General features: G+C 54.2%; 55 protein-coding genes (1 of these 55 running past the window's edge). 46 read left to right on the top strand and 9 right to left on the bottom strand.

The window, feature by feature from the left end:
- Nucleotides 1-50, bottom strand: partial view of a septum site-determining protein MinD gene (gene minD, locus JKP81_RS04105; protein ID WP_200550679.1) — the start only. 763 nt of this gene lie to the left of the window's left edge; 50 of the gene's 813 nt are visible here — the first part of the coding sequence; the start codon lies at nucleotides 48-50; the stop codon falls past the left edge of the window.
- A gap of 22 nt (nucleotides 51-72) precedes the next feature.
- On the bottom strand, nucleotides 73-765 hold the full coding sequence (gene minC, locus JKP81_RS04110; protein WP_017456992.1) for a septum site-determining protein MinC: 693 nt from the start codon (nucleotides 763-765) through the stop codon (nucleotides 73-75).
- Nucleotides 766-887: 122 nt separating this feature from the next.
- Between minC and JKP81_RS04115 the strand changes: the two genes are divergently transcribed.
- From JKP81_RS04115 to JKP81_RS04125, 3 genes are all read left to right on the top strand, one after another.
- Nucleotides 888-1,163: a YcgL domain-containing protein gene (locus JKP81_RS04115; protein ID WP_200550680.1), complete on the top strand. Its 276-nt coding sequence runs from the start codon at nucleotides 888-890 to the stop codon at nucleotides 1,161-1,163.
- A 146-nt stretch (nucleotides 1,164-1,309) separates the two neighbouring features.
- A complete protein-coding gene (locus JKP81_RS04120; protein WP_200550681.1) occupies nucleotides 1,310-1,969 on the top strand; it encodes a fumarylacetoacetate hydrolase family protein in 660 nt (219 codons plus the stop codon).
- 92 nt (nucleotides 1,970-2,061) lie between these two features.
- Complete coding sequence (locus JKP81_RS04125; RefSeq protein ID WP_017456995.1) at nucleotides 2,062-2,508, top strand: YcgN family cysteine cluster protein; 447 nt, start codon at nucleotides 2,062-2,064, stop codon at nucleotides 2,506-2,508.
- On the opposite strand, the gene JKP81_RS04130 is transcribed toward JKP81_RS04125, so the two are convergent.
- Nucleotides 2,483-2,782, bottom strand: coding sequence for a hypothetical protein (locus JKP81_RS04130; protein WP_200550682.1), 300 nt, complete (start codon nucleotides 2,780-2,782; stop codon nucleotides 2,483-2,485). The genes JKP81_RS04125 and JKP81_RS04130 overlap by 26 nt on opposite strands.
- A 92-nt stretch (nucleotides 2,783-2,874) precedes the next feature.
- The gene (gene dsbB / locus JKP81_RS04135; RefSeq protein ID WP_200550683.1) at nucleotides 2,875-3,405 is read right to left on the bottom strand and encodes a disulfide bond formation protein DsbB; all 531 of its coding nucleotides are present in this window, start codon (nucleotides 3,403-3,405) and stop codon (nucleotides 2,875-2,877) included.
- 332 nt (nucleotides 3,406-3,737) lie between these two features.
- Between dsbB and fadR the strand changes: the two genes are divergently transcribed.
- Nucleotides 3,738-4,457, top strand: a complete 720-nt coding sequence (gene fadR / locus JKP81_RS04140; protein ID WP_200550684.1) for a fatty acid metabolism transcriptional regulator FadR — start codon at nucleotides 3,738-3,740, stop codon at nucleotides 4,455-4,457.
- A 33-nt stretch (nucleotides 4,458-4,490) separates the two neighbouring features.
- Here the strand turns inward: fadR and JKP81_RS04145 are convergent, their stop codons facing one another.
- Entirely contained in the window at nucleotides 4,491-6,023 is a 1,533-nt protein-coding gene (locus JKP81_RS04145) for a SpoVR family protein (RefSeq protein WP_200550685.1), read from the bottom strand.
- 277 nt (nucleotides 6,024-6,300) lie between these two features.
- Between JKP81_RS04145 and JKP81_RS04150 the strand changes: the two genes are divergently transcribed.
- Together JKP81_RS04150 and dadX are read left to right on the top strand one after the other, a co-directional pair.
- Nucleotides 6,301-7,641, top strand: coding sequence for a D-amino acid dehydrogenase (locus JKP81_RS04150; protein WP_370568848.1), 1,341 nt, complete (start codon nucleotides 6,301-6,303; stop codon nucleotides 7,639-7,641).
- 18 nt (nucleotides 7,642-7,659) lie between these two features.
- On the top strand, nucleotides 7,660-8,730 hold the full coding sequence (gene dadX / locus JKP81_RS04155) for a catabolic alanine racemase DadX (protein ID WP_200550687.1): 1,071 nt from the start codon (nucleotides 7,660-7,662) through the stop codon (nucleotides 8,728-8,730).
- A gap of 15 nt (nucleotides 8,731-8,745) precedes the next feature.
- On the opposite strand, the gene JKP81_RS04160 is transcribed toward dadX, so the two are convergent.
- Complete coding sequence (locus JKP81_RS04160; RefSeq protein ID WP_200550688.1) at nucleotides 8,746-10,479, bottom strand: potassium/proton antiporter; 1,734 nt, start codon at nucleotides 10,477-10,479, stop codon at nucleotides 8,746-8,748.
- Between the two features lie 123 nt (nucleotides 10,480-10,602).
- A complete protein-coding gene (ldcA, locus tag JKP81_RS04165) occupies nucleotides 10,603-11,514 on the bottom strand; it encodes a muramoyltetrapeptide carboxypeptidase (protein ID WP_200550689.1) in 912 nt (303 codons plus the stop codon).
- A gap of 100 nt (nucleotides 11,515-11,614) precedes the next feature.
- Here ldcA and emtA point away from each other — a divergent pair, with 100 nt between their 5' ends.
- Nucleotides 11,615-12,226, top strand: coding sequence for a membrane-bound lytic murein transglycosylase EmtA (emtA, locus tag JKP81_RS04170; protein WP_017457005.1), 612 nt, complete (start codon nucleotides 11,615-11,617; stop codon nucleotides 12,224-12,226).
- Here emtA and JKP81_RS04175 read toward each other — a convergent pair whose 3' ends face one another.
- Nucleotides 12,227-12,958, bottom strand: coding sequence for a flagellar brake protein (locus JKP81_RS04175; protein WP_200550690.1), 732 nt, complete (start codon nucleotides 12,956-12,958; stop codon nucleotides 12,227-12,229).
- 210 nt (nucleotides 12,959-13,168) lie between these two features.
- On the opposite strand from JKP81_RS04175, the gene JKP81_RS04180 reads away from it, so the two are divergent.
- Nucleotides 13,169-13,423, top strand: a complete 255-nt coding sequence (locus JKP81_RS04180) for a GlsB/YeaQ/YmgE family stress response membrane protein (protein WP_017457007.1) — start codon at nucleotides 13,169-13,171, stop codon at nucleotides 13,421-13,423.
- 70 nt (nucleotides 13,424-13,493) lie between these two features.
- On the opposite strand, the gene JKP81_RS04185 is transcribed toward JKP81_RS04180, so the two are convergent.
- Nucleotides 13,494-15,215: an alpha,alpha-trehalase gene (locus tag JKP81_RS04185; protein ID WP_200550691.1), complete on the bottom strand. Its 1,722-nt coding sequence runs from the start codon at nucleotides 15,213-15,215 to the stop codon at nucleotides 13,494-13,496.
- A 985-nt stretch (nucleotides 15,216-16,200) separates the two neighbouring features.
- Here JKP81_RS04185 and JKP81_RS04190 point away from each other — a divergent pair.
- The 38 genes from JKP81_RS04190 (at nucleotide 16,201) to JKP81_RS04375 (ending at nucleotide 57,505) form a co-directional block, all read left to right on the top strand.
- The gene (locus JKP81_RS04190; RefSeq protein ID WP_017457009.1) at nucleotides 16,201-16,692 is read left to right on the top strand and encodes a hypothetical protein; all 492 of its coding nucleotides are present in this window, start codon (nucleotides 16,201-16,203) and stop codon (nucleotides 16,690-16,692) included.
- Between the two features lie 23 nt (nucleotides 16,693-16,715).
- Entirely contained in the window at nucleotides 16,716-17,222 is a 507-nt protein-coding gene (gene tssJ, locus JKP81_RS04195; RefSeq protein ID WP_016495647.1) for a type VI secretion system lipoprotein TssJ, read from the top strand.
- A 24-nt stretch (nucleotides 17,223-17,246) separates the two neighbouring features.
- Nucleotides 17,247-18,590: a type VI secretion system baseplate subunit TssK gene (gene tssK, locus JKP81_RS04200; protein ID WP_200550692.1), complete on the top strand. Its 1,344-nt coding sequence runs from the start codon at nucleotides 17,247-17,249 to the stop codon at nucleotides 18,588-18,590.
- Between the two features lie 17 nt (nucleotides 18,591-18,607).
- Entirely contained in the window at nucleotides 18,608-19,846 is a 1,239-nt protein-coding gene (locus tag JKP81_RS04205; protein ID WP_097405798.1) for a DotU family type VI secretion system protein, read from the top strand.
- A 3-nt stretch (nucleotides 19,847-19,849) separates the two neighbouring features.
- Nucleotides 19,850-23,458 (top strand): type VI secretion system membrane subunit TssM, encoded by a 3,609-nt coding sequence (tssM, locus tag JKP81_RS04210; RefSeq protein WP_200550693.1) that lies wholly within the window; start codon nucleotides 19,850-19,852, stop codon nucleotides 23,456-23,458.
- 18 nt (nucleotides 23,459-23,476) lie between these two features.
- Entirely contained in the window at nucleotides 23,477-24,187 is a 711-nt protein-coding gene (gene tagF, locus JKP81_RS04215) for a type VI secretion system-associated protein TagF (protein WP_017457013.1), read from the top strand.
- Between the two features lie 11 nt (nucleotides 24,188-24,198).
- Entirely contained in the window at nucleotides 24,199-25,212 is a 1,014-nt protein-coding gene (gene tssA, locus JKP81_RS04220) for a type VI secretion system protein TssA (protein ID WP_200550694.1), read from the top strand.
- A 74-nt stretch (nucleotides 25,213-25,286) separates the two neighbouring features.
- A complete protein-coding gene (tssB, locus tag JKP81_RS04225; RefSeq protein WP_016495653.1) occupies nucleotides 25,287-25,811 on the top strand; it encodes a type VI secretion system contractile sheath small subunit in 525 nt (174 codons plus the stop codon).
- A gap of 3 nt (nucleotides 25,812-25,814) precedes the next feature.
- Nucleotides 25,815-27,317: a type VI secretion system contractile sheath large subunit gene (tssC, locus tag JKP81_RS04230; protein WP_017457015.1), complete on the top strand. Its 1,503-nt coding sequence runs from the start codon at nucleotides 25,815-25,817 to the stop codon at nucleotides 27,315-27,317.
- A gap of 39 nt (nucleotides 27,318-27,356) precedes the next feature.
- Complete coding sequence (locus JKP81_RS04235; RefSeq protein ID WP_200550695.1) at nucleotides 27,357-27,794, top strand: Rap1a/Tai family immunity protein; 438 nt, start codon at nucleotides 27,357-27,359, stop codon at nucleotides 27,792-27,794.
- A 249-nt stretch (nucleotides 27,795-28,043) separates the two neighbouring features.
- Entirely contained in the window at nucleotides 28,044-28,526 is a 483-nt protein-coding gene (locus JKP81_RS04240) for a type VI secretion system tube protein Hcp (protein ID WP_017457017.1), read from the top strand.
- A gap of 203 nt (nucleotides 28,527-28,729) precedes the next feature.
- Complete coding sequence (locus tag JKP81_RS04245) at nucleotides 28,730-29,563, top strand: peptidoglycan-binding protein (RefSeq protein ID WP_200550696.1); 834 nt, start codon at nucleotides 28,730-28,732, stop codon at nucleotides 29,561-29,563.
- 3 nt (nucleotides 29,564-29,566) lie between these two features.
- Nucleotides 29,567-30,361, top strand: coding sequence for a lysozyme inhibitor LprI family protein (locus JKP81_RS04250; protein WP_200550697.1), 795 nt, complete (start codon nucleotides 29,567-29,569; stop codon nucleotides 30,359-30,361).
- 102 nt (nucleotides 30,362-30,463) lie between these two features.
- Nucleotides 30,464-31,300, top strand: a complete 837-nt coding sequence (locus JKP81_RS04255) for a lysozyme inhibitor LprI family protein (RefSeq protein WP_200550698.1) — start codon at nucleotides 30,464-30,466, stop codon at nucleotides 31,298-31,300.
- Nucleotides 31,301-31,429: 129 nt separating this feature from the next.
- Nucleotides 31,430-33,223 (top strand): type VI secretion system-associated FHA domain protein TagH, encoded by a 1,794-nt coding sequence (tagH, locus tag JKP81_RS04260; RefSeq protein ID WP_200550699.1) that lies wholly within the window; start codon nucleotides 31,430-31,432, stop codon nucleotides 33,221-33,223.
- Entirely contained in the window at nucleotides 33,220-34,014 is a 795-nt protein-coding gene (locus JKP81_RS04265; RefSeq protein ID WP_017457022.1) for a PP2C family serine/threonine-protein phosphatase, read from the top strand. Before tagH ends, JKP81_RS04265 begins: the two co-directional genes overlap by 4 nt.
- 20 nt (nucleotides 34,015-34,034) lie before the next feature.
- Nucleotides 34,035-35,024 carry a hypothetical protein gene (locus JKP81_RS04270; RefSeq protein WP_200550700.1) on the top strand — a complete coding sequence of 330 codons (990 nt, stop codon included), beginning with the start codon at nucleotides 34,035-34,037 and terminating at the stop codon, nucleotides 35,022-35,024.
- A 9-nt stretch (nucleotides 35,025-35,033) separates the two neighbouring features.
- Nucleotides 35,034-35,846: a type VI secretion system accessory protein TagJ gene (locus JKP81_RS04275; RefSeq protein WP_200550701.1), complete on the top strand. Its 813-nt coding sequence runs from the start codon at nucleotides 35,034-35,036 to the stop codon at nucleotides 35,844-35,846.
- Nucleotides 35,839-36,408 (top strand): type VI secretion system baseplate subunit TssE, encoded by a 570-nt coding sequence (tssE, locus tag JKP81_RS04280; RefSeq protein ID WP_200550702.1) that lies wholly within the window; start codon nucleotides 35,839-35,841, stop codon nucleotides 36,406-36,408. The genes JKP81_RS04275 and tssE overlap by 8 nt, the downstream gene beginning before the upstream one ends.
- 2 nt (nucleotides 36,409-36,410) lie before the next feature.
- Nucleotides 36,411-38,282 (top strand): type VI secretion system baseplate subunit TssF, encoded by a 1,872-nt coding sequence (gene tssF / locus JKP81_RS04285; protein WP_200550703.1) that lies wholly within the window; start codon nucleotides 36,411-36,413, stop codon nucleotides 38,280-38,282.
- Nucleotides 38,279-39,322, top strand: coding sequence for a type VI secretion system baseplate subunit TssG (tssG, locus tag JKP81_RS04290; RefSeq protein WP_200550704.1), 1,044 nt, complete (start codon nucleotides 38,279-38,281; stop codon nucleotides 39,320-39,322). Before tssF ends, tssG begins: the two co-directional genes overlap by 4 nt.
- A 113-nt stretch (nucleotides 39,323-39,435) precedes the next feature.
- Nucleotides 39,436-42,054 carry a type VI secretion system ATPase TssH gene (gene tssH, locus JKP81_RS04295; protein WP_200550705.1) on the top strand — a complete coding sequence of 873 codons (2,619 nt, stop codon included), beginning with the start codon at nucleotides 39,436-39,438 and terminating at the stop codon, nucleotides 42,052-42,054.
- A 26-nt stretch (nucleotides 42,055-42,080) separates the two neighbouring features.
- A complete protein-coding gene (locus JKP81_RS04300; RefSeq protein WP_200550706.1) occupies nucleotides 42,081-43,547 on the top strand; it encodes a serine/threonine-protein kinase in 1,467 nt (488 codons plus the stop codon).
- Nucleotides 43,548-43,689: 142 nt separating this feature from the next.
- Nucleotides 43,690-44,067 (top strand): DcrB-related protein, encoded by a 378-nt coding sequence (locus JKP81_RS04305; RefSeq protein ID WP_200550707.1) that lies wholly within the window; start codon nucleotides 43,690-43,692, stop codon nucleotides 44,065-44,067.
- A gap of 60 nt (nucleotides 44,068-44,127) precedes the next feature.
- Entirely contained in the window at nucleotides 44,128-46,320 is a 2,193-nt protein-coding gene (locus JKP81_RS04310) for a type VI secretion system Vgr family protein (protein ID WP_234455470.1), read from the top strand.
- A gap of 15 nt (nucleotides 46,321-46,335) precedes the next feature.
- Nucleotides 46,336-46,695, top strand: a complete 360-nt coding sequence (locus tag JKP81_RS04315) for a hypothetical protein (RefSeq protein WP_200550708.1) — start codon at nucleotides 46,336-46,338, stop codon at nucleotides 46,693-46,695.
- Nucleotides 46,696-46,919: 224 nt separating this feature from the next.
- Nucleotides 46,920-47,267: a DUF3592 domain-containing protein gene (locus JKP81_RS04320; RefSeq protein WP_200550709.1), complete on the top strand. Its 348-nt coding sequence runs from the start codon at nucleotides 46,920-46,922 to the stop codon at nucleotides 47,265-47,267.
- A gap of 157 nt (nucleotides 47,268-47,424) precedes the next feature.
- Nucleotides 47,425-47,784: a DUF3592 domain-containing protein gene (locus tag JKP81_RS04325; RefSeq protein ID WP_234455471.1), complete on the top strand. Its 360-nt coding sequence runs from the start codon at nucleotides 47,425-47,427 to the stop codon at nucleotides 47,782-47,784.
- 107 nt (nucleotides 47,785-47,891) lie between these two features.
- Entirely contained in the window at nucleotides 47,892-48,260 is a 369-nt protein-coding gene (locus tag JKP81_RS04330) for a DUF3592 domain-containing protein (RefSeq protein ID WP_200550710.1), read from the top strand.
- 169 nt (nucleotides 48,261-48,429) lie between these two features.
- The gene (locus JKP81_RS04335; protein ID WP_200550711.1) at nucleotides 48,430-48,747 is read left to right on the top strand and encodes a hypothetical protein; all 318 of its coding nucleotides are present in this window, start codon (nucleotides 48,430-48,432) and stop codon (nucleotides 48,745-48,747) included.
- A gap of 18 nt (nucleotides 48,748-48,765) precedes the next feature.
- Nucleotides 48,766-49,140, top strand: a complete 375-nt coding sequence (locus tag JKP81_RS04340) for a hypothetical protein (RefSeq protein ID WP_200550712.1) — start codon at nucleotides 48,766-48,768, stop codon at nucleotides 49,138-49,140.
- 21 nt (nucleotides 49,141-49,161) lie between these two features.
- The gene (locus JKP81_RS04345) at nucleotides 49,162-49,584 is read left to right on the top strand and encodes a hypothetical protein (RefSeq protein WP_200550713.1); all 423 of its coding nucleotides are present in this window, start codon (nucleotides 49,162-49,164) and stop codon (nucleotides 49,582-49,584) included.
- 106 nt (nucleotides 49,585-49,690) lie between these two features.
- Complete coding sequence (locus JKP81_RS04350) at nucleotides 49,691-52,231, top strand: DUF2169 domain-containing protein (protein WP_200550714.1); 2,541 nt, start codon at nucleotides 49,691-49,693, stop codon at nucleotides 52,229-52,231.
- Complete coding sequence (locus tag JKP81_RS04355) at nucleotides 52,228-53,313, top strand: pentapeptide repeat-containing protein (RefSeq protein ID WP_200550715.1); 1,086 nt, start codon at nucleotides 52,228-52,230, stop codon at nucleotides 53,311-53,313. Before JKP81_RS04350 ends, JKP81_RS04355 begins: the two co-directional genes overlap by 4 nt.
- On the top strand, nucleotides 53,310-53,915 hold the full coding sequence (locus tag JKP81_RS04360; RefSeq protein WP_200550716.1) for a DUF3540 domain-containing protein: 606 nt from the start codon (nucleotides 53,310-53,312) through the stop codon (nucleotides 53,913-53,915). Before JKP81_RS04355 ends, JKP81_RS04360 begins: the two co-directional genes overlap by 4 nt.
- Before the next feature lie 4 nt (nucleotides 53,916-53,919).
- A complete protein-coding gene (locus tag JKP81_RS04365; RefSeq protein WP_016495682.1) occupies nucleotides 53,920-54,312 on the top strand; it encodes a DUF4150 domain-containing protein in 393 nt (130 codons plus the stop codon).
- Between the two features lie 99 nt (nucleotides 54,313-54,411).
- A complete protein-coding gene (locus JKP81_RS04370) occupies nucleotides 54,412-56,994 on the top strand; it encodes a type VI secretion system Vgr family protein (RefSeq protein ID WP_200550717.1) in 2,583 nt (860 codons plus the stop codon).
- Nucleotides 56,984-57,505, top strand: coding sequence for a hypothetical protein (locus JKP81_RS04375; RefSeq protein ID WP_200550718.1), 522 nt, complete (start codon nucleotides 56,984-56,986; stop codon nucleotides 57,503-57,505). Before JKP81_RS04370 ends, JKP81_RS04375 begins: the two co-directional genes overlap by 11 nt.
- The last annotated feature ends 166 nt before the right edge of the window (nucleotides 57,506-57,671 follow it).

Here is a 57,671-nt window from a genome sequence, read left to right on the forward strand (position 1 = left end):
GTCTTGCCAACGCCCCCTTTACCCGAAGTAACAACAATAATGCGTGCCATAGGAGTTCCTTGTTAAAAGGGCTTAATTTAAGGGTTGAATTGTCAAAGCGTCGTTGGCCAACTGCAAACGCGCCGCTTTGCCATAAAATTCGGCCGGGATCTGATCGCTCAGCCAGTATTCCCCCGCAATGGAGACCAGCTCCGGCGTGAGATGAGAACAGAATATTTGGGCGTCTTTATCACCACTGGCACCGGCCAGCGCCCGACCGCGCATCATGCCATAGACATGAATGTTGCCATCGGCGATAAGCTCCGCGCCTGCGCTAACGTGGCTGGTGACAATCAAATCACAATTTGGCGCATAAATGCGCTGGCCGGAACGCACCGGCGCGTCAATTAAGCGTGTTTTTGTGACCGGCGCCGCAACCGGCGTCGGTTCAGGCGCGCGCTCTTTACGCGGTGCTTTCTCTTTTCCTTCCGTCAACAGCGGAAGACCCGCGCGTTCAACTTCAGCCTTCAGTTCTGGATCTTTGCAACCGCTGATGCCAACCACATGTAAATCCGTTGTGGTGATAGCCTGCAACAGCGCGGGCCAGTTAACAGCGCCTTCCAGCGCGGAAACGTTGACAACGATAGGAGCGTGCAGCAAAAAAGCGGGAGCCTGAGCGATTTTGTCTTCTAACGCCTGACGAATAACCTCGGGTTTTGCATCATGCAAATGAACCACTGATAAGGTAAAACTACTGCCTTTTAGCTCGATGGGCGTATTTGACATCCTGACCTTACTCATTTTGCTATTATCACCCGTATCTTGAGTGATATTCCGAAGACTATCAGGCATGTTATAGTCACTATTATTTTCAGGCAAGTAACCTCCCGATAATTCCGAGTAAAAGTATGTTTTGTGTGATCTACCGAAGTGCCCGACGCGATCAGACTTATCTGTACGTCGAAAAAAGAGACGATTTTTCCCGCGTGCCAGAAGCATTAATGCAAAGTTTCGGTCAGCCACAGCTGGCAATCATTTTGCCGCTTGATGGCCGTAAAAAATTAGTCGGTGCAGATTTAGAAAAAGTAAAAGAGGCCTTAATTTCGCAGGGCTATTATTTGCAACTTCCTCCGCCGCAAGAAAATTTATTGAAGCAACATCTCGCCAACCAGGGTAAAGAATAATCCTGTGGCAATAACGGCGGAACGCTCCGCCGTTTCATATTTATGGCTATTGTATCGCCGTAACATATTGGCATTTGACAAACCGCCGGGTGGCGCGGATAGTCATTTTTCGCTCATGTTCAATGTGTTACCGGAGGTCGTACACCATGTATCAACATCATAACTGGCAGGGCGCTTTGCTGGATTTCCCGGTGAGTAAAGTGGTTTGCGTTGGCAGCAACTATGCGAAACATATTAAAGAGATGGGGAGCGCTACCCCGGAAGAGCCGGTACTGTTTATCAAACCTGAAACTGCACTGTGTGATATTCGCCAGCCGCTGGCGCTGCCGCAGGATTTTGGTTCGGTTCACCACGAAGTTGAGCTTGCAGTGTTGATTGGCGCAACGCTGCGTCAGGCGACGGAAGAGCATGTCAAAAAAGCGATTGCCGGATATGGTGTCGCGCTCGATCTGACGCTGCGCGATCTGCAAGGCAAAATGAAAAAAGCCGGGCAGCCATGGGAAAAAGCGAAAGGGTTTGATAATTCCTGCCCGATCTCTGGGTTTATCCCGGCGGCGGAATTCCAGAGCGATCCGCAAAACACCACGCTTGGGCTGAAAATCAACGGCGAAGTGCGCCAGCAGGGCTCCACGGCGGATATGATCCATAAAATTATTCCGCTGATTGCTTATATGAGCCGCTTCTTCACCTTAAAAGCTGGCGATGTCATTCTGACCGGCACGCCAGAAGGGGTAGGGCCGTTGAACAGTGGCGATGAGCTGGAAGTCAGTTTTGACGGGCTTTCATTAACGACCCGCGTACTTTAAAGCAATTTGCCGCCTTTCCTGGCGGCAAAACTTGCATCCGCATGCCAGACTGGTTATAAGGTGCACCCTGGATTTCAACGGCGGATTTCATCATGAGCGACACCCCTTTCTGGCAAAGCAAAACCCTCGACCAAATGACGGACGCGGAGTGGGAGTCGCTGTGTGACGGCTGCGGACAGTGTTGCCTGCATAAGTTGATGGATGAAGACACTGATGAAATCTATTTCACCAACGTTGCCTGCCGTCAGTTAAACATTAAAACCTGCCAGTGCCGCAACTATGAACGTCGGTTCGAGTATGAGCCGGACTGCATCAAGCTGACCCGTGAAAATCTCCCCACGTTTGAATGGCTGCCGCCAAGCTGTGCTTATCGTCTGCTGGCGGAAGGAAAAGCGTTGCCGTTATGGCACCCGCTGCGCACAGGCTCAAAAGCCGCCATGCATGCGGAGCGTATTTCGGTGCGCCACATAGCGGTGAAAGAGTCAGAAGTTCGCGACTGGCAGGAGCATATCCTCAATAAGCCGGAATGGGCTGACTAACGAAAACGTCATAAATAACCGAGACAATCAGTAACCAGCAGGGCAGGGAAAAGTGAAGAACAGCTTTCTTGTCGCGGGGGCGCTTTAGGGTCAGCAAGATGACGAAAGTGCTGAGCAGACAGGCCAGCAACAGCCCGGTAAGAAGCGCACTTGCGGCAGCAGTATGCAGGGCCATGTAGAGAATAAAAGAAGAGACAATGGCGAACAGCCTAATCTTCCGCGTAAAAAAGACCGTCCCTGATGCGAAGTAAATAAGTGCAATAACGCCAGCCATCCGAATCGTCCTTTTCCCTGCCGGTATTCAACTTTACGAATGTTGCCTTTACCCGAATCAGCCAAAAAAAACGCTCCCGAAGGAGCGCTCTGTTAGCGACCAAACAGGTCGCGTTTTTTCGGTTTGAACGGCTGGGCAATCAGCACCAGCAGCGCAACAACCAGATAAGCGACAAAAATACCCAGTAACCACTGCGGCATTTCCAGCGTCAGGAATGACCACTGGCGCTCGGCACAGTCGCCGGACGCAACAAACACCTGCGGCAGCCACTTATCAAGCGGCAGCCAGCCCGGAAAACGAGCGGCAAAATCGCAGGTCATAAACGGCGAGGGATGTAACTGGATCATGGTGTGTTCCCAGGCCAACTGGATGCCGCGCCACGCGCTGTAGATCCAGATAGCCAGAGCGACATAACGTAACGGCGTTTTCGGCGCAATGGCCCCGACTATACCCGCGCCCATGACGCCAAAAAGCGCGCTGCGTTCATAAATGCACAGGACGCAAGGTTTAAGCAGCATGACATGCTGGAACCACAATGCGACCATTTCCAGCGCAAACGCTGTTAGCGCCATCATAATCCAGGCGCCGCGCCCATGTGAGCACCCGTTTAAATATCGCAACATAATCATTTCCCTGGGAGATGCGTAGACAAAGCAGTGTAAACGAAATCATTGCGCAGGCCACTAGCGGACAAAAAAATAATGCGTAATCGAATGTTTATCATGCGGAAAGTCAAACCCGGCAACAAAATGCTGCTATTTCCACAACAAAATATCCTGCGCGCTGCGGCGCAAAAATTTCAGATGAAAGCCTTGCTGCTTTTACGGATAAGCGTTGTTAAATCGCCAAAATGGATCCTCGATCCCCTTTTTTCTTCATGAGGTACGCTACCTGCACCGGGTGCGGTCTGGTATGATGAGTGTCCTTTGCTTAGCTGTGTAATGGAAATCTCTCTATGGTCATTAAGGCGCAGAGCCCGGCGGGTTTCGCGGAAGAGTACATCATTGAAAGTATCTGGAATAGTCGCTTCCCTCCGGGGTCGATTCTTCCGGCAGAACGCGAACTCTCTGAACTGATTGGCGTCACTCGTACCACATTGCGTGAAGTTTTACAGCGCCTCGCCCGTGATGGCTGGCTGACAATTCAGCACGGCAAACCAACAAAAGTGAACAACTTCTGGGAAACCTCCGGGCTGAATATTCTGGAAACGCTGGCGCGTCTGGATCACGAAAGTGTCCCGCAACTGATCGATAATCTGCTCTCAGTGCGTACCAACATTTCCACGATTTTTATCCGTACCGCGTTTCGTCAGCATCCGGAAGATGCGCTGCAAGTGCTGGCCAGCGCGCGTGAAGTTGAAGATCATGCCGATGCCTTTGCTGACCTGGATTACAACATTTTCCGCGGTCTGGCTTTTGCATCCGGTAACCCAATTTATGGTTTGATCCTTAACGGTATGAAAGGGTTATATACACGAATTGGTCGCCACTATTTCTCAAGCCCGGAAGCCCGCAGCCTGGCGCTTGGCTTCTACCACCAGCTGGCGCAGGTGTGTGAAGAGGCGCAGCATGACAAAGTCTACGAAGTCGTGCGCCGCTATGGTCATGATAGTGGTGAGATCTGGCATCGGATGCAGAAAACGATGCCGGGCGATTTAGCCTTACAAAGCCGATAAGCAAAGAAAACCCCTCAACAGAGGGGTTTTTCATTACAGACTGTTGGGGCGGGACGGACAGCGTTCCAGTAACTCCACACTGCCATCTTCGTTTTGCTGTTCCAGCAACACATCAAAACCCCACAAACGGTGCACATGTTTCAGCACTTCGCGGCGACCCTTATCGAGCGGTGCGCGGTTGTGCGGAATATAGCGCAGCGTCAGCGAACGGTCGCCGCGCAGATCGACATTCCACACCTGGATGTTGGGCTCAAGGTTGCTGAGATTGTATTGCGAGGAAAGTTTCGAGCGGATCTCCCGATAACCCTCTTCATTATGGATAGCGGCAATCTCAAGGTAATTGTTGCGGTCATCATCCAGCACGGTGAAGAAGCGGAAATCACGCATGATCTTCGGCGACATAAACTGGCTGATAAAGCTCTCATCTTTGAAATCGCGCATCGCGAAATGCAGCGTTTCCAGCCAGTCCGAACCGGCAATATCCGGGAACCAGTAACGGTCTTCATCCGTTGGCGACTGGCAAATACGCTTAATATCCTGGAACATCGCAAAGCCGAGTGCATACGGGTTAATGCCGCTGTACCAGGGGCTGTTATAAGGCGGCTGGAACACCACATTGGTATGGCTGTGCAAAAATTCCAGCATAAAGCGGTCGGTTACTTTGCCTTCGTCATACAGGTGGTTAAGGATGGTGTAGTGCCAGAATGTCGCCCAGCCTTCGTTCATCACCTGCGTCTGTTTTTGCGGGTAGAAATACTGGCTCACTTTACGCACAATGCGCAGGATCTCGCGTTGCCACGACTCCAGTAACGGCGCATTTTTTTCCATAAAGTAGAGCAAGTTTTCCTGCGGTTCCGCCGGATAGCGACGCGCCTGCGCGATGGTTATTTCTTCTTCGCGTTTTGGCAGCGTGCGCCACAGCATATTCACCTGGCTTTGCAGATACTCTTCACGACTTCTCTGCCGTGCTTTCTCCTCCTGCAACGAGATTTTCTGCGGGCGTTTATAACGATCCACGCCGTAGTTCATCAGCGCATGGCATGAGTCGAGTAACTTTTCCACTTCGTCCACACCGTAGCGCTCTTCACAATCGGTGATGTATTTACGCGCGAAAATAAGGTAGTCGACAATCGAGCTGGCATCGGTCCAGCTGCGGAATAAGTAATTGTTTTTAAAGAAAGAGTTATGACCGTAACAGGCGTGTGCCATCACCAGCGCCTGCATGGTAATGGTGTTCTCTTCCATCAGATAAGCGATGCAGGGATTAGAGTTGATGACTATCTCGTAGGCCAGCCCCTGTTGCCCATGCTTATAAAGCCGCTCGGTTTCGATAAATTTCTTCCCGAACGACCAGTGAGGGTAATTGATCGGCATACCGACGCTGGAGTAAGCGTCCATCATCTGTTCTGAAGTGATCACTTCGATTTGGTGCGGATAGGTATCCAGCCGATAAAGTTTCGCCACCCGGTCAATCTCCGCCAGGTAATCATCCAGCAGTTCGAAAGTCCAGTCGGGTCCATCGCTCAGACGAATAGAATCCTTATTCATTGAGTCAATCGTAGCCATTAGCGCGCCCTCGTTGTTAACGACACTCTCTGTATGGAGCGTCTCATTTCAAGCATAGAACACGCAATTAAATCTGTACTTGAGCCATAAATTTTTCTTCGCGATTTTTCATCATATCAACGGCGTAAATACCAGGTGTTTCGAAATATTATGCTGCGGCGAAAAGTCGCGCAGCACGAGATGCTAAATAACAGAAACCCTTGTCATACGGCGAAGCTGTGAGGTAGCTCACCATAAAAAAGCCATATGTTGAATAATATTTTCATCTGGGTTATCAATTTGTAATCAGATGATCGTGCTTTACTCACAGGAGAGGGATATGCGAGTTGTTGTATTAGGAAGTGGCGTGGTCGGTGTCACCAGCGCCTGGTACTTACGCCAGGCCGGACATGACGTCACGGTGATTGATCGCCAGTCGGGTCCCGCGCAGGAAACCAGCGCCGGTAACGCCGGGCAGATCTCACCAGGCTACGCCGCGCCCTGGGCGGCTCCTGGTGTGCCGTTAAAAGCCATTAAATGGATGTTCCAGCGCCACGCGCCGCTTGCAATCAGCCTCGACGGCACCTCATCGCAACTGAAATGGATGTGGCAGATGCTGCGCAACTGCGACACGCGCCACTATATGGAAAACAAAGGCCGCATGGTGCGCCTGGCAGAATACAGTCGTGATTGCCTGAAACTGTTGCGTGAAAACACGGGCATTCAGTATGAAGGGCGACAAGGCGGCACGTTGCAGCTTTTTCGCACCGCAGAGCAGTATGAAAACGCCACGCGCGATATTGCCGTGTTGCAGGATGCCGGCGTGCCTTATCAGCTCCTGGAGTCTGCGCGGCTGGCAGAAGTCGAACCCGCGCTGGCGGAAGTCGCACATAAACTGACCGGCGGCTTGCGTCTGCCAAATGATGAAACCGGCGATTGCCAGCTTTTCACCCAGCAACTGGCGCAAATGGCGGCACAGGCGGGCGTGGAGTTCCGTTTTAACACGCCGGTGGATCGCCTGCTGTACGAAGGTGAGAACATCTACGGTGTGAAGTGCGGAGAAGAAGTGGTCAAAGCCGACGCGTATGTGATGGCGTTTGGCTCCTGGTCTACCGGGTTACTGAAAAATATCGTCGATATCCCGGTGTATCCGCTGAAAGGTTATTCATTAACGATCCCGATTGCCGAAGAAGACGGCGCGCCGGTTTCGACGATCCTTGATGAAACCTACAAAATTGCCATTACCCGCTTTGATCAGCGTATTCGCGTTGGCGGAATGGCGGAAATCGTCGGCTTTAATACGGAACTGCTAAAACCACGCCGTGAAACGCTGGAGATGGTGGTGCGCGATCTTTTCCCGCGTGGCGGGTTTGTCGAGCAAGCGACCTTCTGGACCGGCTTACGCCCCATGACGCCAGACGGCACACCTGTTGTCGGGCGCACACCCTATAAAAACCTGTGGCTGAATACCGGGCACGGCACTCTGGGCTGGACGATGGCTTGCGGTTCCGGCCAGTTATTAAGCGATTTGATGTCCGGCAGCACCCCGGCGATTGCTGCTGATGATTTGAGCGTGGCGCGCTATATGCCTGGCTTTACCCCTGTGCGCGCGCAGCATTTACACGGTGCTCATAACTGATTCGAAGAAGGAATAGGAATGTCTCGTCCGGTTCTCGCCACGCTTGATTTAACGGCGCTGAGCAATAATTTACAGGTTGTGCGCCGCGCGGCACCTGCCGCAAAAGTCTGGTCAGTTGTGAAGGCGAACGCCTATGGTCACGGTCTGGATCGTATCTGGCGTGCGCTCAACAGTACGGATGGCTTCGCGATGCTCAATCTTGAAGAGGCCATTTTGCTTCGCGAACGCGGCTGGAAAGGGCCGATTCTGATGCTGGAAGGTTTTTTCCATGCCGATGAACTGCCGCTGTTTGACAAGTATCGCCTGACGACCAGCCTGCACAGCAACTGGCAGATCAAAGCCTTGCAGGATGCACGCCTGCAAGCGCCGCTCGATATTTATCTGAAGATCAACAGCGGCATGAACCGCCTCGGCTTTATGCCTGAACGTGTTCATACCGTGTACCAGCAACTCAATGCCTTAACCAACGTGGCGACCGTGACGCTGATGTCTCATTTTGCCGAAGCGGAGCGGGCAGACGGTATCACCGCGCCGCTGGCGCGCATTGAGCAGGCGGCGGAGGGGATTGACGCGCCGCGCTCGCTGGCCAATTCCGCCGCCACGTTATGGCACCCCGAAACGCATTTTGACTGGGTGCGCCCCGGTGTGGTGCTGTATGGCGCTTCGCCATCGGGCTCGTGGCAGGATGTCGCCAACAGCGGGATCCGCCCGGTAATGACGCTGAGCAGCGAAATTATTGCTGTGCAGACACTAAAAGCCGGAGAGACGGTGGGGTACGGTTGTCGTTACCGCGCGCAGGCCGAGCAGCGCATTGGTGTTGTCGCCTGCGGATATGCAGACGGCTACCCGCGCATCGCACCATCCGGCACGCCAGTGCTGGTGGATGGCATTCGTACCGGCATTGTTGGCGCAATCTCAATGGATATGCTGACGGTAGATTTAACCCCATGCCCGCAGGCCGGCATCGGTACGCCGGTTGAGCTATGGGGTAACGAGATAAAAATCGATGAAGTGGCGGCGGCGGCCGGAACGGTAGGGTATGAATTAATGTGCGCCCTGGCACCGCGCGTGCCTGTTGTGACGGTGTAACTTAACACGAGGCGGTTATTCCGCCTCGTCTTCTGCCACGCGAACGCCGACTTTCAGTACTGCATTATCGGCTTTTTCCGCCACCGTCCAGATCATACCGGCGAACTCTACCTGATCGCCCACGACCGGCGCGGCACCCAGCAGTTGCTGTACAATATCGCCCAGCGTTTGCTGGCTTTCGCGATACTCCAGCCCATCTTCCAGGCCATAAATCAGCGCCACATCGGCAAATTTTGCATCGGCTTCAAGGATAAAATCACCGAAGAAACGCTGATCCAGCGCCACCGGCGGAGACTGGCTAAACAGTTTTCCGAGCGCGGGAAGATCGCTTTCACGGCCAATCACGCATAACACATCGCCTTCACGCAGCCGGGTACTGCCGGTGGGGTGCAGAAGGCTATTGTCACGAAACAGCGCGGCAATGCGCGTATCTGCAGGCATATGTAAATCGCGCAGCGCAGCACCAACGCACCATTTATCCGCACTGAGTTGATAAACAAACTGCTCAAACGGGTTGTCCGGGTGAATATCCAGACCGACGCGGGAGACCGGCCAGCCAACCGGCGGTACAACCACTTTGGCTTTTTTCGCCGCCCACGAGAGTGACGTTCCCTGGAAAAGCAGTGAGATTAACACCACGAAGAAAGCGACATTAAAGAATAAACGCGCGTGATCAAGCCCGGCCATCATTGGGAAGGTAGCGAGAATAATCGGCACCGCGCCGCGCAAGCCAACCCAACTGATAAAAATGCGTTCACGCAGGTTAAAACCGCGAAACGGCAACAGGCTGGCAAACACGGACAGAGGACGAGCAACAAAAATCATCCATGCCGAGAGGATGAGTGCAGAAACCGCAATCGGCAATAAATCGGATGGCGTAACCAACAGCCCCAGCACCAGGAACATGGCGATTTGCGCCAGCCAGGCCAGGCCATCAAAGTTTTGCAGGATACCGTAACGGTTGCGGATAGGGCGGTTACCCAGCACAAAACCACACAGGTAGACCGCCAGAATGCCGCTCCCGTGCAGGGCCGTGGTTAAGGCGAAAACCAGAATCCCGCCGCTCAGAGCCAGTAATGGGTAAAGACCCGGCGGCAGAGAGATGCGGTTAATCATCTGCTGCAACAGATAGCCGCCCAAACCGCCGAGCAGAACACCGAGGCCAAACTCACGCACAATATGCACGAGGAACATGATATCGAGATCGGCAGTGTGCTTCTGGATCATCTCAATCAGCGTGATGGTGAGGAACACCGCCATCGGATCGTTGCTACCGGATTCGATTTCCAGCGTTGAGCCGACGCGTTCGTTCAGCCCTTTACCGCCGAGGAGCGAGAACACCGCTGCGGCATCGGTCGAGCCAACGATCGCACCGATTAAAAAGCCTTCCATAATGTTGAGCTTGAACAGCCAGGCGGCCATCATGCCGGTTAAGCCGGAAGTGACCAGCACGCCAATGGTCGCCAGGGAAAGTGCGGGACCAAGTGCGACGCGAAACGAGCTGGCGCGGGTACGCATGCCACCATCGAGTAAAATGATCGCCAGCGCGAGGTTACTGACCATGTAAGCAAACGGGTAGTTATCGAACGGAATACCGCCGATACCGTCAACACCGGCCAACATACCAATGGCCAGAAAAATAACCAGAATGGGAATACCAAGGCGGGAGGAGAAAGAACTTAATAAAATACTGCAGGTTACAAGAACTGAACCCAAAATAAACAGACTGATTATCGCCTCAGCGTCCAATGGTGTGCTTCTCCTTATTCCTCACCGTGGGGGATCCCGGGCGGCATTAACCGGCCGGGTTTATTAGTGCGTTATATAATAACGGCAGAAACAACGTTTTAATAAGGGCATAAAGCGCTTTTTTTACATTGAGATCGTGGGATGACCCGATAAGGTCAGTTGCGTCTTATCAGCATGTTGCAACCGGGCATGCGCGCCAAGCGGCAGGGTGACGGTCTGCGGTTCATGACCAAACGCCAGCCCGCTTACAACCGGGATCGTCAATTGCGCGCGCAGATAGTCGATCATCTTATTAAGATTGTAGCCCGCATCGTAATCGTTGGGTTGCGCCAGCGAGAAACTGCCGAGGATCAGCGCCCGCTGCTGTGCCAGAATGCCTGAGTGCAACAACTGTAACAGCATGCGTTCCACGCGATAGGGATGCTCATTAATGTCTTCCACTACCAGAATGCCGCCGGGCATTGAAGGCAACCAGGGCGTACCAATCAGCGACGTTAACATCGCCAGATTTCCCCCCCACACGGTGCCTGCCACGTCACACTGCGGGCCTTCACCGTCCCACTCAATGGTAAAGGTTTCATTGCTGATAGCGCGCCAGAAGTGATCTGCGGTAAAGGTATCCAGCGTTTCTGCACCGAAATTTCCCGCCAGCATTGGCCCGCTAAAGGTGATGACCTTCCCGTGTGCCAGCAACCCAAGTTGAATAGCGGTGAAATCACTATGACCGCAAATCAGCAGCGGTTGATGCTGCTGGCGCGCCACCAGCGCCTGCCAGTCGATATCAGCGAGCAGGCGGCCGGCACCGTACCCGCCGCGCACCGGCATCACGATAATGTTTTCGCCCGGTAATTGCGCCAGCGCGTTGATATCCGCGAGGCGCTCTTCGTCATGCCCGGCGAAACGCTCAAAACGCCGGGTAATGACTTGCTGGTTGCTAACCTGATGGCCTTGCGAAGTGAGACGTTCGACGCCAAGCGCTGCTGCGTGCTGGTTAATGCAATAGCCGGAAGGGGCAATCAGGTGGAAAGTGGACATGGCAATTCCTTGCTGACATCTATAGGGAAACAGTTATCATGCCGCTAACCTGTGTCGTTGTCATCCGTAGCCGATGACACTTATAGAAGGATTAGCTTGCGTGAAATTGAGATGGTTTGCTTTTTTAGTGGTACTGCTCGCCGGATGTAGTTCAAAGCAGGATTATCGTAACCCGGACTGGAACCCGGAAGTGCCGGTAAAACGCGCAATGCAGTGGATGCCCATCACCGAAAAAGCGGGGGCGGCCTGGGGCGTCAGTCCGCAATTAATCACCGCGATGATCGCCGTGGAATCCGGCGGTAACCCGAATCTGGTCAGCAAATCAAATGCCGTTGGTCTGATGCAGCTTAAAGCCTCCACCGCCGGGCGTGAAGTTTACCGCCATATGGGCTGGAGCGGACAACCGTCCACCAGCGAACTCAAAAACCCGGAGCGCAACATCTCCATGGGTGCGGCTTATTTGAGTATTCTTGAGCACGGGGCGCTGGCAGGCATTCGCGATCCGAAAGTGATGCAGTACGCGCTGGTGGTCTCGTATGTGAATGGCGCAGGCGCGCTACTGCGGACATTCTCGTCCGACAGAAGCGAAGCCATAGAAGAGATAAATGATTTAAGCGCAGACGCGTTTATGAAGCATGTGGCGGAAAACCACCCCGCGCCGCAGGCGCCGCGCTATATCTGGAAAGTGCAAAAAGCGATGGATGCGATGTAATTAGCGTACCCGGCTGGCGCGTTCGCGCGCCTCGCGCTCCAGGGCAAAAATAATGCGCTGGAGCTCGCGCTCCACGCCCGGGCTGACATTCAAAAAGCGAAAGCTCAGGCGCGGCGTAACAATGGTTTCATTCTTGCCATCAACGACTTTACGTTCGCCAATCGCAATCAACTGCGCGTCAAAATAGAACTGCCCCCACGACGCCATATCCAGTTCCACTTTGGAAAAGCGCATACCCGGTTGCAACGTGGTGGGCGCTTCGCCATCCAGCAGTGCGCCCATGCCGCCTAATGACAGGTCGAACAGACGAAAGCGAATCTCGCTTTTATCCGGCATCAATGCCTTACAAAAATAGGCCGGGTGGAGCGGGGCGCTGATGCGGAAATATTCACGGCGCTGAATAAACCACAGCGTTTCCGGAAGCGGAGTAATAAAAGCAGGTAAAGCCTGAAAATCGCCGGTAGACAGCTTTGTCAGCGTGAATTCGACTTTGGCGCCATGTGTTTCAGCGGTCACGGTCACCTTTCCGGCACGCTGTACTGCGTTGTTCTCGTACTCCTGACTACCAAAATCCATGATCAGCTCTTCTGGATTCACTTCCAGTATCTTGCTGATGAACTGGCCGCTGCCCCAGGTGATGCAAACGGGCACCTGGTTTTTTTGCAGGTCGCGTAAAACGCCCAGCACGGCCAGAGGATTTTGTTTCAGGAACTGCTCACTGTAATTGCTCACGCCGAATGGCTCCTTGATGGCTGACACACCTTCGTTGCTTTATCGGCATTTTCAGCAAGAACTTAATACAAATAACGTAATTATTTTCGTAATCCGTTTGAATTAAGTCTGTGAGATGAAAATGTTTTATGACCGACAACTATACTGTAGCTAACGCGTCGCCGAAGTGGTATGTGCGCGTCAACAAGACTAACAGAAGGAGAGAGAAACATGGGCATTCTCGCGTGGATCGTTTTTGGCCTGATTGCTGGCGTTATTGCTAAGTTGATTATGCCTGGACGGGATGGGGGCGGTTTCATTCTGACTTGTATACTTGGGATCGTCGGGGCCGTTGTCGGCGGCTGGCTCGCGACACAATTTGGTTATGGCGGAGATATTACTGGCTTCAACTGGCACAGTTTCCTGATCGCGGTGTTGGGTGCGATTGTCGTGCTGGCCGTATTCCGGCTGTTCAGACGAGGTTAACCGCCAGTTCCTCCGTTTTTGAGACAAAAAAGCCGCAACAATCGTGTTGCGGCTTTTTACTGCGCGGGTGTTATTGTGCGACGGCTTGCTGCTGTTTTGATGGCTGACTCGTCGGTTCAACCTTCGCGGCAGGCTGCTGTGCCGGCTGCGTTTGCGGTACGCTGTCGCACGGTTTCTCTTTCGGACAGATCAGGTCGAGCATTTTCAGCGTCACACCGTTGGTCCAGCCGAAACCGTCCTGCAGCGGATATTCACCGCCGCCGCCACCGGTGCCGGTGGTGCTGACATCATATTTCTCGACCAGTTTTTTCTCACGATCGTAGGTGTGCTGCACATTGGTCAGAAAACGCCAGCTCACTTCCATCGCCAGTTTCTGTTGATCGTAATTTTGCAGACCCGCTGTTGCCACCCATTGCAGTGGTGCCCAGCCGTTCGGCGCATCCCATTGCTGGCCGCTGTTGACTGTGGTGGTCGCGATCCCTCCCGGTTTCAGCAACCGTTCTTTTGCCGCGCTGGCCACTTTATCAGCGCGATCTTTGGCGGCAGCATTGACAAACAGCGGGTAAAGCGCCGCGGCTGTAAGCTGATTACGTACCTTTTTCGTCTTCAGATCGTAATCCGCGTACCAGCCCTCTTTTTCATTCCACAGATTGGCTTCAATACCTTTCTGACGCGCGTTCGCCAGCGCATCGTACTGGCTTGCTTTTGCGCTATCGCCGGCTGCCTGATAACTGCGGGCGAGCATTTTTTCCATCTTGAACATCAGCGCGTTCAGATCGACCGGCACAATGCTGGTGGTCCGAATGGTGCCAAGCTGATTAGGATCGTCCATCCAGCGGGAGCTAAAATCCCAGCCCGACGCGGCGGCAGAACGCAAATCGCGGTAAATCTCGGTTGCCGGGCGATTGGGGTTGTTTTTGGCCGTTGTCACATCATCCAGCCACGACTCCGGGCGCGGCGTATCGCGATCGTCCCAGTAGCGGTTCAGAACGCTGCCATCGCTGAGCTTAACCACGCGCTTATTGGCCTGACCTGGCTGCAACGTATCTGCACCTTCCATCCAGTATTGGTACTCTTTTTCCATTTGCGGCAGCCAGGTTTTCAGCGCTTCGTCACCGTCGTGCGTCGCCAGCAATTCCACCATCAACGAGAAGAAGGGCGGCTGCGAGCGGCTCAGATAGTAGCTGCGGTTGCCGTTAGGAATATGGCCCCAGGTGTCGATTTCATGACCAAAGTTGGTGACCATGTCTTCAATCTTGTCCCAGTGACCGCTCTCGGCAAGGCCGAGCATCGTGAAATAGCTATCCCAGTAATAGACTTCGCGAAAACGACCACCCGGCACCACATAGGGTTTTGGCAGCGGCAGCAGTGAATCCCACTTCCCGGCGCTGTCGGTGGTGCGTGTTAACACCGGCCACAGCCCGTCGATATGTTCACGCAGGTTTTGCCCTTCAGGCGGAACATACTTTTCACCCTCTTTGGGCAGCGTAAAGTTCACATCCACAAAGTGGCGCAAATCGAAACTGGTTTGCATGCGCTGCATACGGTAATCCGCGAGGATCATCAGCGGGTCGCCTTTCGGCACGGCATCGGCAAAGGTTTTTTGATCGCGAAACAGCTTAGCGGTTTGCACATCACTAAAGAGCGGACCGAGCAGAATATCCGGTGGCTGCAGCGTATTTTGCGCCTCGGCGGCGAAAGTGTGAGTAGCTGTGGCGAGTAACGCGCCGCCTAACGCGATTTGCATGACCAGCAGCAGAGCGCGCGGTCGGTGTAGAACAGGTCGTGTCATCGATTATTCTCCTTAGCGGGTGCACAGCGGTGCTGCCGCAATAAACCTTGCACAAAACCATAGTCGAATCTGAAACAAATCGTGTGTCGCGTTTGGCATTTTACGCGATTCCAGACAATTTCCCCGTCTGGATGGCAGAGCAGGGGGCGGATTTTTATGCTACCCATGCCCGAGTGAATAATGCCCGCTGACACCAAACTTGTTCGCCAGTGTGCTTTTTATTTATTCGCTAAAAGCCCGCAGCGGGTAAATAGTGCGCTGTGTCAATTTTGCTGAAAGGTTTCGTTTATTGTACGTTCACGAGAATTAAGTATTGCTACATAATTTAAGGCAGGGAAAAATTTCATATGAAAGTAAAGAATGTTCCCCACAGGGACTGTTACATCCTTGACTATCTTGCTATGGAAATAATCTATGTTTGTTCAATATATTTTGCCTATCGCCGTGTAAATAACATATTTGCTTACCTTTCGAGTTAATCCGTACTTTTATTCAGGAAATTTCACTACTAAATATTGTAGGGTTTATCACGTTAAATTAGTTTTTAGGATTCATCCTATCTCGTAATTTAAAATATATGCTATTACGTTTCTCTCAATAATATCTATTAATTATCAGTGATTTATGCAAATATTCCGCGCCACTATAAAAGTGGTGGTTGGCATCTTTACGGATTTTCATCTAAAGTGAAATTCTTTCTTGAGAATTGTCCTAATTTGCAAAAAAATTAAATAATAGTATTTCAACAGGTCGGAGATCATATTGAATTGAATAATCTGATCTGTAAAATTGTGTCACGATAGTCAATGAAAAGTAATATTATTGCGGCCTGTCCCTGCGACAGACTCGTGCGGTAGCTATGCCTTTTATTCATTATCTGAGCGTTTAACTGGACATGGATTTGCGTCATTTAGAGCGATTTAAATACCCTTTCCAAAACGCTCCAGGTCAACACAGTAATATATTTGCAATGGAAAAAAACGTTATGAACATGCGAATGGTATTGGCTCTTCTTTTTGTCTTTGGCGTTTCGGCTTGTAAAGCGCCACCTAAGCCCGCCCCAACCGATGACACCATCGTCACCAGCGAAGTGAACGGTGTCACGCTGACACACCGCTACGCGGTGATTCCGCCGAAGGAATTCCAGCCTATCAAACAAGACTATCGCGCGCTTTACCCGGCGTCGGTGATGAGCACCCCGGATTACGGCGGCAAAGTGATTCGCCAGCTGCAAGCCGGTAAAACCTACGTGGTTCTGGGCCAGGTTGAGCACTTCTGGATGGCGCTGGCCGATGAAGGTCAGGAAGAGTTGATTGGTTATGTGCCGATGCGTGCCGTCGTGAAAAGCGAGCTGTACGAAAAAACCCTGCGCGATGATAAACGCCGCGTAGTGCGTAAAAAACAGACCTGCGTGACTGTCGATGGCAGCGGTAAGGCTTGCAAAAACGCCAACTCCGGAACGTGGATCATCAATTAATCCAGTCGTGACGAGTACCTGGTATGAATAATAATTCGGTTGTACGCCAGATTAGCCTGGTGTTTTTCTTTGTGCTGGCCACCCTGGCCAGCGGTTGTGGTTCCTCTTCACACAGCGTACCTACCAGCTATAACCTTCAATTCAGGGCTCATCCGCAAATCAATGAGTCCGCTCCCCTTAAAGTCAGGGTGTTGCTGTTGAAATCGGACGCGACATTTATGTCCGCCGATTTCTGGTCGCTGCAAAACAACGCAGATAGCGTACTTGGCGCCAACCTGCTCAACAGTGATGAATTTTTCCTGATGCCCGGCCAGTTGTCGAAAACGCTGAGCGGTAAAAGCGCGCCCGACGCCCGTTACATTGGCGTGATGGCGGAGTATCAGGCGCTGGATGGCAAAAAATGGCGGATGTCCTTACCGCTCCCGGTACAGGGAGAGACGCACTTCTACGAATTCTGGAAATCGTCGTCTGACGAACTGGAAGCTAACATCTTTCTCGACGTCAATGGCATCCGTGTGATTTCCAAATAGCGCCAGTCTTAACAGGAAAACCGTATGAACAAAGCAGAAAAGGTCGTGTGGACCGAAGGTATGTTTCTGCGCCCTCATCACTTTCAGCGTGCGGAAAGCTATCTGCAGCACCATATTCGCGAGTGGGGGACACTGCAGCGCCCGTATCTTTGGGGCTACCTTGATATCGAGCTCGACGATGCCATGCTGCGCCAGGGTTGTATTGCCCTGAGTTATGCCAGCGGTTTACTGCCGGATGGCACGTTCTTCTCATTCCACGATGCTCGCCAGGCGCCCACACCGCTGGCTATCCCGGACAACATCAATAATGAGCGCGTGGTACTGGCGCTGCCTGCCCGTCGCGGCGGGCGTGATGAGGTGATCTTCAGCGAGGAGAAAGATTCGCTGGCGCGTTATGTCACCTGGGAAAGCGAAGTCGATGACGATAACGCCATGTCCGTAGGGCCGGCGGCGGTGCAGTTTGGTCGTCTGCGTCTGAAGCTGATGCTGGAAAAAGATCTCTCGGCAGAGTGGACGGCGATCGGTGTCGCGCATGTCGTAGAAAAACGTAACGATAACCACGTTCGAATTGATAGCCGTTATATTCCGCCGATGCTGAATGCGGTTAACAACCCGGCGATTTACGCCATTATCAACGATCTGCAAAGTTTGCTGATGCAGCGTAGCCAGCAGATTGGCCAGCGTCTGCGCCAGCCGGGGCGTTTTAATACCTCCGAAATGGTTGAATTTACGCTGCTGGCGTTGATTAACCACCATGTTGGCCAGGTTTCGCATCTGAAAACGCTGCCGATGATCCACCCGGAAGAGTTGTGGCGCAGCTGGCTGGCGTTCGCAACCGAGCTGACCACCTGGACCGCGTCGCGCTCGCCGGAAGAGACGCTGCCGGTTTATGACCACGACGATCTGGCCGGGTGTTTTGGCAAGTTACAACTGATGCTGCGCAGCGGGTTGTCGCTGGTGATGGAAGAACACGCCATCCAGCTGCCGCTCACCGAACGTACGCACGGGTTGAATATCGCCACCTTGCCGACCACCACCATGGCGCGCGAGTTTGGTTTCGTGCTGGCAGTGAAAGCCAGCGTCCCAGGCGAGATCCTGCAAACCCATTTCCCGGCCCAGATGAAAGTCGCGCCGGTGACCAAAATCCGCGACCTGGTGCAGTTGCAACTGCCGGGTATGAAGTTGCGCACCATGCCGGTCGCGCCGCCGCAAATTCCGTGGCATGCCGGTTACAACTATTTCGAACTGGAAAAGGGCGGCGAGCTGTGGAACGAAATGGAGAAATCGGGGGCTTTCGCACTGCATCTGGCAGGTGAATTCCCGGGTCTTGATATGGAGTTTTGGGCCATCCGTAGCCCGACTGAATAATACAGCGAGCGCACAATATGCAGGAACAACAAGCCTCCGGCAGCGATGCCGCTCTGGCAGGAGCAAGTGGCAACAATCCTTTGGTCGCGGCCGCCAATCCGCTACTTAACGCGATACCGCAGATCCGCTATTCCGTTTCTCATGATGATCAAAGCGGTCTGCGCCAGCACCTGATTGATGAAATTCGCCGTTTTGAAGTGCGCTGCCAGCAATCCGGGCTGGCCTACGAAGTGATCGTCGGCGCCCGTTACTGTTTATGCACCGCGCTGGATGAAGCGGCAGCGCTCACACCGTGGGGCAGCCGTGGCGTCTGGTCCGGTAGCGGTCTGCTGGTGACGTTTCACAACGAGACCTGGGGCGGGGAGAAATTCTTCCAGCTTCTGGCGCGCTTGTCGCAAAACCCGCGCGAGCATATCGCGCTGCTGGAGCTGATCAACTTCTGCCTGTTACTCGGTTTCGAAGGGCGGTACCGGGTGATGGACAACGGTCGCACGCAGCTGGAAACCATCAAGCAGCGCTTGTGGCAGATGATTCGCGGAGTGCGCGGCAACTATCCGCCGCCGCTGTCGCCGCATCCGGAAGATCAACCGGTCATGCGCAAATTGTGGCGTCCGGTTATTCCGCTGTGGGCGTGTGTCGGGCTGGCGGGCTTTCTCGCCTGTCTGTTTTATATCGTGCTCAACTGGCGTCTGGGTGACAGCACCAACCCGGTGCTGGCGAAAATCTACCAGACCCAGTTGCCGGAAGCCTCCATCGAGCAGCCGGTACAAAACGTGCAGCCGGTGCTTAACCTGCGCGCGTTTCTGCGCCCGGAAATTCAGGCAGGCCTGGTGGCGGTGCGCGATGAAGCCGATCGCAGCGTGGTAACGCTCAAAGGCGATGGCCTGTTTGCCTCGGGATCGACGGTGGCACGCGAGAGCTACGAACCGGTTATCGACCGTGTTGCGCAGGCGATGAACAACGTGAGCGGCAAAATTCTGGTGGTGGGTTTTAGTGACAACGTGCCGATCCGCAGTGCGCGTTTCGCCTCGAATTACGAGTTGTCGCTTGAGCGCGCGCGTTCTGTGCAGTCGCTGCTGCAAAAACACCTGTCGCAACCGGCGCGTGTGAAAGCGGAAGGGCGAGGGGAGATGAACCCGATAGCACCAAACAACTCGGCTGAAAACCGCGCCCGTAACCGTCGCGTAGAGATTACTTTGCTGGTGTCGCCGGGAAATACGGCCGCCGAGCTGAACGGATTGCCGCAAGGAAACTAAAGGATGAATATGTTGCTTTCATTGCTGACCAACCGCATTTTGTGGGGTTTCCTTGGCGTAACGGGGCTGGCCGCAGTTATCTGGATGATTGGCCCGCTGCTCTCCGTCGTGGACTCCCGCCCGCTTGAGTCTGAGCAAAACCGCATGATAACCATTGCGGTGATGTACCTGATTTGGGTTCACAGCCACATTGTGCCGCGTCTCTACAACGCCTGGCTCAACCGCAAGCTGATGGATAACCTGAAAAGCGAAGAGGCGAAAGATCCGGTTGAGCGCAAACGCCTCAATAATGAAGATCAGGTGCTGAACGAGCGTTTCGAAGAAGCCGCGCAGGTACTGAAAAAAGCGCACTTTAACCAGCCCGGTCAACGCGGACAGTGGGCGCAGCGCTTCAGCACCCAGTATCTGTATCAACTGCCGTGGTATGTGATTATCGGCGCGCCGGGTTCCGGTAAAACCACTGCGCTGGTGAACTCCGGCCTGCAATTCCCGCTGGCCGATCGCTTCGGTAAAACCGCGCTGCGCGGTATTGGTGGTACGCGTAACTGTGACTGGTGGTTTACCAACGAAGCGGTGCTGCTTGATACCGCCGGGCGTTACACCACGCAGGAGAGTGAGCAGGTTCAGGATGCGAGCGAATGGCTGAAATTTCTTGGCCTGCTGCAAAAGTATCGCCGTCGCCAGCCGATCAACGGCGTGATTGTGACAGTCAGCATTGCCGATCTGCTCACCCAGTCAGCCGAGGCCTCGCGCGAACAGGCGCTCAACCTGCGCCAGCGTTTGACCGAGTTGCATGAACAACTGGGGATCCGTTTCCCGGTGTATGTGCTGGTAACCAAGGCGGACTTGCTTAAAGGTTTTCGCGCGTACTTTGCCGGCTTTGATAAAGCGCAGCGCGATCAAATCTGGGGTTTCACCTTCCCGTGGGAAAAAGCCAAACTGGCGGATTTTGACCTGCAGGGCAGTTTTATTCAGGAATTCGCGCTGCTGCAACAGCGCCTGGACGCGGCCCTGCCGGATACGCTGCTGCGTGAAAGCGATGCGCAAGCCCGCGCGGAATGTTTCCTGTTCCCGCAGGAGTTCGCCGCGCTGCGCCCGTTGCTGGCAGACTATCTGAACACCATTTTCGCCCGCTCCAACTTTGAAACCGAGTTCTCTCCGCGCGGTATCTATTTTGCCAGCGGTACGCAAGAAGGCCTGCCGTTTGACCGCGTGATGGGCGAGCTTAACCGCGCGTTGTCGCTGCCGCAGGGCAAATCAGGCGATAACTGGGATTCGGTCAGCAAAGAGGAGCCGGTGCCGGGCGGGAAAGGGCAGAGCTTCTTTATCAAGCATCTGCTGCAAAACGTTATCTTCCAGGAAGCCGGTATCGCCGGGCAAAACCGCTGGTGGGAACTGCGCAGCCGGGCGGTGATCTGGTCCGGTTATGCGGCGCTGCTGGCGCTGCTGATTATTATCAGCGCCTTGTGGTTTACCAGCTACGGCAACAACCGTGATTATCTGGATGAAGTGCAGGCCAAAGTACCGGCGCTTGACCAGCAAATCAAAGCGCTGCGTAACCGCCAACAGGGCGATCTCTTTGCCTTGCTGCCGCTGCTTAATGGCCTCTCTGCACTGCCGGAAAGCGAGAAGTTTGACGTCAATAACCCGCCGATCACCCGCCGTATGGGGCTGTATCGCGGCAATGATGTGGCGGATGCCTCGCAAACCCTGTACCAGAAAGCGCTGCAACAAATGCTGCTGCCGGAAGTGGCGATGCGCATCACCACCTGGCTGCGTAACGACAACGGCAGCGATGTGGAATACAGCTATGAAGCGCTGAAAGCCTATCAGATGCTGTATCAGCCGAAGCATTACGACGGTAAGTTCCTGCACTCATGGGTGATGCTCAATCTGCAACGTAACCTGCCGCAGAACGTCACCAAAGCCCAGCTAAGCCAGCTTGAGTGGCATCTGACGCAACTGCTGGAGCCGCAAATTCAGTCGTCGCCGTATGCCAAAGACGAGGCGCTGATTAGCCGCGAACAGGCATTGATCAACCAGCAACCGCTCTCCACCCGCGTTTACGGGCGGCTGAAACGCCTGCTGGAGCGCGATGAAAACCTGAAACAGGTGTCGCTGGCGTCGCTAGGCGGCCCGCAGAGCGAACTGGTTTTTTCCCGCAAAAGCGGCAAACCGGTCGGTGAGGGGCTGCCGGGGTTGTATACCCCGGATGGTTACTGGAACAGTTTCAATGCGCAAATCGCCCCGGTAACCGCTTCGCTGCATGAAGATGATGTCTGGGTGCTCGGTTCCACCACGCAAGCGGAAGACAAACAGCAGACCGATAACGCAGTACGCCAGCTGTATGCGCGTGATTTTATCGCCATCTGGGATAACTTCTTAAGCGACATCCAGCTTAACAACAGCGCGGATCTGAACCAGCGCATCAACACCGCGCGTCTGCTTTCCGGGAACAACTCGCCGCTGCGCCGGCTGGTTATCAACCTCAGCCAGCAGTTGAAACTCAGCCGCGATGACGTAGGCGATGGCAAAGAGAAAGCGCCGGAGAGCAGCAACCGTGGCACGCAAATGCTCGAAACGCTGTTCAGCAACCATGACAACGCGTCAGCCACGGCAAACGCCGCCAGCCAGACGCCGGAACAGCGTGTCACCGAACATTTCGCGCCGATCATCGAACTGGCGCAGCCGCTGGAAAAGGGCGGCAAGACCATCGTGTTTGATGATTTTCTAAAGCAGGTTGATGAGCTTTATCGTTACCTGACCGCCGTGCAGGATGCCGCCAACAGCGGAATGCCACCGCCGGGCGGTGAAGTGATTAGCCGTTTGCAGGCCAGCGCCGGGCGTTTACCCGGCGGGCTGCAAACCATGTTCAGCAATATGGCGGTTGGCGCGAGCAGTGATACCCAGCGCCGGGATATGGAAAACGTGCGCAAGCGCATCAGCGTTGAAGTGGGCAGCTTTTGCCGCCAGGCGATTGCCGGACGTTACCCGTTAGTGCGTTCCGCCAGCAGCGAAGTTACCCCGGACGATCTGGCGCGCATGTTTGCTCCTGGTACCGGTCTGATGGATGTCTTTTTTCGCGACAACCTGACCAACAAAGTCGATACCACCCAGGCAACATGGCGTTTTATGCCGGGCATCGATGGCAAAACCTTGCCGGGTAGCGAAGGTGTGCTGGTGCCGTTTCAGCAAGCGCAATCAATTCGTGACGCGTTCTTTGCCAACGGCAGCGCAACACCGTCATTTCGCACCACGGTGCGTACGGTGCGCATGGATAACACCATCCTGAATATGACGCTGGATGTGGACGGACAAATCCTTCGCTACAGCCACGGCCCGCAGGCGGTGCAAATCGTTAGCTGGCCGGGTTCCGGCGGCACCAACCAGGTGCGTATGCAGTTAGGGCTGGCCAATGGCACAACCGCTACGCTTGTGACCAACGGCGCCTGGGCGCTGAACCGCTTTTTCGATAAAGCGCGCGTCAGCCCCGGCAGCAGCAGCCTGAGCCGCCAGGCGACATTCACGGTTGACGGACATCAGGTGACGCTGGAATTCGCGCCGAACAGCATCCGCAACCCGTTCCAGCTTCCACGTTTCGCATGTCCTTGAACTGCAAAGGAACGCCTAATGACTACGACTTCTGCAATTAGCTGGTATGGCAAACTGCCCAGTGCGGGCGATTTTTTACAACGCCGCTTTCCTGATGCGCTTCAGCGTCAGTGGTCCCACTGGTTTCAGGTGGGGTTGATGAACTGGCAGAAAGAAGAACAGCGCACAAGTGACCGGCAGTTCAGCAATGCGCCAATCTGGAATTTCGTTGTGCCGCCGATGCTCGGCGGGCAGCAGGTGCAAATGGGCTGTCTGCTGCCAGGGCGCGACAGCGTTGGTCGCCAGTATCCACTGTGTGCGTTGATGGCGATTAACCCGCTGGAGTGGTCGCCGCGCCATTTAGCGAAAGCGGGCGACTGGTATGAACAACTCGGGCGCACCATGCTGCACGCCGTGCGTAATGGTTTTTCACCCGAACAGCTCGACCAGGCGCTGCTCTCCATTCCACCCGTGCAACTGGTGGAACCGGAAACGCGCTCGGAAATTCTGGATGTGATTGGTTATGACGGCGACGGCGAATCCACCATCGGCTGGCGACAGGCCGCCGAATGTTTTGATCCGCTGCGCCAGATAAGTTTCTGGTGGACCAACCGCAGCGATGGCTACCCGCTTTACACTCATGTGCACAGCGGCAATTTTACCGGCCAGTTATTCACGCTGTTATTTGAGCCGGCGGGTGGCGCAAGACCTGGTCGCCACGGCCTCTACCCACCGATGTTTGAAGAATAAGCAGGTTGCGGATGACTATAGAATCGTTACTCGCTCCGGTCAGCCCGGAGCAACCGTGCGGTGAGAATCTGGAGTACGACGCCGATTTCCAGGCGATGGAGCAGGCGAGTCTCGGCAAAGCCGAGCAGCAGTTTGGCAGCACCATTATTCCCGCCGAACCGGCAGACTGGACGCGGGTGGAAAAACTGGCCACCGGGCTTCTGGCGCGTACCAAAGATATCCGCGTGATGATGGCGTTAACCCATGCGTGGACTCGACGTCGCGGGCTGGAAGGCTATGCTGATGGTTTAATGCTGTTAGGTCAGGCGCTGGCGCTGTACTGGGATCAACTCTGGCCTTCGCTGACCGACGGTGGTGAATTCGACCCGTTTTATCGCATTAATGCGCTGGCGGGGTTAAGCGATAAATCTGCGCTGACCACCACGCTGCGCCAGGCGACGCTGCTGCGCAGCAACGGCGATGAGCTAAACGTGCGCGACGCGCAGGCATTGCTTGACGGCAGCAAAACGGAATGTGCAGGCTACCCCGGCGGCCGGGTGCGTCTGATCGATGAACTCACGCGCGGCGGACAGCCTGGCATTGAGGCTATCTGCCAAATCGAAGGGCGTCTGCAAACGATCCGTACATGGTTGCTCGAACAACTGGGCGAAAGCGGGGTGCCGGAAATGGAACAGTTACTCAAAACGGTCGGGTTAATTGCCGGTGTCAGCCGCGCTAACCGCACGGAAGAGCAACAGGCGACAGAACAAACGGCGCCTGCGGATAGCGCACCGCAACCGGTCGTCGCGACATCGCTTCCGGCGCATACCGACTGGCGAACCGCGCAGGTCACCACGCGCGCCGATGCGCAACTGATGCTGGAAAAAGTGAAGCAATACTTCACCCAGCACGAGCCGAGCCACCCCGCGCCGTTGATGATTGACCGCGTGCAGCGGCTAATCGAACTGGACTTTATGGAGATTATTCGCGATCTGGCGCCCGATGGCGTGAATCAACTGCAAAACATCTTTGGGCGTCAGGACTGACGCGTACCGAGTTATGACGGCAGGCGCGTTGCCGGTCGTCAAACCTTCACCGCGCATATTCGATGGAGAACATCATGGCAATAAGTAACAGTGGTCAGAAATTTATCGCCCGCAACCGTGCCCCCCGCGTACAGATTGAGTACGACGTGGAAGTGTACGGCGCGGAGCGCAAAATCCAGCTTCCGTTTGTGATGGGCGTAATGGCGGATCTGGTAGGGAAACCGGTGGAGAACTTACCCTCTATTGAGGATCGTAAATTCCTCGAAATCGACGTCGACAACTTCGACGAACGCATGAAAGCGCTGAAACCGCGTGTGGCGTTCAACGTCGACAACACGCTGACCGGCGAAGGCCGTCTGAACGTCGATTTAACTTTCGACAGCATGGATGACTTCCTGCCAGATGCGGTGGCACGCAAAGTTGAGCCGCTGAACAAACTGCTGGAAGCGCGCACGCAGCTCTCCAACCTGCTGACCTATATGGACGGCAAAAACGGCGCGGAAGAGCTGATTGCCAAAGTGTTGCAGGATCCAACCCTGCTGAAATCGCTCAGCCAGTTACCGAACAGTGAAGACAGTGCGCAAGGTAAAGAGGAGTAAACCATGAGCAACCCTTCTCAACAGCAAGAACTGCAGCAGGGCGCACAGGCCTTCAGCCAGGATGAATTCAGCGCGCTGCTCAGCAAAGAGTTCCGTCCGAAAACGGACCAGGCGCGTTCCGCGGTAGAAAGCGCGGTAAAAACGCTGGCGCAACAGGCGCTGGAAAACACCGTCACCTTTTCCAGCGATACCTATCGCACCATTCAGAACCTGATTGCCGGGATTGATGAAAAGCTGTCGCAGCAGATTAACCAGATAATCCACCATGAAGATTTCCAGAAACTGGAAAGCGCGTGGCGCGGTCTGAGCCATCTGGTGAACAACACCGAAACCGACGAGATGCTGAAAATCCGCTTTATGAGCATCTCCAAGCAGGAACTGGGCCGTAACCTGAAACGCTTTAAAGGCGTGGGCTGGGACCAGAGCCCGCTGTTCAAAAAAATCTACGAAGAAGAGTACGGTCAGTTCGGTGGCGAGCCGTTTGGCTGCCTGGTTGGCGACTACTACTTCGATCACAGCCCGCAGGATGTCGAACTGCTGGGCGAAATGGCGCGCATCGGCGCGGCGGCGCACTGCCCGTTCATTACCGGTACTGCGCCAAGCGTGATGCAGATGGAATCCTGGCAGGAGCTGGCGAACCCGCGCGATCTGACGAAAATCTTCCAGAACACCGAGTACGCCGCCTGGCGTTCACTGCGTGAATCTGAAGATGCCCGTTACCTTGGCCTGGTGATGCCGCGTTTTCTGTCGCGTCTGCCGTACGGTATTCGCACCAACCCGGTTGACAGCTTCGATTTCGAAGAAGAGACCGATGGCGCGAACCACAACAACTATTCGTGGGCGAACGCCGCGTACGCGATGGCAACGAACATTAACCGTTCGTTCAAAGAGTACGGCTGGTGTACGTCGATTCGCGGTGTGGAATCCGGTGGTGCGGTAGAAAACCTGCCATGCCATACCTTCCCGAGCGATGACGGCGGCGTGGACATGAAGTGTCCGACCGAGATCGCCATCAGCGACCGTCGCGAAGCAGAACTGGCGAAAAACGGCTTTATGCCGCTTATCCACCGTAAAAACTCCGACTTTGCTGCGTTTATTGGCGCGCAGTCGCTGCAAAAACCGATGGAGTATCACGACGCCGACGCGACCGCTAACGCACGTCTGGCTTCGCGTCTGCCGTATCTGTTCGCCTGCTGCCGTTTTGCGCACTACCTGAAGTGCATTGTGCGCGACAAAATCGGCTCTTTCCGCGAGCGCGACGAAATGGAACGCTGGCTGAACGACTGGGTGATGAACTACGTCGACGGTGACCCGGCGAACTCCTCGCAGGAAACCAAGGCGCGTAAACCGCTGGCTGCGGCAGAAGTGCAGGTGCAGGAAATCGAAGACAACCCGGGCTACTACGCGGCGAAATTCTTCCTGCGTCCGCACTACCAGCTGGAAGGTCTGACCGTTTCTCTGCGTCTGGTATCCAAACTGCCGTCGCTGAAAACCAAAGAGGCGTAAGCCACACAGGCCGGCTTCGTTAACCACAAGGATGTGACGATGCGACATCGCATTATGTTAGCCGGTCTGTTGTTCTGTTCAGCGTTGAGCTGGGCAGAACAGGATTACACCCCGCGCGCGCAGGCGTTGCCGCAAGACGATACCGCCAATTTTTTGCGCGACCCGGCGTTGCTCACCAGCCAGGATGTGAATATGCGCGGCGAGCGCTTTTTCAACGCCTGGACATCTAAAAGCAACGAGCGCGAGCGCATTAAAGCCGATCTCTATTTATTAGGCGTGCTGGATACCACGGAAGGGACAGTCTGGTGCAGTTACCGGCGGTTTAAATCCATCACGCTGCATGAAATTGTGTATAGCTACTTTCGCAGCTTGCCACCTGAGAGGCTGAAACAGGAGCGCGCGTCGAGATTAATTATCGAAGCGATGACGCAGCATCATGGTGGCTGCGAAAAAAACAAACCATCGCGCAATAAATAACGCGAGCGAATTATCTGAACGCTGATAGTGCTATTTCCGTAACGCCACGTCGTTATATTGGCGTCAGAATGTCATGAATTCTTTCTCTCATCCGAGGGAATGAGTGTTTCTGAACAGATGCATAATCTTTTCAGAATCAAACGAGGCAGAGGTAAAATATGGACGGTTTTATTCGGCCCCATGCTTACCCGTTTGCCATATAAGCGCTTTTTCGAAAGCAATATTTATCATTAACGAAGAGTAAATATTATGGCTATTGATATGTTTCTGAAGGTCGATGGAGTTACGGGTGAATCTAAAGACTCTAACCACACCGGCTGGACTGATATCACATCTTTTTCCTGGGGTGCTTCACAACCTGGAAACATGAGCGTTGGCGGTGGCGGCGGTGCCGGTAAAGTCAATTTTAATGACCTGCATGTTAACGCACTCATTGATAAATCCACGACGGCTATCCTGAAACATTGCGCCAGCGGCAAACACTTGACCAAAGTTGAGCTGTCTGTCTGCAAAGCAGGCGGCCAGCAGGTTGAGTATGCACGCATCACCCTGGAAGATGTGCTGGTGACTTCCGTTCAGTACACCGGTGCTGACAACGGCGACACCGTAGGTGTGACCTATGCATTCCAGGCTGCGAAAGTGAAACAGCAGTACTGGGAGCAGTCCTCTTCCGGTGGTAAAGGTGCTGAAACCAGCGCTGGCTGGAACATCAAAGAAAACAAAGAAGCGTAATCGCTGTGGTGAGCCCGCAAGGGCTCACCTTGTTTTTTTTCACCCTAATCATTATTTAAATTTTTAAAAGCTGTCTCTTTTTTATATTGAGTGAGTCACGTTGTCCCCAACAGAATAATTTGCTACTCAAACGCAGCCGCTTTTATGAAAGCTGTTTCTTTTGAGTGCGTATAAATATTAAAGAATATTTTGAGGATGAACGAATGAGTGTTATGCGCAAGGGTGATCGTGGTACGAATGTTAAAGAGTTACAGCAGCTACTGAATAAATCGGGAGCGAAAGTCGGTGAAGATGGTATTTTCGGCTTAAAAACCGAAATTGCCGTCAAACAATTTCAGGCGAAACAGAGTTTACATGTTGATGGCATTGTCGGGCGACGCACCCTTGCTGCATTGGGTAAACCGGTCACTACCCGCGCGCCGCAGCCGCCTATTTCCGGCAGCGCCGGGCGACAGGCTGTCGGAGCGATGGATATTTCCGCCAGTGGCATGACATTTATTTTTCATCGCGAAGCCTGGGCAAACAAAAGTTGTTACCTGCACTGGCCAGGCGGCGCGAGCGGCGTGACGCTCGGGCCGGGCTACGACATGAAAGAGCGCTCCGAGCAATCTATCAAAGCGAAAATGATTGAAATCGGCATTGATGCGGTAACCGCAGAAAAAATCAGTAAAGCCGCCAAATTGCACGACGACCAGGCAAGTCAGTTTGTTGCGGATAACGCGAAACTGGTGCGTCTTACCGCCGATCAGGAGACAAATTTACTGCGTGCCACCGTTCCGCCATACGTTAACGCGGTGAGAAATGGTATTTTTGTGCCGCTGAAGCAGTATGAATTCGACGCGCTGGTCTCCTTTGCGTATAACCCCGGTGGACGGCTGAACAACGTGTTTGGTTTTATCAACCGCGGGCAGATCTCTGACGCGATGACAGAAATTAAACGCGCGAACACCAGTAAGCACAAAGTTATGAAGGGTTTGATTAATCGTCGTAATTTTGAAGTGAATCTTTTCTTAAACGGCGACTACGGGACAAATTGATCAATGACGACTCACACTAAACAGATCGTAGCGGCAACGCTCACTTGCCTGGCGCTGTTCTCTTCGGCGGCGCAGGCGGGCAATTCACCGGTACAGGGCGAGTGGCAGGTTGAAAAAGCGTTTATTAATACCGAAACAGAACGCACCCTGAACTATCAGTTCAACGATGATCGCCTTGTCGGGCGCTTTCTGAGCGTGACGCCGCAAGGCATCAGCACTACGCTTCCGGGCGGCTCGGATTGCCAGTCACCCGCGATGAAAGAAAGCAGCAGCACGCTGGATGCCTGGGTTGCAGCCACGCAGTCCATCCCGGAGAAAGACGCGGCGAAAACCTATGAGCTGGGGTTAGACGGGAAAACGAAAACGCAGGTTGAAAACATTACCTGCGCATCGGGTCACTTTGCTAACGGCGATGCGGGTAGCGACGCCAGTCTGGCATTCGTTAATCAGCGCTTACTGCTGAACTGGACGGATGGCACCATCCTTTTACTCACGCCGGTGGATAAAAACAGCAAACCGCAGGCCTCGTTTGATTGTGCAAAAGCCGCTTCCGCACCGGAAAAAGCGATTTGCGGCGATCGCGAGCTGGCGGCGCTGGATAACAGCGTTGCCCGTTCTTACCGTTCGTTCCGCAAAGAAGCGGTAAGCCTGGGCAATAAAGATCTGGAAAACAAACTGCAATCGCAGCAGAAAGCCTGGTTGAGCCAGCGCAATAGCTGCAATGGCGATGTGCAATGCCTGAAAAAATCGATGAACGATCGTCTGGAAACGCTGGCGCACAGCCTGGACGGGGTCTGAGTCGTTTCGTGTAATAAAGGGATGGCTGGTTGCCATCCCTGCTAAGCAGTAAGACCTTGTACGTATTGCATGTGCGCCACTGGATGAGATGGCAGGGAAAACATGACAGGAAGCATCATTCGATTTACCCCGGCTCGCGTGAAATGGGTCGTCTTAGCCGCACTGGTGTCGTTGAGTCATGGTGCTGCCAGCGCAGCAGAAGCGCCATCCTCCATTTTGGGGGCATGGCGTATTATTTCCGCTGAACCGGATCACCAGGCCACGGCAAGAGTCTCAACCATCCCTGGCGATCCACGTTATGTAGGAAGAGTCATTCGTTTAGATGGAAACTCAGCTTATGGTGAATTGATATGGGATGTCGACTGCCAGCAGCCTACGTATACCACCCAATCCCCGATGACGCTTGACGAGGCTATTCTTAAAACGTCCGGTGAACGCTATGTCGAACCCAGGACTCCGGTCGCGAAGGATTTCGGTTTCGAACAACCGGGAAGTCTGAAAATTACACCGATCCTTATACAATGTAAGTCTGGTTATCTTTCGACTGATGGCGTGTCGATCAAAAACTGGGTTGCGCTGCTATCAGACGATAGTGCGGTAATGAACTGGTTTGATAATAGCTATGTTGTTATGCAACGCGTGAAACCCGATGAAAAAGCAAAGCCCAGTTTTTCCTGTGATGCAAAACTGAACGCTATTGAACAAACTATTTGCAGCAGTGATGATCTTTCTTCTTGGGATCGCAGCGTGACCGACGCCTACACCATTCAGTTGCAGCAACAGCAAGAAATTGACCCGGCGGATAAAGCTGCGTTAGCTGGCATGAAAGCGGCGCAGCGCGACTGGCTTAAAAAACGCAACCAGTGCCAGACAGACGCGGCCTGCTTAACAAAATCGATGCAACAACGGACCTTTGAATTGGTCAGTAAAATCCAGTAAAACAAGAGACTTATCCGGTGGCTGCGCCGGGTTCGCGAACGTCGACCTTCTTTTCGCTTGTCTTCAAACGCAGCCGTTTTAGCTAAAGCGGCACCGTTTGAGTGCACATAACTCCAGCAGGAATACGCGATGCGATTCACTATTATTACCAGTAAACCCGGTCATCAGCCGCCACAAAGTAGCTGCGACTTTTATCCCCCGGGCGGCACCATTGGCCGCGGCACGGACAACAATCTGGTGCTGCCGGACAACGACCGTTCCATTTCACGTTTGCAGGCAATTGTTCATATCGCCGGCAATGGCGAATGCCGCGTCACCAACCGTGGCAACGTGACCCGCGTCGTACTGAATGACATCCCCCTGGAACGTGGTCGTCAGGTTGAGCTGCAGGATGGCGATATTCTTGGCATCGATGAATACCGTATTGAAGTCACCGATCTGATTCAGGATACCCGCCCTGTCACCCGCATGGCTGAAGAGATGTACCCGAAGCCAGCGCAGCCGCAGGTGGCAAAACCGGCACCCGCTCCGGCGCAGAAAAACGCGCCAGAAGGCGCACCGGCGTCCGTGCCGACGGAAATCTGGGACAGCCTGATGCAGGAGTTTTCCATCTCCGACAGCATCTCCAGCAGCCGTGCGAAACCGCAGGAAGCGCAAAATCTTAACCCGTTCGCCGCGCCGAAAGGGCCGGAGCGCAACCCGGAAGATCCGCTGTCGCTGCTCAGTAACAATGAACCGCTGGTGACGCCGAAATCGCTGGCCTCGGATCAGCTGTTTAACGACGAGCAGTTGTTTAAAAACGACAGCATCTTCAACGATGCTACGCCTTCTACGCTGGTGCCGCCGGTTGAACCGACACAAAAACCGCACACGCCGGATAGTGACGAGCTCGATCCGCTGGCGCTGTTTGGCGGTAGCGCGAGCACGAAGCAAACCCGCAGCGACGATCCGCTTGGCCTGCTGAGCGGCGCGGTGCCGCTGGCGCATGCCGATGAACTGGCGGCGCAGAAACCAGCTGAATCACAGCCAATCATCACCGATCTGAACACGCCGGAAGCACCGCCAACCGCTCAGCCGATCATTACCGAGCTGCGCCCGGAAGATTTGAGCGCAACACCGCTGTTTGCCGACGACGCGCCGGAAGAGGTGCAGGAGCCGCAGGATTATGCCGGTATCACGCTGCCAACACCGCAAGCGGTACAGCGCAGCGCCGCGCAAACGCCGAAAGGGCGTCTGCGTATCGATCCGGTACAAAGCAATGGCGCAAAAAGCGCACCGTCTGCCAGCACCGGCGACAGCGGTGATGTGCTGAAAGGCGAACTGCTCGATGCGCTGCTGGAAGGCATGGGGCTTGGCGACATGCAGCCGGTGCCGCAGTTTGATAAAGAAAATATGCGCCAGTTCGGTCAGATGCTGAGCATGTTCTCGCAGGGCACTGTCGCGCTGTTATCGTCGCGTTCTATTCTGAAACGCGGTGTAAAAGCGGACATGACCATGGTGCTGGACGATGCGAACAACCCGTTCAAACTGCTGCCGTCCGGTAAAACCGTGCTGATGCAGATGTTCGGTACGCGTATGCCTGGCTTTATGCCGCCGAAAAAATCGGTGCGTGATGCGCTGATCGATTTACAGGCGCACCAGCTGGGGATGATCTCCGGTATTCGCGCCATTATCGCTGCCATGCTGCAGCAGTTTAACCCGGAGCAACTGGAAGATGACGCCAAACGCGACGGTGCGACCGCGCGGCTTGGTGTGCTCTCCAACCGTAAAGCCGCGTTATGGGATTACTACGTGCGTACCTACGCCCAGACCGCCGGTGAGATTGACGATGACTTCCACACCCTGTTTGGCGAAGCGTTCCTCCACGCTTACGACATGGAAGTCAACCAGTACAAAGACTCACAAAGCGGATCGGAAGAATGAATATCAGCACGGCCTCTATTTCGCGACAGGGCGAACGTGCCAGTAATCAGGATCAGACCGGGGAAACCATCGGCGAGCGCGCCGCCTGCTTTGTGGTCTGCGATGGCATCGCCGGTTTACCCGGCGGTGACGTGGCGGCGCAACTGGCGCGAAACGCCATTATCACCCGGTTCGACGGTGATGAGCACCTCAATGCCCAGTACATTCGTCAATACGTGAATGGCGCGAACCGCGCCATCCGCGAAGAGCAAAAAGCGGTGCAGGATTATCACCGCATGGGCACCACCATGGTGAGCCTGTTTATCGATCGCGATTACCAGCTTGCCTACTGGGCGCACGCGGGTGACAGCCGCTTGTATCTGTTTCGTCGCGGCTGGCTTTACCACGTCACTACCGATCACAGCCTGGTCCAGCAGATGAAAGACGCCGGACACCAGACCGAAGGCATCAACGGTAACTTGCTCTATTTCGCGCTGGGGTTGGGCGAGGATGAGCGTGAACCGAGCTACAGTGATGTGGTGCCGATTGAAGATGGCGATGCTTTTTTGCTGTGCACGGATGGTTTCTGGCACGGCGTCACCGAGGAGCAGATGCAACAGTCGCTGCACATGGTGAATACGCCGGATGAGTGGCTGACGTTGATGAATCAAATCCTGCTGAAAAACGGTGTCGGGGCGCAGACCCAGCAGGACAACTATAGCGCCGTAGCGGTGTGGATGGGCACGCCTCAGGAGACGACGCTTTTGCATACGCTCTCTGAAGCCGCGCAGTTTTTCCCTCTTCGTGATTGATACAGCTTACAAGGACTTTTATGAAACTTTGGCTACCGGGTTTGGCCCTGCTGGCAGTGTGTGGCAGCGTGCAGGCAGAAAACTACCGCATCGTGCAATCGCCTTCGCAAAAACTGGATGTCTGGATCGACAACATCGCCGATAACACGCCAAAAAGCTGGTGTGCGAAGACGCTGCCGCTGCGCATTGTCGCCAGCGGCGATAAAAAACCCTCGGTACTGAATAGCTTTTTACCGCGTCTTGGCGCGCTGCTGGAAAACCAGTGCGGTACGCTGACGCAGGTACGCTGGAAACTGACCGACCCACAAGGCGCGACGCTGGCTGAAGGCACCGCCGATAAAGCCAAAGAGTGGGATCCTGTGGTCACCTCAACCGGTGCGACTACTGCGCCCGCGGCAACCCCGACTTCCGGGCTGGTTGCGCCTACTGGTCGCGCTGAAGATCTGTCGCCGCCCGCCAGCCGTGCGCCGTGGCAGGAGTTCACTTTGCAGGATGGCTGCCATCTGCGCACCTTCTGGCAGGGCGGCGCCGGTACGCCCGCGCTGTTTATTCCCGCTAAAGAAGATGGCAAGTGTGAGAAGGGCGGCTGGCTGAACGGACGCAGCGTGGTGACGCAACTCAGCAACGGTGTGGAAAAGAAAATCACCATGACCTTTGTGCATGGCTTCCCGGTTAGTGGTCTGAACGCCAGTGTGGATGCGGATCGCCTGTTGATCACCACCGTCAACAACGAACGTATGGTGGTCAGCGAAGGCACGCTGGCGCAGAGCTGGATGATCCTACCGTATGTTGACGCCCTGAATGGCTGGCAGGCTAATGGCACCGTGGCGGTGGAAATCTCCCGCGATGTGGCAAATGACCAGGCGCGTTTACAGGCGCGTATTGATGAAGTGCGCAAAGCGTGGACGCCGTGGTTCGAACCGGGTACGCATCTGAATATTTTGCTGATTGACTCGCTGCACCCGCAGCTACGCAACCCGGCGGTTGGCACCTACAAAACGGTTAATTAAGGAGCGGCGATGAACACGTTGTTTCAACAACTGGCGGGCGAATCGTTGCAGGAAAGCCTGTCGCAGCTCGAAAGCCGTATCCGCACGCAGCCGGGCGACGCCGATCTGCGCGCCGCTTTTGCACAACTGTTGTGCCTTGATGGCAACTGGTCGCGCGCGCTGGCGCAGTTAAAAAGCTGGCAGGCGTTAAAACCGCAGGCGCAGCCGACCGTTACGCTGCTGGAACAAGCCATTGAAGGCGAGCGCCAGCGCGCGGAAGTGATGGCAGGGCGCGCGCGTCCGGTTACGCCGGATCAGCAATGGCCGTGGCTGGCGTCCATGGTCAGCGCGCTGGAGCCGGAAACGGCGAATGCCGGTGCACACCGTGAAGCCGCGCTGGAAATGGCCGACGCCAATCCCGGCCAGTTGACGACGCAGGACGGTCAAACCCTGCGCTTTGACTGGCTGATGGATGGCGATTGCCGCTTTGGCCCGGTGTGCGAAGCTATCGTCAATGGCCGTTATTTCTGGCTGCCGTTCAGCGCCATTTCCGCGATGCAGTTCCAGCCCCCGGCCAGCGTCACCGATTTAGTGTGGCGTCACACGCTGGTGCGCTTGCAGGATGGCAGCGAACAGGTGTGCCAGATCCCGGCGCGCTACCCGCTGGATGTCAATGCCGATGACCGCTTTAAACTGTGTCGCGTCACCGAATGGCAGCAGTTGCCAGGCGATGCGCCGCACTATATCGGGCAGGGGCAAAAAGTGTGGCTCAACGATAGCGCCGAATATTCGCTGCTTGACCTTGCCACCGTCAGTTTTAACGTGGAAGCCGCAGATGAGTAACTCTGCGCATGATGAAGAGAGCGACCTGCTGCGTAGCGGCTGGCGCTCGCGGCGCGGGAAAGATACCGTTGGCGCGCGCGATAAAATGCAGCCTTCGCTGCTCGATCGCCTGACGGATGACGCGCCGGATAAAGTGCAGGAGCCGGTGAATAACAATCTGGTTTCGCACTCCGCGCTGCGTCGTCATGTGCTGCGCGATTTGCAGTGGCTTTTCAATACCATTAATAACGAAGCGCAGCAGGATCTCACCGGTTTTGACCAGGTGCGGCGTTCGGTGGTGAACTTTGGCGTGTCGCCGCTGGCGGGCAAGCGTATGTCGGATATCGAATGGCAGGATATCCAGCGCAAACTGACCGACGCGATTTTGCATTTTGAACCGCGCATTCTTCCGCAAGGATTACAGGTGCGCTGCATCTCCGATACCCAATCGCTGGATCTGCATAATGTCTTGTCGATTGAGATCAAAGGCCGCCTGTGGTGCGTGCCTTATCCGCTGGAGTTCTTGTTTCGTACCGATGTGGATCTGGAAAACGGGCATTTCGAGCTGAAAGACGCGGGGTAACGATGGACAGCAAATTACTCGAATATTACAACCGCGAACTGGCCTGGCTGCGCGAAATGGGTCAGGAGTTCGCCGGGCGCTACCCGAAAGTTGCCGGGCGTCTGGGCATGCGCGGCATGGATGTTTCCGACCCGTATGTCGAACGCCTGATGGAAGGTTTTGCCTTTCTGACCTCGCGCGTGCAGTTAAAAATGGATGCCGAATTCCCGCGTTTCTCCCAGCGTTTGCTGGAAATGGTCGCGCCGAATTACCTTGCCCCCACGCCGTCCATGGCGATTGCCGAACTGCAACCGGACAGCGCGAAAGGGGATTTGAGCAACGGTTTTGTGGTGCCACGCGGCACCATGATGGACAGCCAGGTGATGAAAAAGAACGGCGTCACCTGTAGTTACACCACCGCGCATGATGTCACGCTGCTGCCGCTGAAAATCAGCCAGGTGGAGCTGGGCGGCGTACCCGCCGATCTGCCGCTGGCGCAGGTCGGTTTAAGCCAGCGCGGGGCGCAAAGCGCACTGCGTATTCGCCTGAGTTGCGACGGCCCGGTAAATCTCAGCCATCTTGATTTCGACCGTCTTGAGTTCTTCTTAAGCGGCCCGGATATGCAGGCGCTTAAACTCCTCGAACTGGTAATGGGTCACCAGGTCGGGATGCTGTGCCAGGCGAACGGGCAGAAAACCCCGCCGCTGGTGCTGGCCGACGATGCGTTGCGCCAGGAAGGCTTCAGCGCAGACCAGGCTCTGCTGCCGGACGATCTGCGCAACTTTGACGGCTACCGTCTGTTGCAGGAGTACTTTGCTTTCCCGTCGCGTTTCCTGTTTATCAGCCTGCATGGCTTGCGCACAATGCTGGCGCAAAGCGGTGAAGCGAAGTCTTTCGATATCATCATCCTGCTCGACAAAGCCGATGCGCAGCTTGAACGGGTGGTGGATAAAAGCCACCTCGCGCTGCACTGCACGCCGGTGATTAACCTGTTCCCGAAAGTGGCGGAACGCCAGAAGCTGAGTGACAGCCTGCATGAGTACCATCTGGTGGTCGATAACATCCGTCCGCTGGATTACGAGATTTACGCCGTTACTAAAATTCACGCCAGCATTGACGGTCAGCGTGATGAGCAAACTTTTCGCCCGTTCTGGAGTAGCTGGAGCCAGGATGAGGGCAACTACGGCGCTTACTTTTCGCTGCGCCGCGAACAGCGTGCCTTATCGGAACATGCACAGCGTTACGGCACGCGTACCGGTTACATCGGTTCGGAAGTGTTCGCCTCGCTGGTGGATGAACAGCATGCGCCGTGGCGGGAAGAGTTACGCTACATCACCGCCGAAGTGCTGTGCACCAGCCGCGATCTGCCGCTGATGTTGCAGCAGGAGATTGGCCAGTTTGTGTTGCCGGATTCGCTGCCGGTCAAAACCTTACAGCTGCGTAAAGGCCCGACACCACCGCGTCCGGCTCTGGCAGAAGGGTTGAGCACCTGGCGGCTGATCAGCCAGTTGCAGATGAACTACTTAAGCCTGATGGATGGCGAAGACGGCGAAGGCGCTGCGGCGCTGCGCCAGTTGCTGGGGCTTTATACCCGGCTGGCGGAAGCGCCGGTCGCGCGTCAGATTGAAGGCGTGCGCCACTGCGTGCTCGAACCGGTGCATCGCCGCGTGCCTGAACCGGGGCCGATTGTTTTCGCGCGCGGTATTGGCATTACCCTGACGGTCGATGAGCAGGCGTTTTCCGGCTTCAGCCCGTATCTGTTTGGCAGCGTACTGGAGCGCGTTTTCGCCCGTCTGGTCGGCATGAACAGCTTTACCGAATTCACACTTAAGAGCCAGCAGCGCGGGGAAGTAGGTTACTGGCCGCCGCGCATGGGCAAGAGGGCGCTGATATGACCGAAACGCTGAGCAGCGCGCCGGTCATTACGCGCGCCAGTGCGCTGCCGGAGGCGTTCTGGCAAAACGTAATGGCAACGCCGTGGCGCTACGATCTGTTTACGCTGCTGCGCCGTGTTGATGCGCGTGGCGGTGAGCGTTACCCGCTGGGTCGCGCGCCGCTGCCGCGTTTCGAGTCGTTGCGTATTGGGCAAACACCTTCTCTTGGTTTTGCACCGTCGACGCTTTCACGCGTTAGCCAACGCGAAAACTCGTCGCTGTATGACGTCTCGATTCTCAGTTTTGGCCTGTTTGGCCCCAACGGCCCGCTGCCGGTTCACCTGACTGAATATGCCAGCGAACGTATCGCGCACCACCAGGATGACAGCCTGAGCGCCTTCGCCGATCTCTTTCATCACCGCCTGGCGCTGCTGTTTTACCGTGCCTGGGCTGATGCGCAACCGACCGTTTCACTGGATCGTCAGGATAACAAACGTTTTGAGCAGTACATTGCCTCGCTGATCGGCATGGGTCAGCCAGGACAACTGGAAAAAGGCAGCTTAAGCCCGCACGCGCGCTTTGCCCTTGCCGGGCATCTGACCCGTAACGGGCGCGACCCGGAAGGGCTGGCGAAGATCCTGCGCAGCTATTTCAACGTGCCGGTCACCATTGTTGAAAACGTACCGCAGTGGATGCCGCTCAGCGAACGTGAACGCGCGCGCTTACAGGGCGGGCGACACGCGCCGCGCCTCGGGCAATCGGCATTTCTTGGCGAAGCCGTGCGCGATGTGTGCCATAAGTTTCGCATCGAAATTGGCCCGCTTAACGTCGATACCTACCGGCGTTTTATGCCGGGTGAAAAATATGTCGCCGCGCTACGCGACTGGGTGCGCCAGTATCTGGGCATTGAGTACCAGTGGGCGGTGAAAGTGATTTTGCGCAGTGAGGATGTCGCCGGTGCCACGCTTGGCGGGGCCGGGCGTCTGGGTTACAGCGCCTGGCTTGGCGCTCAACCGACGCCACAAGCGCGAGGAGATTTGGTTTTCAGCCCGGAGGGATAACCTCCGTTGTTAGTTTCCTGGTCTGACGTACGCACACATCCTGCATGTCGTATCGCACGACGAGCTGGCTTGTAAGGATGACTGCACACTAATTATGAATAATGGATGAACTCATGTCAGAAATCAGCCGCGCCGTTCTGTTCGGCAAACTCGATACGCTGTTATTTACCTCGCTGGAAAGCGCCACCGCCTTTTGCAAGCTGCGTGGCAACCCGTATGTGGAGCTGGTTCACTGGCTGCATCAACTGATGCAACAGACGGACGGCGATCTGCAGCAGGTTATTCGCCACTTTTCGCTGGATGAAGAGGCGCTGACGCGCGATATCGTCGCGGCGCTGGACAAACTGCCGCGCGGCGCAAGTTCGGTTTCCGACTTGTCAGAACACATTGATACCGCCGTTGAACGCGCGTGGGTATATGGCTCGTTAAAATATGGCGTGACGCGCATTCGTGGCGGTCATCTGCTGGCCGGGATCCTGAAAACCTGGAGCCTGGCAAACGTGCTGAAAGGCATTTCGCCGCAGTTTGAGCGTATCAGCGCCGATGCGTTGCTGGATAACTTCGACGCCATTTTTGCTAACAGCAAAGAGAGCCAGCAGGTCACCGTGGCGCTGAACGATGACGCCGGTGCAGGCGTACCGCAGCAGCAGGGCACGCTGGCGCAGTATGGTCAGGATCTGACTGCGCGTGCGCGCGACGGTAAAATCGACCCGGTAGTGGGACGTGATGAAGAGATCCGCCAGATGGTGGATATTCTGATGCGTCGCCGCCAGAACAACCCGCTGCTCACCGGTGAAGCGGGCGTGGGTAAAACGGCGGTCGTGGAAGGGCTGGCGCTGCGCATAGCGGCAGGTGATGTGCCGGAGCCGCTGGTGGATGTTCAGCTTTGGCTGCTGGATATCGGCATGTTGCAGGCGGGTGCGGGAATGAAGGGCGAGTTTGAAGCGCGTTTACAGTCGCTGATTAACGAAGTGCAATCGAGCCCGACGCCGATCATTCTGTTTATCGACGAAATCCACACGCTAATTGGCGCAGGCGGCCAGCAGGGCACGGGCGATGCCGCCAACCTGCTGAAACCGGCGCTGGCGCGTGGTCAGCTTCGCACCATCGGCGCGACCACCTGGGCGGAATACAAAAAATACATTGAGAAAGATCCGGCGCTGACTCGCCGTTTCCAGACCGTACAGGTCGCCGAACCAGATGAAGAAAAAGCGGTACTGATGCTGCGCAGCACCGTTTCCGCACTGGAAAAACACCATCGCGTGCTGCTGCTGGATGAAGCGGTTGTCGCGGCGGTGAAACTCTCGCACCGCTACATTCCGGCGCGCCAGTTGCCGGATAAAGCTGTTGCGCTGCTCGACACTGCCTGCGCGCGCGTCGCGGTAAGCCAAAGTTCTCCGCCGCCGCAGCTGGAAGATTGCCTGCACCGCATCGCCGCGCTGGACGTGGAAGTTGAGATTGCCAACCGTGAAGCGAAAATGGCGACCGGTGAAAGCGATCGTGTGGAGAAATTGCAGGTCGAGCTGGAAAAACTGGCGCAACAACGTGATGAACTGACGGCGCGCTGGGAGCAGGAGCAGGCGCTGGTAGACGCGATTATTGCGCTGCGCGCGCAGCTGCACACCTCGCCGGAAGAGGCGCTGGTCGATTTACGCGCCACGCTGACGCAACAGCAGGCAGAACTGCGAGCGCTACAGGGCGACGCGCCGCTGCTGTTTACCTCGGTCGATGCTAACGTGGTGGCGGCGGTGGTGTCCGACTGGACCGGCATCCCGCTGGGGCGGATGGTGAAAAACGAAATCGACGCGGTGCTGAAACTCGCCGATACCCTCAACGAACGCGTGATTGGACAGCGCCACGGCCTGGAACTGATTGCCAAACGGGTACAGACTTCGCGTGCGCGCCTGGACGATCCGAATAAACCGGTGGGTGTGTTTATGTTGTGCGGCCCGTCCGGTGTCGGTAAAACCGAAACCGCGCTGGCGCTGGCAGAGTCGCTGTACGGCGGCGAGCAGAACGTTATCACCATCAACATGAGTGAATTCCAGGAAGCGCATATGGTTTCCACGCTGAAAGGCGCGCCTCCAGGCTATGTGGGTTACGGTGAAGGCGGTGTGTTAACCGAAGCGGTGCGCCGCCGTCCTTACAGCGTGGTGCTGCTTGATGAGATCGAAAAAGCCCACCCGGACGTACACGAAATCTTCTTCCAGGTGTTCGATAAAGGCTGGATGGAAGATGGCGAAGGCCGCCATATTGATTTTCGTAACACCATTATTATTCTCACCTCCAACGTCGGGACTGAGCTGATTACCGGCATGTGTGCCGATCCGGAACTGATGCCGGAACCGGACGCCCTGCGCGATGCGCTGCGTCCACCGCTGTTGCAGGTTTTCCCGCCAGCGCTGCTGGGACGTTTGCTGGTGGTCCCGTACTACCCGCTCAGCGACGAGATGCTGGCGATGATTGTGCGCCTGCAGCTTAAACGCATTCAGCGCCGTCTGGCAGACAACCACGGGATTGTGTCGGAAGTGGACGACAGCGTGGTGGCGCAAATCGTTGCCCGCTGTACGGAAGTCGAATCGGGTGGCCGTATGGTGGACGCCATCCTTACTAATACACTGCTGCCGCTGATGAGCCAGCTATTACTCGACGCCAGCGCGCGCGACGAGCAATATAAGCGCTTACGGGTCACGTTTGAGCAGGGTGAGTTTCACTGTCAGTTTGCGGCGTAAAGCCATTATCAAGAGAGTTTTCCAATATGACGGATCACGATAACAACCGGAGTGTACCGAATGCACTGCCACCGGGATATCGCTTCAACGAGTTCGAAATTTTAGAAGTGATCGGCGGCGGTGGTTTTGGCATCGTCTATCGCGCCAAGGATCACCAGCTTGAGCGAACCATCGCGATTAAAGAGTTTATGCCGTCGTCGCTGGCGGTACGTAATGATGACATGACACTGGTGCTGCGCAGCGAGCGCTTCAGTAAAGCATTTACCGCCGGGCTGAACAGTTTTATTCAGGAGGCGCGTCTGCTGGCGCGCTTCAACCACCCGAACCTGCTGCATGTGCTGCGCTTCTGGGTGCAGAACGACACCGCTTACATGGGGACGGTGTTTTACAGCGGTACTACGCTTTCCCGCCTGCGTGAAAAGAACCCGACGCTAATTAATGAAGCGTGGATCCGCCGCATGCTGCCGATGCTGCTGGGTGCTATCAAAACCATTCATGACGAAGGCTACCTGCACCGCGATATCTCACTGGATAACATCCAGATTCAGGATAACGGCTTGCCGGTGTTGCTCGATTTCGGCTCTGCGCGTCGCAGTATTGGCTCGGTTTCCGATGAAACCGAAACCATGCTGCGTCCGGGTTATGCGCCGATTGAACAATACACCGACGACAACGAAAGCGAGCAGGGGCCGTGGACCGATATTTACGCCCTTGGCGCGGTACTGCACACGCTGATTATTGGCTCACCGCCGCCGGTAAGCGTGGTGCGCAGCATCCAGGACACCTATGTTCCGCTGACGCAGCGCGGTTTGCCGGGTTATTCGCATACGCTGTTGCAGGCGGTGGATCGCGCGCTGTCGCTGAAAATGGAAGACCGTCCGCAAACGGTCGATGAATTCGCCGCGCTGATTGAAATGCCGGTCGCCGGGATCGACGACGTCATGAGCGTAAAACAGCCGGGCACCATGCTGGTGCCGGTCGAAGAAACAGCGGAAAAAACCGATGCGCTGAGTAGTGTGAAACGTTACAAAGTGCCGGGGCTGGTGGCGGCGGGCGTTATCGTTGGGGTGATTGCGGGTGCGGCGCTGTTTGGCGGAAGTTCCTCGCCGGACACGGCGGCGACGCAGAATGCCAGCAACAGCGATCAGCAGCAAACCACACAGCAGGCCGCTGAGCCGCCACGCCAGACCGTGCAGGAGACAACTACCGCACCTGCGGCGACGCCGTCGCAAACCACGCAGACACAAAGCCAGACCACTGCGCCTGCGGTGCAAGAGCCGGTTGCGCAGATTTTCGTGCGTATGAACGAGGGTGAAAAACTGACGTTGAACGGCGAAGCGCAGTCTGTTTCTCCGGCCACCAACGGTTTTGCTTCACTGAAGCTGCAACCGGGGCGTTACAACCTGGTATTGCAGGGCAACGGTCAGACCCGCAGCCAGACCATTACTATTGGGCAGCCAGGCACCTGGCTTATCAACCCGCAAGCACAATAGTGGTGGTTCCTCCGGGCTGGCGCCCGGCAGCGCGCGGGAAGCCATTCCCGCGCGCGTCATTTTTCACATTGCATGCTGATGCAATGTCTTCTTGTTGCCATAACAACGCTCGTCTCGCTCGTTATATTAAAAAGACAGAACTATGAATTTATTAACACACAGCAATCAGGGTGGCGGTGAATTTACGTTTGTCGTATCGCGAAGTAATGCAAAAGCTGACGATAAAGTTCACGCCCTCGCTGCCCGAAAAACGCGTGAGCTGGAGATGACGCTCATCGATTTTCATCTTGAATCGTCGGAAATGCTGGAAGTGGACGGTTATCCCGCCGTGGAGCTCTTCTACCAGTTCAAAAATGACAACCACGTTATCTTCCAGCGCCAGACATTAATTTTGCTCGACGATCTCGCCGGAAAAAAAATGGTGAGCTACGTCGGCACCTGCCCTGGCGAATTCAGCGAAGAACATCAAAAGCAATATCAACAAATCATCCAGAGTATTAAATTTCATCGCGCAAAATAGCGCGCAGGTTTTACCGTGCGCTGATTGCCGCTGACAGACACTGAGTAGGGATCTCTCGTTATGCAGAACAGAATCACGGCGACGTTACCCGTCGAGGGTTTACTTTTCTGGAAACTTGCCGGGCGCGAAGCGCTGTCGGAGTCATTTACGCTGGCGCTGACGGTACTGGGCACCGATGCGCGGGCAGACCGCAGCAAGCTGCTGGGGCAATCCGCAACCGTCAATATTCCCACCCAGGGAACGGGTACGCGCTATATCAATGGCAAAATCACCCGCGTGGCGGTGAGCGCCGTGGAACTTTCGGGGACGCGTTACGCGGTGTATCAGCTCACCGTGGAGCCGGATCTGTGGCCGATGAAACGCGACCGTAACCTGCGTATCTTCCAGGGCCAGACTGCGCCGCAGATAGTGAAAACGCTGCTCGGCGAATATCAGGTGAACGTGGAAGATAAGCTGACCGGTAGTTACCGCACCTGGGATTACTGCGTGCAGTACCAGGAATCGAGCCTCGATTTCATCAGCCGTCTGATGGAGCTTGAAGGCATCGCCTACCATTTCCGTCACGAAGCCGACCGCCATGTGCTGGTGCTGACCGACGCAGCGACCGAACATCAGCCCTTCAGCGGCTACGAAACCATTCCCTATCACCAGACGCCGTCCGGCGGCAGCACGGATGAAGAGGGTATCAGCCAGTGGGCGCTGGAGGACAGCGTGACGCCGGGCATTTACAGCCTCGACGATTACGACTTCCGCAAACCAAACGCGTGGCTGTTCCAGGCGCGGCAGAACCCGGCGTCACCGCAGCCGGGCAGCATTGACGTGTACGACTGGCCGGGGCGTTTTGTCGAGCACGGTCACGGGGAGTATTACGCACGTATCCGCCAGGAGCGCTGGCAGGTGGAGCACCAGCAGATTCAGGGCACCGCCACGGCGACTGGCGTCGCACCGGGAAACACCTTCGCGCTGTATAACGCGCCGTTTTTCAGTGATAACGGCGAGTACCTGACCACCGAAGCGAACTACTTTTTCGAGGAAAACCGCTATGCCAGCGGTTCAGACGGGGAAACGGTGCACCGCATCGATTTCACCGTGATTCCGTCGTCGGTGGTGTTCCGCCCGGCGGCGGTGACGGCATGGCCGAAGACCTACGGCCCGCAGACGGCGAAAGTGGTCGGGCCGCAGGGCGAAAGCATCTGGACGGATAAATATGGCCGGGTGAAGGTGAAATTCCACTGGGACCGTCTGGCAAAAGGCGATGACACCAGCTCCTGCTGGGTGCGCGTGTCGAGTGCCTGGGCAGGACAGGGTTTCGGCGGGGTGCAAATCCCGCGCGTGGGCGACGAAGTGGTGATCGACTTTATCAACGGCGACCCGGACCGGCCGATCGTCACCGGACGCGTCTATAACGAAGCGAGTATGCCGCCGTGGTCACTGCCGGACGACTCAACGCGCATGGGCTTTATGACCCGCAGTAAAGACGGTAGCAAAGACAACGCTAGCTACCTGTTTTTTGAGGATCGCGCCGGAAGCGAAGCTGTCGAGTTGCATTCCGAAAAAGATATGAAAGTCTCGGTGGAAAATGACAAGACGGTCAACATTGACGGCAATCGCACGACGACCATTCTGAAAGAGCAGAAAGACGATGTCACCGGCGACGCCTCGTTCCACTATCGTGCGAAGCGCACGACAACCGTTGACGATGCTGAAGTGAAGAAGTTTAATAATGGCGAAAAAATAACTATTACTAATGGCAGGAGATTAGAAATTACAAGTGGTGGCGATGAAAGTAAAATTTCTGATCGTAAAGTTGATTTTATATATGGCCCACGCTCTGCCACTATAGATTCTGGTGATTATTTAACAATCAAAGCAAACGGGCAAGAACAAAATATTGAAGGTAATGTCAGTGTTAATATCAATGGCAACTGGGTGCAAAAAATAACAAATGGTGGTGTACATATATCCTCACCAAATGTAATTACCATCAAAAGTGATACAGAGGTAAATATCGATTCGCCTTATTTCACGAGTAACTCCCATTTACATCAGGAAACATATGCAGCCTCCGCCATTAGCATTAACTTGTCAAACATGGGATTCAATGGTACTAACATTGGCTACAGCATTTTTGAGTATAGTAACAAAAAATTTGACTTAATGAACCCAGTAGTTAGAGCTGAGCTGAAATCTAATGCAGTGATAATGATGAGAAAAATCATGATCCATACGGCCGCATTGTCAACATTTTTTTAATAAACAGGAGCAAGCATGTCTATTGGTGGGAATATAGGGCTATTTATAAGTATTGCAGCGCCATGCTTCCTTATTTATTTGGTATTCCATACAGGGATGGTTCATGATGATTTTAAAAAGAACGGTATAAGGACAGTTGCTAAGATAAATAATATCAAGCAAATATCCACTTCAGGTACGGGTTCGCCAAAATGTGTCTTTACGCTTTCTTTTACTACGCAAGATGGTCAAGATATAAGTCTGGAAAAAACACAGGTCGTTACTGTGTTAGATATGATGCCTCTCGAGCGAGAGCGCAAAGTGGATATTTACTACAAAAAAGAAAATCCTAAAAAAATATGGCTGATACTTGAATCAGAAAGTCGGATAAAGTAATTAAATATATGGCTTAGTCTAGACGTTGTCATCGGCAACGTCTTACTCTTTTATCGTGCTCAGTACACAGCTATGGTAGTTGAGGCAGAAACCAACACTGTCAAAAACAACCAGATGAAAATCATTAAAAATGGATGTGTGCTGAATATTACCTACTGTTGTGTAACTATTTCTAGATTAAGAATTTAAATCCATATATTACAGTTCTTATATAAGGTTAATCGATGTCAGATTCATCAATGTGGTCTATTGTGATTATCGTATTGGTTATAGCCTGGCTTATTTATGGGATTATGAAATCCGGTTATGATGATGACAGATTTAGAGCTAAGGGTATAAAAGTAGAGGCCAAGATTCTTGATAAGAAAAATATCGGCGTATCCGGCACAGGTAATGTTAAATTTAAAGTAAAAGTAGAATTTGAAACAAAATATGGTGTCATTAGAGCACAGGCTAAAAGGTATTTCACACCTGAAGATTTGATCAAGGTAATGAGGAAAAATACTGTGCAACTATTTTATTTACCCGAAAATCCTCAGCAGATTTATTTGGTCCCTCAGGATATGGAATAGCCACCATTGTGAATGGTGACTCGAATCGGCCAGTTGCGAAGATAATCTGGTTGGCTTTTTTTGAAGGTCGGGGGCTGTAAAGCTAACGGTTTTTCAGTGAGTGCGATCGTTTTTGACAGGGAAAAAGATAAATTATATTGTTTTAATTATTTAAACCATGGCGGCTATTGTGTTTGACTCTCCTGTTTTTACCATCTCGATTATTTTTATTGTTTGCATTGGCATCCTTTTGTTCTGTTACCATACAGGTGTTGTCCACGATAAATTTAAAAAAGAAGGCGTTAGAACAGACGCGAAAATTGTAAGTAAGGAGAAAATTGGCGCATCGGGCACGGGAAATACCCGATTTCGCATGGTTGTCGAGTTTTCAACTAAAAATGAAACTGTAACCGTTACAACTAAAAGATACTTTACGCCTGAGGATTTAATAAAAATCATGAGGAACAATACTGTTGTGCTTTACTATCTCCCTCAGGATCCTCAACAAGTACTTCTTATGCCGGGCGAAATGGAATAAGTTAACTGGCTTTTTTGAGTTGTGTATCACAGGTTAAACTATCGAGTTGCATTTCAAAAAAGATTCAAAGTGTTAATAACAACTATAGGGTTTTATAAAAGGTCCAAATGGCGATTTCTTATTTTGTTACTTATCCCTTGCTGGTTGTCTTTTTGGGTATGTTTGTTTTCTTCGTCTATAACATCATCATGGCTGGTAGAGGAGCGGTTAAAATTGACCCGACTGATGCGGGGCAGGCGCAGGGGGAGATTGTTAATATTCGTAGCTCAAGTGGCGAGAATTCCGCTTTTATTAATGTGATCATTCAGGTGCGGTTTATTACCGCCGATCATAAAATCGTTAACACTGAAGGGAAGACGGTTATTGATGCCGTTAAGGTTTCAGAATATCAAAAAGGAACAAAGGTACCACTGACTTACTCAAAGAAAGAACCTAAGAAAATAAAGATTAATATCCCATCCCCACTGGAAAGATAATTCTCTATAAATAAAATGACTATTTCTTATAAGCCTTGAATTTAAGATGATTAAATTTGCATTACGCATTTTTTAAACCGTCAACAAAAAATATAATGAGCATCTCTTACTTCTCCGCTCCCTTTAATAACGTTTTGACATAAATATTGGGCATAATGAGGTAATTTCCATGGGGGTTTTTCTTGGTCTCGCTTTTGTCGTTGGGATAGTTTTCTATATAGGCAGAGAGTGTTATTTAACATACCAGACGGATCAATATGGCAGGCTGCTAAATGCAAAGATATTAAGCATGCATTCAACGGGTTCGGGTGATGGTGGTAGTACAAAGGTTGTCTATGAACTGGCGGTGGATTTCGACGGTGTCGAGCGCATCGTTAAAGGATCACAAACGATCGATACCTTTTATTCATACCAGTTAGAGCCCGGCAAAGAGATACAAATAAAATATCTCGACGATAAAAATATCTTATTTCAGTACCGCAAATAGACTTCATTCAGGAACGTGATGATGGGTATTGAATATTATTCAAAATATTTTATGTATGGCGGCATTGCTGCTTCGGTTATTACCAGTCTGATTTTTTATTTTGTGTTCAGAGCGGAGGGTAAGAAAAAAGCAGATATTGGTGTCTTTCTGACTTGCCATCTTTGGTCAGGAGATATTGTCGAAAGCGAAATTGTTTCCTGCAAAATAACCGGCGATCGGTTTGGTAATGACTTCTTTTATGATATTCGCTTTCACCTGCCGGGCGACAATCAACTCTACACTGCTAAAACACTGGTGAATATTTCTCAGATGCCATTGATTCGACCAGGACTGCGGATCAAAGTGAAGAAAGGAAACGAAGGCCGTTTAGCGGTCATTAAAATCGAGTTCTAGCGAAATAAGGCACTGCCCGTAATGATGGAATTAATGGCTAAATACTCAACGCTCTTTTCCTGGTGTGTATTGGCTCTTTTTCTTTATCTCACCGTTAAAGGCCTGCGCGAACCAACCGGCAACGCAAAACTCATTAAAGATTGTGCTACGCAGCGTGACTGGTATGGCCCGGAAAAAGAGGCCGTACTTGAATCATGGTCGCCACTGAAAACCACCCGCAAAGGGGAATATTTTATTTTCCATTTCACCATAGTTATCGACCGGCAAACACAACATAAAAAAGCAGCGGCGCTGGTGAAAACAAAAGAGATTGATCGATTAAAACAAGGTCTCAAGCTGCGGGTTAAATATCAGGGATTAGCGGCGAAAAGAATTGCCGTCGCTGGCATGATTTTCGATGAAGTTATCAATCAATCACCAGATGTCTCTGGCACTGCTGTTTAATACGTTGCCAGTTTTTACTTCACACATAATTCTATTCATCGTAAGGCGATCTTTCCTGACGTTAAAAAAACGCCAACGATACGCTTAATCTTCCAAAGGATGTTATATGAAGATTATTAAACCGCTGCGGCTGAGCGTGCTTAATCGCCCATTTCGCCTGCAGGGGCAAAATCACCTGGGTGTTTCTGTTCTCGCGCTGCTGGATATGAGCGCACAACCAAAATTACGTCCTGAAGTCGAGTTGTGGCAGCTGGCCGCCAGCGAGTTGCAAACCAGCGGCGGCGTGCTGGACATGGCAATGCCGAAAGCGCGCGCCGAATTCCTCGCTACCGGCTTCGCTTATTCGCACCATCATCAGGATAAAACCGCGTGTGCGGTACGCATTGAAATCGGCGAACTCAGTAAAACCCTGGCCGTTACCGGCGATCGCTACTGGGCCGGTTCACGCCCGACTGCCGCCAAACCGTTTGAACAGATGCGTCTCGACTGGAGCCGCGCTTTCGGGGGCGAAGGTTTTGAGGAAAACCCGCACGGCATCGGTGCCGTGGAAGAAAACCACAACGGCACCCGGTTTCGTCGCCTGCCTAATATTGAACTCTTAAATCAGCGTGTCACGTCTCCGCGCGCAAAACCTGAACCTGCCTGTTTCGGCCCGCTGGATCTTCTCTGGCCTCGCCGCTTTCGCCGGATGGGTAAAAACTACGATGCCCGCTGGTTGCAGCATGATTTCCCCGGTTTCGCGCCCGATATTGACTGGCGGGTATTTAACGCCGCCAGCCCCGATCAGTGGTGGGAAGAGCGGGATGCGTTACCACCGCAGGCCGCATGGCGCATCTGGAATATGCACCCGGAGCAGCATTTGCAGGAAGGCACGCTGCCGCCGTGGCAGGCACGCTGCTTTATGCAGCGCCAGCGCGGCGATGAGATCCTGTTTGAAGAGATAACGCTACGCGCCACTACGGTGTGGTTTTTCCCCCATCTTGAGCAGATGGTGCTTATCTGGCAGGGCAATCAACGCATCAATGAAGACGATGCCGCAGACGTTTTGCAACTGATGCCCGCGCTGGAAAAAACCGGTGCTACCCGCTCGGTCAACCACTATCGCAAAGTGCTCCATCAGCGTCTGGATAAAGAGAAAGGCGCGCTGTTTGCGTTCCGTGAAAAAGACCTGCTACCTGAAGATGTTATCGGCCCGTGGATCGACAGCGAGGTACAGGAAAACCACAGCCCGATGCGCGATAACCAGCAAAACCGCGCCATGCAGCTTCGTGAGCAGCATCGCGCGCGGCTGGAAGCGCAGGGTGCGGACACCGCCGATCTGCTCAAGGAGATGGAGGAACCCGCACTTCCGCAGCTGGAGGATTTGCCTGAGTTTATCGAAGAGATGGAGCGCAAAGCACGGCAAATTCAGGCGCAGGCCGAAACACGCAAGGCAGAGATGGAAGCACGTTTCCCGCAGATGAATGCGCAGGAAAACCAGCCGCGCGGGCCGGAGTCGATGATGCGCATGCAGGATTTACTTGAGCGCAACGCCGACAGCATGAGTGAGAAAAAGCTAAAGCAGAGCCGGGAAGCGCTGCACAAGCTCTATCTGATGTCTGCGGCCGAGCAACCACCTGCCATCAAACTGACTGGCGATATCGCGCTGATTATTCGCCAGCGTGCCGAAAGAACGATGGCGCAAGGCGGGGATTTCAGCGGGCTGGATCTGACCGGCGCGGATTTTTCCGGCATGGATCTTCGTGGCGCCAATTTCCGTCATGCGCTACTGGAGTGTGCCAACCTCAGCCAGTGCCAGCTTGACGGCGCTGATTTCAGCCACGCGATGCTGGCGCGCACGGATTTACAGGGGGCCTCACTTTGCGAATGCGACTTCACCGAAGCGAGCCTCGCGCTGGCGCAGTGCCACCAGACCAATTTCACCGGCGCGCAGTTTAAAGAATCTGAAATGACTGATGCGTTGTTTGACGCGTGTGATTTCAGCCATGCGCGACTGGAAAACCTGTTGCTGCGTAAAACCGGCTTTAGCCAGTGCGTATTCCATCATGCGACGCTGGATAATTGTGTGTTTATGGAACTTACGCTGCCGCAACCTGACTTCAGCGCGGCAACAATGAATAAAAGCAGTTTTATCCAGTGTGAACTGCAAAGCGCCTCGTTTGCCGGAGCGTACCTGGACAGCTGTTCGTGGGTAGAGAGTCGGCTGGAGCAAGCCCTGTTTCGTGACGCCACGCTTATCACCTGCGCGGTGGCATCCGGCGGCACGCTGTGCGGTGCAGATTTCAGCGGCGCGCAGCTTAAGCAGAGCAATTTACGCCAGGCGGTACTGACGGACGCTCATTTCGTTCGTGCGAAGCTCGATAACAGCGATCTCAGCGAGGCGCAATGCGAAGGGGCGGATTTTAGCGGCGCGACGTTAACCGGCAGCCTGTTTATGCGTACTGATTTTCGGCGTGTGCGTTTTACTGACGCCAACTTAATGGGTGCGATGATGCAAAAATGCCGTCTTGAAGGCGCCGATCTCAGTTTCAGCAATCTGTTTCGCGCCGATCTTTCCCAGTCGCTAGCGGACAGCGCCACGAAATTTGAGGGTGCCTATAACAAACGCGTGAAAACTCTGCCGAAGCGCGACGGGGAGGTGATATGAGTCAGTTAAGTGCCGCTGAGCTGCAACAGAAAGTGAAAAGCGGCGAGGCCATTATGGAACTCAACCTTGATGGCTGCGATCTGCGCGGATGTGATTTATCCGGCGGGATTTTTCAGGAGGTATCGCTTGAAGGGGCCAACCTGCAAGGTTGCAATCTGCAGGAGAGCGTCTTTACCGAATGCCAGCTCGCAGGCGCCGTGCTTACTGCGGCACACCTCGAAGAGACCGTGTTTAACCAGTGCGATGTAGCCACGGCGAATTTCAGCAATACCTCGCTGCTGCGTTGCGTATTCAACAAATGCACATTGACCGGCTGCGACTTCTCGCAGTCAGCTTTTGACAGCACACAGTTTATGCGCAGCCCGCTGAATAACAGTCTTTTTACCGGTGCGCGTTTAGAACGCTCGACCCTTTTTGAGTGCCCGCTTGAAGGGGCGAAACTCAATCATTGCCATAACCTGCTGACCACGTACTTCGGTATTGATCTGCGCGATACAGATCTCAGCGGGAGTCAGTTTGAACGGGCGGTATTTTTTAACTGCGACCAGCGCGGCAAAAACTATGCGCAACATCAGTTCACCGGCTGTCAGTTTACCGATAACCAGCTTGATGGCGTTGATTTTAGCGGGGCGCAGCTCACCCAGTGCAATTTCAAAGGCGCATCGCTCAGACAAGCGCGACTGAACAACGTTAATGCCACGCAGGCGCTGTTTATGCAGGCCGATTTGAGCGGCGCGCACGCCCACGGCAGCCTGTTCGATCAGGCGATTTTTGTCGGCGCGACATTACACCAGGCCAGTTTTAAACAGAGCCGTTTTTTCCAGAGCATCCTGCAACACGTTGCGGCCCGGCAGGTCGATTTCACCCTGTGTGATTTTACCTATGCCGATTTCAGCGGCGCGGAGGTGTGCGAAGCCGATTTTCGCGGCGCGGCCTTCTCGCGCAGCCGTTTTCATCGCGCGCGGCAAGAGGGCGCGCGCTTTGCCGATCGCAAAGGCATTCTTGAGTACGACGAAGAGTTACTGGCGGCGGAGGCCTGGACCGCCGAACGCCACAGCCGAATTTACGGAGACCTGCAATGAACAACCTCAATCAACCTTTGGCTCTCGCCACGCTGCCCGGCGGGCAGTTTTCCGCACGCGTCACCCACTGTTTTGACGATGGCAGTCTGATGGTCGAATGCGACGGGCGCGGCTGGCACTGCCGCCGGGCAGTAAGCTGCGTGATTGCGCCGCAGGCGGGCGATACGGTGCTGATAAGCGCGGTCGATAACCAGATGTGGCTACTCGCGGTGCTGGAGCGCGGGAGCGCGGACGCCACCGAACTTAGCGTGCCGGGCGACTTGCGTATCACAAGCCTGGGCGCGTTAACCCTGAGCAGCGATGCGCTCAACGTCAGTGCGGCGAAAGGCGATTGCCATATCAGCGAGATGAACTACAGCGGCGACAAGATTTCCGCGTGGGTTACGCTTTCGCGCATTGTTGGCAAACGCGCGGAATCCGTCTGGCAGACGGTCACGCAGATGAGCCAGCACCTGTTTCGCACCACCCGGCAGACCGAGCATGTTCGCGCCGGACAACTGGATATGAAAGCGGATGATTATCTGCGTATGCACGCACACAACACGGTGATCACCTCGAAAGCGATCACTAAAGTCGATTCTGAACAGATCCATATGGGGTAATTCGATGTTTGCAAACTGCCAGTTGATGGGGGTTGATCTCGCGTTTCCGGATGTCTGCCTGACGCCGATGCCTGCTCCGACGCCGATCCCGTACCCGGATATCGCGCTGGGACCAACCGCGATACCGAACGCGCTCAATATTCTCTTTATGGGCATGCCCGCGCACAATATGGCGACCATTACACCGCTGACTAATGGCGATAACCCGGGCGTGGCGACGGGTGTCGCTTCCGGTACGGTGATGGGGCCATCGCGCCACCTGACCGGTGCATTCACCGTGCTGCTTAAAGGTACACCGGCAACGCGCTTAACCAGCGTCAGCCTGCAAAATTCCACCAATGCCATTGGCATGCGCATTGTGCCAAGCCAGTTCAAAGTCTTAATGCTGGCACCGTAACGGCACACGCAACGCACAGTAATTTTCCACCTAAAAAAACGAACGCACAGGCAACAGCAAGTGCGCTTTCCGGTGATTGATTTTTACGGAATCATGGTTATGGCGAACAGGATCACGGTCAAGCTGCCGGTCGACGGCTTACTTTTCTGGAAACTTGCCGGGCGCGAAGCGCTGTCGGAGTCATTTACGCTGGCGCTGACGGTGCTGGGCACCGATGCGCGGGTCGATCGCAGCAAGCTGCTGGGTCAGTCCGCAACCGTCAATATTCCCACCCAGGGAATGGGTACGCGCTATATCAATGGCAAAATCACCCGCGTGGCGGTGAGCGCCGTGGAGCTTTCGGGGACGCGTTACGCGGTGTATCAGCTCACCGTGGAGCCGGATCTGTGGCCGATGAAACGCGACCGCAACCTGCGTATCTTCCAGGGCCAGACTGCGCCGCAGATTGTGAAAACGCTGCTCGGCGAATATCAGGTGAACGTGGAAGATAAGCTGACCGGCAGCTACCGCACCTGGGATTACTGCGTGCAGTACCAGGAATCGAGCCTCGATTTCATCAGCCGCCTGATGGAGCTTGAAGGCATCGCCTACCATTTTAGCCACGAAGCCGACCGCCATGTGCTGGTGCTGACCGACGCGGCGACCGAACATCAGCCCTTCAGCGGCTACGAAACCATTCCCTATCACCAGACACCGTCCGGCGGCAGCACGGACGAAGAGGGCATCAGCCAGTGGGCGCTGGAGGACAGCGTCACGCCGGGTATTTACAGCCTCGACGATTACGACTTCCGCAAACCGAACGCGTGGCTGTTCCAGGCGCGGCAGAACCCGGCGTCACCGCAGCCGGGCAGCATTGACGTGTACGACTGGCCGGGGCGTTTTGTCGAGCACGGTCACGGGGAGTATTACGCGCGCATCCGCCAGGAGCGCTGGCAGGTGGAGCACCAGCAGATTCAGGGCACCGCCACGGCGACTGGCGTCGCACCGGGAAACACCTTCGCGCTGTATAACGCGCCGTTTTTCAGTGATAACGGCGAGTACCTGACCACCGAAGCGAACTACTTTTTTGAGGAAAACCGCTACGCCAGCGGTTCAGATGGCGAAACGGTACACCGCATCGATTTCACCGTCATTCCGTCGTCGGTGGTGTTCCGCCCGGCGGCGGTGACGGCGTGGCCGAAGACCTACGGTCCGCAGACGGCAAAAGTGGTCGGGCCGCAGGGCGAGAGTATCTGGACGGATAAGTATGGCCGGGTGAAGGTGAAATTCCACTGGGACCGTCTGGCAAAAGGCGATGACACCAGCTCCTGCTGGGTGCGCGTGTCGAGTGCCTGGGCAGGACAGGGTTTCGGCGGGGTGCAAATCCCGCGCGTGGGCGACGAAGTGGTGATCGACTTTATCAACGGCGACCCGGACCGGCCGATTATCACCGGACGCGTCTACAACGAATCCAGCATGCCGCCGTGGGCATTACCTGCGGCTGCCACGCAGATGGGCTTTCTCAGCCGCTCGAAAGATGGCTCGGTCGATAACGCCAACGCCCTGCGCTTTGAAGACAAGGCGGGCGAAGAGCAGGTGTGGATCCAGGCGGAGCGCAACATGGATGTTCACGTCAAAAACGACGCCTCGCGATCGATTGGCAGTAATCACAGCCACTATGTGCGTAAAAATGAGCTGCACCGCGTCGAAACGAATCAGACGCAGGCGGTGAAAGGGCAAACGGAAATCCTCACCGGCAAAGGCAAGCTCGATGCCGTGGTGGAGCAGTTCATTCTGGCTTCCGGGACGCAACTGCGGCTGGTGTCCGGTCACAGCGCCATTGAGCTTAATGCGAACGGCAAAATCAACCTGATTGGTAAATCCTTTAACTTCTTTGTCGAAGAAGATGGGCACATTACCACCGGCGGTAAGTTGCATCTGAATGCTCCCGGAACAAAAGCCCCGACTACCGCGCCAGGGACTGACCATAAAGGGAATATTAACTCCGCGGTACAGGCAAAATTTTCCCCGCAGGGTAACGTGCAACACGCGGCACCTGTGGCAGCGGCTTCGGCGGGGGCGGCCAGGCCGGTTACGAAATACAAAGCACCACCGCCGCTGAAGGGGGATTATGTTTATAAGAATGATCCTGAGAATTCTCAGACTATGCCGTTCAATGAGGATGTGGTTAACCAGATCAATAAATCGCCTACTCTTCAGTCGCAGCTTAAAGAATTGAAAACGAAAGGCTGGGCTATCCAGCCAGGGGCTGCCGGGGAAGGGAGTTTCACCAGCGGCGAGAGCAGGCTTATTGTCATGGATCCTGAGCATATGGTTAATGCTCAGGACACGGTACAAACGCTGGCGCACGAAGCGGGCCATGCGATGTATCCGGTTACGCCGGATTTATCCAGCCGTGAAAATTATATCAATAGCCAACTGATGGACGAGGGGGGCGCGACGTTGAACAACATCAAGATCCAGCGCGAAATACTGGCAAATGGTGGGCTTGATATTGGTGTCGCCGCAGGCAGCGATGCAACGGAAGCGGCCTATAATCAGACGTACAACAAGATGGTTAGCGGTGAAATATCACGGAATAGTGCCATGCAATCCATTGGTAAGATTATCGGTAAAAATGAAATCGCCTCTGGAACCGAACAAAATTATAACGATTATTATGGGAGTCATTATGACCAGTAGGATGGCGATAAATTTCCCGGTGTTATTCCTCCTTTCTCTTTTCACGTTGACGACGCATGCGGAACAAAAAAAAATGAATCATGATTCTCTGTGGCAAATAACAAAAGAATTAAAATCACTGTGGGGCGAAAAAATAGATGCGGTCAGCGCCCTTTTAAACCAGCCGATGATTCCTTATAAACCGACAGCAAAAGATCGTTTTACCTCCGCGCCATTTACCTTAAATGATGGGATAACTATCAGCAACCTGGATGTGCGCCTTAGCCCGAATGGTGGCGGTACCGTTAAGCTGGTCTCGTTTTCCATCAGTGGAGAATGTATTACTCTTGAAGAGGTCCAGGATAATTTCCCGGATGTCACATTGCGCTTTGTCCCCCGCGAAAAATTACCGGGAAGAACGTTTGGTTATCTCACCGCACGCGACAATAAGCAGTTAGCCTGGGGATTTGGTTTCCCGTCGCTGGACCGCAAATGCCTTAGCGAGATTACGATGTCGGATTACGATTTTTGATATTTCATCCTTAAAAATTCCTGTCTCTGTATTTTAAGTCAAGGGATCTGAATAGCGGCGACCGAACATCAGCCCTTCAGCGGCTACGAAATCATTCCCTATCACCAGACGCCGTCCGGCGGCAGAGAGATCTACCGCAGGGGTGAAGTTGCATCCAGTTCAGCAA

This window comes from Kosakonia sp. LAM2021 (assembly GCF_016620385.1).
In the GTDB taxonomy this organism is placed as follows: domain Bacteria; phylum Pseudomonadota; class Gammaproteobacteria; order Enterobacterales; family Enterobacteriaceae; genus Kosakonia; species Kosakonia sacchari.

Bases quoted from the DNA above. Each gene is read 5' to 3' on its own strand.
- minC (WP_017456992.1), bottom strand. From the start codon at position 765: ATGTCAAATACGCCCATCGAGCTAAAAGGCAGTAGTTTTACCTTATCA.
- JKP81_RS04115 (WP_200550680.1), top strand. From the start codon at position 888: ATGTTTTGTGTGATCTACCGAAGTGCCCGACGCGATCAGACTTATCTG.
- JKP81_RS04120 (WP_200550681.1), top strand. From the start codon at position 1,310: ATGTATCAACATCATAACTGGCAGGGCGCTTTGCTGGATTTCCCGGTG.
- JKP81_RS04125 (WP_017456995.1), top strand. From the start codon at position 2,062: ATGAGCGACACCCCTTTCTGGCAAAGCAAAACCCTCGACCAAATGACG.
- JKP81_RS04130 (WP_200550682.1), bottom strand. From the start codon at position 2,782: ATGGCTGGCGTTATTGCACTTATTTACTTCGCATCAGGGACGGTCTTT.
- dsbB (WP_200550683.1), bottom strand. From the start codon at position 3,405: ATGTTGCGATATTTAAACGGGTGCTCACATGGGCGCGGCGCCTGGATT.
- fadR (WP_200550684.1), top strand. From the start codon at position 3,738: ATGGTCATTAAGGCGCAGAGCCCGGCGGGTTTCGCGGAAGAGTACATC.
- JKP81_RS04145 (WP_200550685.1), bottom strand. From the start codon at position 6,023: ATGGCTACGATTGACTCAATGAATAAGGATTCTATTCGTCTGAGCGAT.
- dadX (WP_200550687.1), top strand. From the start codon at position 7,660: ATGTCTCGTCCGGTTCTCGCCACGCTTGATTTAACGGCGCTGAGCAAT.
- ldcA (WP_200550689.1), bottom strand. From the start codon at position 11,514: ATGTCCACTTTCCACCTGATTGCCCCTTCCGGCTATTGCATTAACCAG.
- JKP81_RS04180 (WP_017457007.1), top strand. From the start codon at position 13,169: ATGGGCATTCTCGCGTGGATCGTTTTTGGCCTGATTGCTGGCGTTATT.
- JKP81_RS04185 (WP_200550691.1), bottom strand. From the start codon at position 15,215: ATGACACGACCTGTTCTACACCGACCGCGCGCTCTGCTGCTGGTCATG.
- JKP81_RS04190 (WP_017457009.1), top strand. From the start codon at position 16,201: ATGAACATGCGAATGGTATTGGCTCTTCTTTTTGTCTTTGGCGTTTCG.
- tssJ (WP_016495647.1), top strand. From the start codon at position 16,716: ATGAATAATAATTCGGTTGTACGCCAGATTAGCCTGGTGTTTTTCTTT.
- tssK (WP_200550692.1), top strand. From the start codon at position 17,247: ATGAACAAAGCAGAAAAGGTCGTGTGGACCGAAGGTATGTTTCTGCGC.
- JKP81_RS04205 (WP_097405798.1), top strand. From the start codon at position 18,608: ATGCAGGAACAACAAGCCTCCGGCAGCGATGCCGCTCTGGCAGGAGCA.
- tssM (WP_200550693.1), top strand. From the start codon at position 19,850: ATGAATATGTTGCTTTCATTGCTGACCAACCGCATTTTGTGGGGTTTC.
- tagF (WP_017457013.1), top strand. From the start codon at position 23,477: ATGACTACGACTTCTGCAATTAGCTGGTATGGCAAACTGCCCAGTGCG.
- tssA (WP_200550694.1), top strand. From the start codon at position 24,199: ATGACTATAGAATCGTTACTCGCTCCGGTCAGCCCGGAGCAACCGTGC.
- tssB (WP_016495653.1), top strand. From the start codon at position 25,287: ATGGCAATAAGTAACAGTGGTCAGAAATTTATCGCCCGCAACCGTGCC.
- tssC (WP_017457015.1), top strand. From the start codon at position 25,815: ATGAGCAACCCTTCTCAACAGCAAGAACTGCAGCAGGGCGCACAGGCC.
- JKP81_RS04235 (WP_200550695.1), top strand. From the start codon at position 27,357: ATGCGACATCGCATTATGTTAGCCGGTCTGTTGTTCTGTTCAGCGTTG.
- JKP81_RS04240 (WP_017457017.1), top strand. From the start codon at position 28,044: ATGGCTATTGATATGTTTCTGAAGGTCGATGGAGTTACGGGTGAATCT.
- JKP81_RS04245 (WP_200550696.1), top strand. From the start codon at position 28,730: ATGAGTGTTATGCGCAAGGGTGATCGTGGTACGAATGTTAAAGAGTTA.
- JKP81_RS04250 (WP_200550697.1), top strand. From the start codon at position 29,567: ATGACGACTCACACTAAACAGATCGTAGCGGCAACGCTCACTTGCCTG.
- JKP81_RS04255 (WP_200550698.1), top strand. From the start codon at position 30,464: ATGACAGGAAGCATCATTCGATTTACCCCGGCTCGCGTGAAATGGGTC.
- tagH (WP_200550699.1), top strand. From the start codon at position 31,430: ATGCGATTCACTATTATTACCAGTAAACCCGGTCATCAGCCGCCACAA.
- JKP81_RS04265 (WP_017457022.1), top strand. From the start codon at position 33,220: ATGAATATCAGCACGGCCTCTATTTCGCGACAGGGCGAACGTGCCAGT.
- JKP81_RS04270 (WP_200550700.1), top strand. From the start codon at position 34,035: ATGAAACTTTGGCTACCGGGTTTGGCCCTGCTGGCAGTGTGTGGCAGC.
- JKP81_RS04275 (WP_200550701.1), top strand. From the start codon at position 35,034: ATGAACACGTTGTTTCAACAACTGGCGGGCGAATCGTTGCAGGAAAGC.
- tssE (WP_200550702.1), top strand. From the start codon at position 35,839: ATGAGTAACTCTGCGCATGATGAAGAGAGCGACCTGCTGCGTAGCGGC.
- tssF (WP_200550703.1), top strand. From the start codon at position 36,411: ATGGACAGCAAATTACTCGAATATTACAACCGCGAACTGGCCTGGCTG.
- tssG (WP_200550704.1), top strand. From the start codon at position 38,279: ATGACCGAAACGCTGAGCAGCGCGCCGGTCATTACGCGCGCCAGTGCG.
- tssH (WP_200550705.1), top strand. From the start codon at position 39,436: ATGTCAGAAATCAGCCGCGCCGTTCTGTTCGGCAAACTCGATACGCTG.
- JKP81_RS04300 (WP_200550706.1), top strand. From the start codon at position 42,081: ATGACGGATCACGATAACAACCGGAGTGTACCGAATGCACTGCCACCG.
- JKP81_RS04305 (WP_200550707.1), top strand. From the start codon at position 43,690: ATGAATTTATTAACACACAGCAATCAGGGTGGCGGTGAATTTACGTTT.
- JKP81_RS04310 (WP_234455470.1), top strand. From the start codon at position 44,128: ATGCAGAACAGAATCACGGCGACGTTACCCGTCGAGGGTTTACTTTTC.
- JKP81_RS04315 (WP_200550708.1), top strand. From the start codon at position 46,336: ATGTCTATTGGTGGGAATATAGGGCTATTTATAAGTATTGCAGCGCCA.
- JKP81_RS04320 (WP_200550709.1), top strand. From the start codon at position 46,920: ATGTCAGATTCATCAATGTGGTCTATTGTGATTATCGTATTGGTTATA.
- JKP81_RS04325 (WP_234455471.1), top strand. From the start codon at position 47,425: ATGGCGGCTATTGTGTTTGACTCTCCTGTTTTTACCATCTCGATTATT.
- JKP81_RS04330 (WP_200550710.1), top strand. From the start codon at position 47,892: ATGGCGATTTCTTATTTTGTTACTTATCCCTTGCTGGTTGTCTTTTTG.
- JKP81_RS04335 (WP_200550711.1), top strand. From the start codon at position 48,430: ATGGGGGTTTTTCTTGGTCTCGCTTTTGTCGTTGGGATAGTTTTCTAT.
- JKP81_RS04340 (WP_200550712.1), top strand. From the start codon at position 48,766: ATGATGGGTATTGAATATTATTCAAAATATTTTATGTATGGCGGCATT.
- JKP81_RS04345 (WP_200550713.1), top strand. From the start codon at position 49,162: ATGATGGAATTAATGGCTAAATACTCAACGCTCTTTTCCTGGTGTGTA.
- JKP81_RS04350 (WP_200550714.1), top strand. From the start codon at position 49,691: ATGAAGATTATTAAACCGCTGCGGCTGAGCGTGCTTAATCGCCCATTT.
- JKP81_RS04355 (WP_200550715.1), top strand. From the start codon at position 52,228: ATGAGTCAGTTAAGTGCCGCTGAGCTGCAACAGAAAGTGAAAAGCGGC.
- JKP81_RS04360 (WP_200550716.1), top strand. From the start codon at position 53,310: ATGAACAACCTCAATCAACCTTTGGCTCTCGCCACGCTGCCCGGCGGG.
- JKP81_RS04365 (WP_016495682.1), top strand. From the start codon at position 53,920: ATGTTTGCAAACTGCCAGTTGATGGGGGTTGATCTCGCGTTTCCGGAT.
- JKP81_RS04370 (WP_200550717.1), top strand. From the start codon at position 54,412: ATGGCGAACAGGATCACGGTCAAGCTGCCGGTCGACGGCTTACTTTTC.
- JKP81_RS04375 (WP_200550718.1), top strand. From the start codon at position 56,984: ATGACCAGTAGGATGGCGATAAATTTCCCGGTGTTATTCCTCCTTTCT.